At 48.7% G+C, this 57,671-nt stretch carries 36 protein-coding genes and 4 tRNA genes (1 of these 40 running past the window's edge); 20 read left to right on the plus strand and 20 right to left on the minus strand.

The window, feature by feature from the left end:
• Positions 1–169: 169 nt before the first annotated feature.
• The 3 genes from CLV60_RS30845 to CLV60_RS30855 all read right to left on the minus strand — a co-directional run bounded on the left by CLV60_RS30845 (position 170) and on the right by CLV60_RS30855 (position 530).
• Positions 170–243: transfer RNA gene (locus tag CLV60_RS30845), tRNA-Arg, on the minus strand.
• A gap of 69 nt (positions 244–312) precedes the next feature.
• Positions 313–386, minus strand: a tRNA-Pro gene (locus CLV60_RS30850).
• A 57-nt stretch (positions 387–443) separates the two neighbouring features.
• A tRNA-Ser gene (locus tag CLV60_RS30855) sits at positions 444–530 on the minus strand.
• A gap of 132 nt (positions 531–662) precedes the next feature.
• On the opposite strand from CLV60_RS30855, the gene CLV60_RS30860 reads away from it, so the two are divergent.
• The 12 genes from CLV60_RS30860 to CLV60_RS30915 all read left to right on the plus strand — a co-directional run bounded on the left by CLV60_RS30860 (position 663) and on the right by CLV60_RS30915 (position 18,140).
• Positions 663–1,625, plus strand: a complete 963-nt coding sequence (locus CLV60_RS30860) for a vWA domain-containing protein (RefSeq protein ID WP_106599266.1) — start codon at positions 663–665, stop codon at positions 1,623–1,625.
• A gap of 38 nt (positions 1,626–1,663) precedes the next feature.
• The gene (locus tag CLV60_RS30865) at positions 1,664–2,383 is read left to right on the plus strand and encodes an outer membrane protein assembly factor BamD (RefSeq protein WP_106599267.1); all 720 of its coding nucleotides are present in this window, start codon (positions 1,664–1,666) and stop codon (positions 2,381–2,383) included.
• Between the two features lie 16 nt (positions 2,384–2,399).
• Positions 2,400–3,335 carry a phosphoribosylaminoimidazolesuccinocarboxamide synthase gene (locus tag CLV60_RS30870; RefSeq protein ID WP_106599268.1) on the plus strand — a complete coding sequence of 312 codons (936 nt, stop codon included), beginning with the start codon at positions 2,400–2,402 and terminating at the stop codon, positions 3,333–3,335.
• 50 nt (positions 3,336–3,385) lie between these two features.
• Positions 3,386–3,808, plus strand: a complete 423-nt coding sequence (locus CLV60_RS30875) for an STAS domain-containing protein (protein WP_106599269.1) — start codon at positions 3,386–3,388, stop codon at positions 3,806–3,808.
• A 399-nt stretch (positions 3,809–4,207) separates the two neighbouring features.
• The gene (gene gltB, locus CLV60_RS30880) at positions 4,208–8,788 is read left to right on the plus strand and encodes a glutamate synthase large subunit (RefSeq protein WP_106599270.1); all 4,581 of its coding nucleotides are present in this window, start codon (positions 4,208–4,210) and stop codon (positions 8,786–8,788) included.
• Positions 8,789–8,837: 49 nt separating this feature from the next.
• Entirely contained in the window at positions 8,838–10,346 is a 1,509-nt protein-coding gene (locus CLV60_RS30885; protein WP_106599271.1) for a glutamate synthase subunit beta, read from the plus strand.
• A 113-nt stretch (positions 10,347–10,459) separates the two neighbouring features.
• Positions 10,460–11,080, plus strand: a complete 621-nt coding sequence (locus tag CLV60_RS30890; RefSeq protein ID WP_106599272.1) for a polysaccharide deacetylase family protein — start codon at positions 10,460–10,462, stop codon at positions 11,078–11,080.
• 2 nt (positions 11,081–11,082) lie between these two features.
• Positions 11,083–11,853, plus strand: a complete 771-nt coding sequence (locus CLV60_RS30895) for a TatD family hydrolase (RefSeq protein WP_106599273.1) — start codon at positions 11,083–11,085, stop codon at positions 11,851–11,853.
• Positions 11,850–12,923, plus strand: a complete 1,074-nt coding sequence (locus tag CLV60_RS30900; RefSeq protein WP_106599274.1) for an asparaginase — start codon at positions 11,850–11,852, stop codon at positions 12,921–12,923. Before CLV60_RS30895 ends, CLV60_RS30900 begins: the two co-directional genes overlap by 4 nt.
• A gap of 53 nt (positions 12,924–12,976) precedes the next feature.
• Positions 12,977–13,063 (plus strand) — tRNA-Ser (locus CLV60_RS30905).
• 249 nt (positions 13,064–13,312) lie between these two features.
• Positions 13,313–14,545 carry a site-specific integrase gene (locus CLV60_RS30910; RefSeq protein WP_106599275.1) on the plus strand — a complete coding sequence of 411 codons (1,233 nt, stop codon included), beginning with the start codon at positions 13,313–13,315 and terminating at the stop codon, positions 14,543–14,545.
• A 1,318-nt stretch (positions 14,546–15,863) separates the two neighbouring features.
• Positions 15,864–18,140 (plus strand): DUF6923 family protein, encoded by a 2,277-nt coding sequence (locus tag CLV60_RS30915; RefSeq protein ID WP_106599276.1) that lies wholly within the window; start codon positions 15,864–15,866, stop codon positions 18,138–18,140.
• Between the two features lie 165 nt (positions 18,141–18,305).
• Here CLV60_RS30915 and CLV60_RS30920 read toward each other — a convergent pair whose 3' ends face one another.
• The gene (locus CLV60_RS30920; RefSeq protein WP_106599277.1) at positions 18,306–19,064 is read right to left on the minus strand and encodes a response regulator transcription factor; all 759 of its coding nucleotides are present in this window, start codon (positions 19,062–19,064) and stop codon (positions 18,306–18,308) included.
• A 491-nt stretch (positions 19,065–19,555) separates the two neighbouring features.
• On the opposite strand from CLV60_RS30920, the gene CLV60_RS30925 reads away from it, so the two are divergent.
• Together CLV60_RS30925 and CLV60_RS30930 are read left to right on the plus strand one after the other, a co-directional pair.
• Positions 19,556–20,218 (plus strand): response regulator transcription factor, encoded by a 663-nt coding sequence (locus tag CLV60_RS30925; RefSeq protein WP_106599278.1) that lies wholly within the window; start codon positions 19,556–19,558, stop codon positions 20,216–20,218.
• 253 nt (positions 20,219–20,471) lie between these two features.
• Positions 20,472–24,506 (plus strand): hybrid sensor histidine kinase/response regulator transcription factor, encoded by a 4,035-nt coding sequence (locus tag CLV60_RS30930; protein ID WP_106599279.1) that lies wholly within the window; start codon positions 20,472–20,474, stop codon positions 24,504–24,506.
• Between the two features lie 149 nt (positions 24,507–24,655).
• On the opposite strand, the gene CLV60_RS30935 is transcribed toward CLV60_RS30930, so the two are convergent.
• The 10 genes from CLV60_RS30935 to CLV60_RS30980 all read right to left on the minus strand — a co-directional run bounded on the left by CLV60_RS30935 (position 24,656) and on the right by CLV60_RS30980 (position 35,176).
• The gene (locus tag CLV60_RS30935; RefSeq protein ID WP_106599280.1) at positions 24,656–24,919 is read right to left on the minus strand and encodes a GlsB/YeaQ/YmgE family stress response membrane protein; all 264 of its coding nucleotides are present in this window, start codon (positions 24,917–24,919) and stop codon (positions 24,656–24,658) included.
• Between the two features lie 44 nt (positions 24,920–24,963).
• Positions 24,964–25,431, minus strand: a complete 468-nt coding sequence (gene lysM, locus CLV60_RS30940; protein WP_106599281.1) for a peptidoglycan-binding protein LysM — start codon at positions 25,429–25,431, stop codon at positions 24,964–24,966.
• Positions 25,432–25,519: 88 nt separating this feature from the next.
• Positions 25,520–25,942, minus strand: a complete 423-nt coding sequence (locus CLV60_RS30945) for a hypothetical protein (protein WP_106599282.1) — start codon at positions 25,940–25,942, stop codon at positions 25,520–25,522.
• 92 nt (positions 25,943–26,034) lie between these two features.
• On the minus strand, positions 26,035–26,784 hold the full coding sequence (locus CLV60_RS30950; protein WP_106599283.1) for an LCIB family protein: 750 nt from the start codon (positions 26,782–26,784) through the stop codon (positions 26,035–26,037).
• A gap of 52 nt (positions 26,785–26,836) precedes the next feature.
• On the minus strand, positions 26,837–27,853 hold the full coding sequence (locus CLV60_RS30955) for a bestrophin family protein (RefSeq protein ID WP_106599284.1): 1,017 nt from the start codon (positions 27,851–27,853) through the stop codon (positions 26,837–26,839).
• Positions 27,854–27,857: 4 nt separating this feature from the next.
• Positions 27,858–28,523, minus strand: a complete 666-nt coding sequence (locus CLV60_RS30960) for a potassium channel family protein (protein WP_106599285.1) — start codon at positions 28,521–28,523, stop codon at positions 27,858–27,860.
• A 33-nt stretch (positions 28,524–28,556) separates the two neighbouring features.
• Positions 28,557–29,315, minus strand: a complete 759-nt coding sequence (locus CLV60_RS30965; RefSeq protein WP_106599286.1) for an SDR family oxidoreductase — start codon at positions 29,313–29,315, stop codon at positions 28,557–28,559.
• Between the two features lie 174 nt (positions 29,316–29,489).
• Positions 29,490–32,336, minus strand: a complete 2,847-nt coding sequence (locus tag CLV60_RS30970) for a DUF6923 family protein (protein ID WP_170118912.1) — start codon at positions 32,334–32,336, stop codon at positions 29,490–29,492.
• Positions 32,337–33,030: 694 nt separating this feature from the next.
• Positions 33,031–34,785 carry a response regulator gene (locus CLV60_RS30975; protein WP_229211208.1) on the minus strand — a complete coding sequence of 585 codons (1,755 nt, stop codon included), beginning with the start codon at positions 34,783–34,785 and terminating at the stop codon, positions 33,031–33,033.
• Between the two features lie 28 nt (positions 34,786–34,813).
• Positions 34,814–35,176, minus strand: coding sequence for a hypothetical protein (locus CLV60_RS30980; RefSeq protein WP_106599288.1), 363 nt, complete (start codon positions 35,174–35,176; stop codon positions 34,814–34,816).
• 193 nt (positions 35,177–35,369) lie between these two features.
• Between CLV60_RS30980 and CLV60_RS30985 the strand changes: the two genes are divergently transcribed.
• Both CLV60_RS30985 and CLV60_RS30990 read left to right on the plus strand, forming a co-directional pair.
• On the plus strand, positions 35,370–36,029 hold the full coding sequence (locus CLV60_RS30985) for a helix-turn-helix transcriptional regulator (RefSeq protein WP_106599289.1): 660 nt from the start codon (positions 35,370–35,372) through the stop codon (positions 36,027–36,029).
• Positions 36,030–36,209: 180 nt separating this feature from the next.
• Entirely contained in the window at positions 36,210–36,440 is a 231-nt protein-coding gene (locus CLV60_RS30990; RefSeq protein ID WP_170118913.1) for an aldo-keto reductase family protein, read from the plus strand.
• 285 nt (positions 36,441–36,725) lie between these two features.
• Here the strand turns inward: CLV60_RS30990 and CLV60_RS34805 are convergent, their stop codons facing one another.
• Entirely contained in the window at positions 36,726–37,013 is a 288-nt protein-coding gene (locus CLV60_RS34805) for a DJ-1/PfpI family protein (protein ID WP_310589409.1), read from the minus strand.
• A gap of 915 nt (positions 37,014–37,928) precedes the next feature.
• Here CLV60_RS34805 and CLV60_RS31000 point away from each other — a divergent pair.
• The 4 genes from CLV60_RS31000 (at position 37,929) to CLV60_RS31015 (ending at position 46,358) form a co-directional block, all read left to right on the plus strand.
• Positions 37,929–41,003, plus strand: coding sequence for a non-ribosomal peptide synthetase family protein (locus tag CLV60_RS31000; protein WP_106599290.1), 3,075 nt, complete (start codon positions 37,929–37,931; stop codon positions 41,001–41,003).
• 238 nt (positions 41,004–41,241) lie between these two features.
• A complete protein-coding gene (locus CLV60_RS31005) occupies positions 41,242–42,255 on the plus strand; it encodes a terpene synthase family protein (protein ID WP_106599291.1) in 1,014 nt (337 codons plus the stop codon).
• A 485-nt stretch (positions 42,256–42,740) separates the two neighbouring features.
• Entirely contained in the window at positions 42,741–43,034 is a 294-nt protein-coding gene (locus tag CLV60_RS31010; protein ID WP_106599292.1) for a hypothetical protein, read from the plus strand.
• A gap of 228 nt (positions 43,035–43,262) precedes the next feature.
• On the plus strand, positions 43,263–46,358 hold the full coding sequence (locus tag CLV60_RS31015) for a T9SS type A sorting domain-containing protein (protein WP_106599293.1): 3,096 nt from the start codon (positions 43,263–43,265) through the stop codon (positions 46,356–46,358).
• A 656-nt stretch (positions 46,359–47,014) separates the two neighbouring features.
• Here the strand turns inward: CLV60_RS31015 and CLV60_RS31020 are convergent.
• From CLV60_RS31020 to CLV60_RS31040, 5 genes are all read right to left on the minus strand, one after another.
• Positions 47,015–47,263, minus strand: coding sequence for a hypothetical protein (locus CLV60_RS31020; protein WP_106599294.1), 249 nt, complete (start codon positions 47,261–47,263; stop codon positions 47,015–47,017).
• 335 nt (positions 47,264–47,598) lie between these two features.
• Positions 47,599–47,874, minus strand: coding sequence for an SDR family oxidoreductase (locus CLV60_RS34880; RefSeq protein ID WP_262510583.1), 276 nt, complete (start codon positions 47,872–47,874; stop codon positions 47,599–47,601).
• Between the two features lie 92 nt (positions 47,875–47,966).
• Entirely contained in the window at positions 47,967–48,299 is a 333-nt protein-coding gene (locus CLV60_RS34885) for an SDR family oxidoreductase (protein ID WP_262510584.1), read from the minus strand.
• A 649-nt stretch (positions 48,300–48,948) separates the two neighbouring features.
• The gene (locus CLV60_RS31035; RefSeq protein ID WP_106599296.1) at positions 48,949–55,128 is read right to left on the minus strand and encodes a T9SS type A sorting domain-containing protein; all 6,180 of its coding nucleotides are present in this window, start codon (positions 55,126–55,128) and stop codon (positions 48,949–48,951) included.
• Between the two features lie 1,047 nt (positions 55,129–56,175).
• On the minus strand, positions 56,176–57,671 hold the 3' end of the coding sequence (locus tag CLV60_RS31040) for a hybrid sensor histidine kinase/response regulator transcription factor (protein ID WP_106599297.1). It continues 2,500 nt past the right edge of the window; 1,496 of the gene's 3,996 nt are visible here — the last part of the coding sequence; its start codon lies beyond the right edge, outside the window — the gene reads right to left on this strand; its stop codon occupies positions 56,176–56,178.

The raw sequence follows: 57,671 nt of genomic DNA on the forward strand, positions 1-57,671 counted from the left end.
ACTAGGGCTAAATAAGACTCTTGCAATGCATTTAATATTGATTCATCGCAAAACAACTACTTTTTTTATCACCCCCCAACTTTTCGGACTGATCCTCTATCCAGCTGAGCGGCATCGTTATGCAACAAAAAAAGCACTTAGAAACTAATCTAAGTGCTTGATTTTGAAGTGATCCCGTTGTGATTCGAACACAAGACCTACTGCTTAGAAGGCAGTTGCTCTATCCAGCTGAGCTACGGGACCGGTCATAAAAAAAGGCAGTCAGCAGTGCAGTTTTACTGCATACGGCTTACTGCCTTTTTGCTTTTTTCGTCGGGGAGACAGGATTCGAACCTGCGACCCTCTGGTCCCAAACCAGATGCGCTACCGGACTGCGCCACTCCCCGATAATTTTCCCTTTCTACGTTAAGAAAGAGCACTCATTCGAACGTTCGGAAACCGCGTGGAGGAAGCGGGATTCGAACCCGCGGTACCCTTGCGAGTACGGCAGTTTAGCAAACTACTGGTTTCAGCCACTCACCCATCCCTCCTTCGTCCGTCGTTCTTGGGTGCAAATATAGCGGGTTCGTTTTCAGAAAAGCAAACATTCCAAGAAAAAAAACTTCGCCAGAAGCTTGAAATGCCTATTTTTGCCCCAGTTTAAATCACACAATACGTTCATTATGAACTGGAATTACCCCTTTGAGAGCACCGAATATTTTTTTATATTTTTTTTCATTTTCGCTTACACAGCCTATATCATACGCACTGTCCGGGTCGCCCGACAGCTTCAAACCACTGCCCGGACACTTATTATCAAACTCTTTTTACGCACCATTACCTTCTCACTTTTGATCATTAGTCTGCTCGGACCGTCGTTCGGAGAGGCCGAGCGCGACATCCAGGCGAAGGGCAAGGACATATTTATGGTGGTCGACCTATCGAAGTCGATGGATGCAGCAGACGTGACACCCTCCCGGTTGGAAAAAGTAAAGTTTGAACTCAACCGCTTTGTCGAGAACGAGCGGGCGAACCGGATCGGGATCATTATATTTTCAAACGACGCGTACATACACGTACCGCTCACGTACGACGCGGCCGCGCTCGAACTTTTCATCCAGTCGTTGCAAACGGACTTGCTCCCGACCAATGGTACCAATATATGCGGTGCCATCGAAATGGCTTACAGTAAGCTGATGAATGCGGCCGATCCGACGAGCCGCGCGAAGATGATGGTGCTTTTCACCGACGGCGAAAACAGCTCGGGTTGCAGCAATGCATTGTTCAACAATCTCCGCCGCTTCGGGATCGGGGTGTATTCTGTGGCCGTGGGCACGAAGGTGGGCATCAGCATTCAGCAGAACGGCAAGCCGCTCATGGACAAAAACGACAAACTGGTGATCAGCAAACTGGATGAGAATTTCCTTCGCGGCGTGGCCAATTCGGCACGCGGGTCCTATTATGAACTCAACAATTCCAAGAACGACGTCCAGAAGATGATCAGCGACATTAACCAGGCGGAAGGTGCGCTGGTGGATTCACGGACGATCACGGTTGTTTCCAACAAGTACTATTATTTCCTGGGCGCCGCGCTGGTGCTGATCCTGCTCGACGTTTTAATTACCATTGGAACGTTCCGACTCTAAGCGCAATTCCCTATTTTTGCACGCAAATGTGAACCGATATGACGTCTCTGATCCTTTATGTCCTGCTCTGGCTTTGGGATAACCGTACATTCGATTCCATTACCAAGACGAACCAGAGAAAGCTGGATGCGGAGCAGGCCTTCCGGAAAAAGGAGTTTACCAAATCGGCGGAGCTGTACCGGCAAATCACCTACGGCTCGATCTTTTCAGATCCCGCTGCAAGGTTGAACCTGGCTCATTCCTTATACAAGGCAGGCGACTACAAACAGGCTTTGAAACATTACCGGCTGCTAAGCGACATTGAAAATAACAACATTGCCTCGATAGCAAACGCACAGATCGCATTGATCCTCGTCAACAAAAAAGATACCGCCAGCGCATTAACGAACCTGCGAACCGCATTACGCCTCGAACAAGGCAATGCATTGGCAAGGACTAATTACATTATCCTGAAAAAAAGCTTCTCCGGTGTCGACGAACAGTCCGACGTGACTACCCGAAAACGCCAGTCGAACCAGCAGCAGACGAACCAGGTGCAACCGGCACCTCCGCCGGCCCCGCCGCAGGAAATACGCGAGGTGAGCGAGGATGTCAAGAAGGAGGAATTGCTCAAAAGCCTTAAGGCTATGAACATGTCCGAGGAACAGGCACGGGCGATCCTCGATGCCATGAAATCGAACGAATCCCAATATATTTACCAGCTCCGGCGCAAACAGTACAATACCAAGCCCGGACAAAAGAGCGAAATCGAGTGGTAATTTTACCCATAATCTAATGAACAGCATACCAGCAACCAACTTCCAGTTCCCCGGCCAGACGGCCTTCTATAAAGGAAAAGTCCGTGACGTTTACTCGTTTGAAAAACGTCTGGTGATGATCGCCACCGACCGCATTTCGGCATTCGACGTGATCCTGCCCCGTGCTATCCCTTATAAAGGACAGGTTTTGAACCAGATCGCCGCGCATTTCCTGAACGCCACTTCCGACATCGTGCCCAACTGGCTCGAAGAGGTGCCCGATCCGAACGTTAGCATTGGTATCAAATGCCAGGCTTACCCCGTGGAAATGGTGGTACGCGGCTACCTCGCAGGCCACGCTTGGCGCGAGTACAAAGCCGGAAAACGCGAAGTATGCGGCGTGGCGTTGCCCGAAGGCCTGAAAGAAAACGACAAACTCCCCCAGCCGATCATTACGCCTACCACCAAAGCGCATGAAGGCCACGACGAGGACATTTCCCGTGAGCAGATCCTCGCGCAAGGGCTTGTGAGCGAGGACGAATACGAGCACCTGGAACGCTACACGCTCGCATTGTTCGCGAAGGGCACCGAAATGGCTGCGGATCAGGGATTGATTCTGGTGGATACCAAATATGAGTTTGGGCAACTGGATGGCACGATTTATTTGATCGATGAAATCCACACCCCGGATTCCTCACGGTACTTCTATAAAGACACTTATGAGGAAAATCAGCGCGCCGGCATATCCCAAAAGCAGCTTAGCAAGGAATTTGTAAGGGAGTGGCTGATCGAAAACGGCTTCCAGGGCAAAGACGGCCAGACCGTGCCTGAAATGACCGATGAAAAGGTCCTCTCTATTTCAGAACGCTACATTGAGCTCTTCGAAAAAGTGACCGGCATGAAGTTTCAGAAAAACAACCTGGATCACCCGCTGGAAAGAATTGAGAAGGCCATTCTGCGTGCGATTGCCTGAGGAACGCTACTCACTTAACAGAATATTTGTTTGACAAAACGACAACCGAAATGGATTTTAAACTGGAAAAGAAAGAACAATACGTTTACATCGAGACCGATGCACCCGCATTCGCCGACGATGTACCCGCATCTTTCGAAGAAACAGCCCGCGGCCTCTTCCGCGAGGGCTATCATAGTTTGATCGTCAATATGCAAACCGTGAAGTCGCTGGACGCAACGGGGATCACTACGTTAAAGAAAGTAAACCGCCTTTGCGCGAACGACCTCGGCTTGCTCGTGATCGTGACCCGCGACGACGATTTTATGGATACCTTGGAGGATCTCCGAATACCAGATCTTACTGTTTTGCCCACCAAGGAAGAAGCAATCGACGCCGTTTTCATGCACAGTCTTGAAAACGAGTTCGGTGCGGGCGATGACGATTATGACGACGAAGATTACGAAGGTGTGAGCGAATCGAAAGAACCTTAATATTTGAATAATATAATTTTCAGTTACTTAGAGGGACGTCCCGCCGAGCTTCGGCGGGACGTTTTTTTGATGTCATCCCCACACTTTTTATATTTTCCTTAGGTGGTTTTTGTAATCCTCCAAGTCACCCAAAATGGCCTTTACAGCTTTTCAAAATGGTAACCAATACGGGCATTCGTTACATCTTTATCAATATTTTGATAATAATTGTAATAATTCGGCCAAAAGCATATTAGGGATAGAAAATTTTGCCATTCCCATAATAAGCCAAATATTTTTTATGGGTATATTGCGTGGCTTTACCCAAAACATCACACACTGGCGTTTTCGCTTTCCTTTTAAAGTGCTTATTTAAACAGATTCTAATTACGAATTTGTTAATTACCTACAATTCGATAAATGTCGCAAATGTCTGAACAAATGGTAGAAAATCAGGGACTGTACCGCCCGGAATTTGAGCATGATGCATGTGGAATCGGTTTCCGGGCTAACATCAAGGGTCGTAAGTCGCACCAGATCGTGGCTGATGCCATTCATATGCTCGAAAGGATGGAGCATAGGGGTGCAACTGGTTTTGACCCTAACACCGGTGACGGTGCTGGTATTTTAATTCAGATCCCTCACGAGTTCTTTGTAGAAGAATCTACCAAGTTGGGCTTCCACCTGCCGCCGGCAGGTGAGTATGGTGTAGGGATGATCTTTTTCCCGGGCAACGAACTTGCCAGGGAAGAAAGCAGGGATATCCTGAACCGAAAGATCAAGATGCTGGGCTTGCAATTGCTCGGCTACCGCAAGGTACCTACATTGAACAACACCCTGGGTGAAGGTTCTCTCTCCGTTGAACCCAACGTAGAGCAGGTTTTCATCAAGCGTCCGGACGACATTACGGACGATATGGCGTTTGAACGCAAGCTGTTCATCCTCCGCCAGGTTTCTGCAAGATTGATTAAAGACACGGTTAAGGGCGCGAAGAACTTCTATTACTCGTCGCTTTCATGCCGCACGATCTCATATAAGGGACAGCTCACCACTGCCCAGCTTAAATATTACTTCCCGGATCTGGAAAACGAATCGGTCGTATCTGCATTGGCAGTAGTACACTCGCGTTTCTCGACCAACACATTCCCTTCATGGGAGCTGGCTCAGCCATTCCGCTACATCGCGCACAATGGGGAGATCAACACCGTAAAAGGAAACGTGAACTGGATCCGCGCCGGGGAAAAATCTTTCGAGTCCAAATTCTTCACCAAAGAAGAAATGGATATGCTCCTGCCGATTTGCGACAGGAACCAGTCCGACTCCGCCAACCTCGACAACGCGATCGAATTGCTGCACCTTTCCGGCCGCTCATTGCCGCACGTGATGATGATGCTCATCCCCGAAGCATGGGATGGCAACGAGCAAATGGACGCTGAGCGGAAAGCATTCTACGAATACCATGCGGCCATTATGGAGCCATGGGACGGTCCTGCGTCGATCTCGTTCACAGACGGTAAAATGGTAGGTGCTACACTCGACCGTAACGGTCTGCGCCCGTCACGTTACTGGGTACTCGACGACGATACCATCATCATGGGCTCGGAAGCGGGTGTATTGGAAGTGGACCAGGCACGCGTTGTGACCAAAGGCCGCCTGCAACCCGGACGTATGTTCGTGGTGGATATGGAGCAGGGCCGTATTGTTCCTGACGAAGAAATCAAGAAACAAATCTGTACCGCGCAGCCTTACCAGCAATGGCTGGATGAGAACAAGCTGCACGTGGACGCGCTCGATCACCCGATCCGCACGTACCGCGCATACGACGAAAATGCATTGCTGAAACGCCAGGTGGCATTCGGTTATACTTCGGAAGATTTGCGCATGATCCTCGGGCCAATGGCTCAGACAGGCATGGAAGCGATCGGTTCAATGGGTACTGATAGCCCACTGGCCGTTCTTTCGGATCAGTCGCAGCATTTGTCTACGTATTTCAAACAGCTTTTCGCACAGGTAACCAACCCGCCGATCGACTCGATCCGCGAGCGTGCGATCATGTCTTTGATCTCTTTCGTAGGCAGCACCGAGAACATTCTCACAGAATCACCGAAACATTGCCGGCAGATCGCATTGCCGCACCCGATCCTTTCGGTGCAGGAATTCGACAAGCTGCGTTTTGTAGATAAAGACGGCTTCCAGGCCAAAACCATCAATACCTACTTCCGCGCCGACGAAGGCGGAAAAGCACTGGAAAGAGCTTTGGAAAGAATCTGCCGTTACGCGGTAGATGCGATCGAAGACGGATTTGAAATCCTCATCCTCTCCGACCGCGCCATCGACTCCGACCACGCGCCGATCCCTTCATTGCTCGCAACAGCGACCATCCACCACCACCTCATCCGCGAAGGATTGCGTGGCCGCGTAGGCTTGCTCGTGGAAGCGGGAGACGTTTGGGAAACCCATCACGTGGCTACATTGATCGGCTACGGTGCTGCGGGTGTTTGCCCTTACATGGCGTTCGAAACGCTCTCGTACATGAACCGCAAGAGCATGATCGAAGGCGAGTTCACCGACGAAAAACTGCATTACAACTACATCAAGGCCGTTAACAAGGAGCTTTTGAAGATATTCTCGAAAATGGGAATCTCTACCCTGCAATCGTACCAGGGAGCGCAGATCTTCGAATGCGTGGGCTTGAACAAGGATGTAATCGACAAATATTTCACAGGAACCATCTCGCGTATCAGCGGTATGGGCATTCCTGAGATTGCACGCGAGATTCTGGTGCGTCACAAAGTGGCTTACCACGAAAGCGCGGAGCAAAAGCCAAGACTCGAAGTAGGTGGTGTTTACCAGTGGAAACAACGTGGTGAAGCACACATCTTCAACCCGCAGTCGGTGCATTTGCTGCAACAATCGACCCGCAATGCGAGCTACGAGCAATTCAAGAAATATTCTAAACTGATCGACGACCAGAGCCACAAGGCACTGACATTGCGTGGACTTTTGAGATTCAAAAAAGGCAATGCGATTCCTTTGAGCGAGGTAGAGCCTGTTGAAAATATCTTCAAACGCTTTGCTACCGGTGCAATGTCCTTCGGATCGATTTCGTGGGAAGCGCACACTACCCTGGCGATTGCGATGAACCGCATTGGCGGTAAATCCAACTCCGGCGAGGGTGGCGAAGACGAACTGCGTTACAACCGTTTGCCGAACGGCGACAGCATGAACTCGCAGATCAAACAAGTTGCTTCGGGACGTTTTGGTGTAACAAGCCATTACCTGAGCAATGCGGGCGAGCTGCAAATCAAAACTGCACAAGGCGCTAAGCCAGGTGAAGGTGGTCAGCTTCCGGGCTTCAAGGTGGACGACTGGATCGGCCGTACCCGTCACTCGACACCGGGTGTAGGGCTTATCTCCCCTCCTCCTCACCACGACATTTACTCGATCGAGGATTTGGCGCAGCTGATTTTCGACCTTAAAAATGCCAACCGTGCGGCACGTATCAGCGTGAAGCTGGTGTCCGAAGCCGGTGTAGGAACCGTAGCATCCGGTGTAGCGAAAGCACACGCCGACCACATCCTGATCTCGGGTTACGACGGTGGTACCGGTGCATCTCCATTGAGCTCGATCCGCCACGCGGGTCTGCCTTGGGAGCTTGGTTTGGCTGAGACTCACCAGACTTTGGTACGTAACAAATTGCGAGGACGGGTAACCGTTCAGGCCGACGGACAGCTCCGTACCGGCCGCGACCTCGCGATCGCCGCATTGCTTGGTGCCGAAGAATGGGGTGTGGCAACCGCGGCATTGGTAGCCGCTGGCTGTATCATGATGCGTAAATGCCACCTGAACACCTGCCCTGTGGGTGTGGCTACGCAGCGCAAAGAACTCCGCGCATTGTTCTCGGGTAAGCCTGAGCACGTGGTGAACATGTTTACCTACATGGCGGAAGAACTGCGCGAGATCATGGCACAACTTGGTTTCAGAACAGTGAATGAAATGGTTGGTCAGGCCCAGTACCTCGAACTGCGCAATGATATCAAACATTGGAAATACAAAAACCTGAACTTCGACGCGATCCTGTACAAAGAAGGCGACCTTTCGGTAGCTCAATTCAAGCAGGAAGAGCAGGATCACGGTATCGATGCCATTCTCGACCTCGACCTGATCCGTTCGGCGCAGCCGGCGCTCGAAAGCAAGGAGGAGATTTACGCAGAATTCCCGATCAACAACCTGAACCGGTCGGTGGGAACGATGCTTTCGAACGAAATCTCGAAGAAATACGGCGGCGTGGGCTTGCCAAACGGCAATGTCCATTTCAAATTCCGCGGTACTGCGGGCCAGAGCTTCGGTGCATTCAACACATTGGGTGTACGCCTCGAACTGGAAGGTGACGCAAACGACTACTTCGGAAAAGGCCTCTGCGGCGCCGAACTGATCGTGTACCCCGACCGCGACGCGAAGTTCAAGCCGGAAGAAAACATCATCATTGGTAACGTGGCATTCTACGGTGCTACTTCGGGTGACGCCTACATCCGCGGAACTGCGGGCGAGCGCTTCTGCGTACGTAACTCGGGCGCGAAAGTAGTAGTGGAAGGTGTCGGCGACCACGGTCTGGAATACATGACGGGCGGTCTGGCGATTATCCTCGGCGAAACAGGCCGCAACTTCGCGGCTGGTATGTCCGGCGGTGTGGCTTACGTCCTCGACAAAAACGGAACCTTCGAAGAGAAAGTAAATAAAGAAATGGTGTCGCTGGAACCATTGAACGAAGAAGATCAAACGATCCTTCGTGAATATCTGGACAAACACTTCCAGTATACGACCAGCAACATCGCTTTCCAACTGATCCAGAACTGGGGAGAATCTGTGAAGCAATTTGTGAAAGTAATGCCATCCGATTTCCGCAAAGCGCTGGAAGGACGCGGTATCACGCTCGCACAGCAGATTGCCGACAAGAACGTGGTGTACAAGGACATCGTCGTAGACGTGGTACACCAGTAATTTTCAGTTTCAAGATCAACTATCAGAATTTTTTAAATCAGTAATAAGAATGGGAAAACCAACCGGATTTTTAGAGTTTGAAAGGGAGTTGCCGAAAAAAAGAAGCGTAGAAGAGCGCTTGAAGGACTACAGTGAGATTGAAACCGCACCGACCGACTCTAATTCCAAACAGCAGGCAGCCCGTTGTATGGACTGCGGAATTCCTTTTTGCCATAATGGTTGTCCGCTGGGCAACATCATCCCCGAGTTCAACGACGCGGTGTATGATGAAAACTGGGGACTGGCCTATGAAATATTAGCGTCTACCAACAACTTCCCTGAGTTCACAGGCCGCATTTGCCCCGCTCCTTGCGAAGCATCCTGCGTACTGGGTATCAACAAGCCGCCGGTAGCGATCGAGTACATCGAGAAATCGATCATCGAAAAAGCATTTGAACTAGGTTTGGTTAAACCACGCATTCCGAAAACCCGCACCGGCAAAAAAGTGGCGGTAGTAGGTTCAGGACCTGCGGGCATGGCAGCTGCTTATCAGCTCAACCAGGCCGGTCACTCGGTGGTATTGCTGGAAAGAGCGGATAAAATCGGTGGTCTGGTTCGCTACGGTATCCCTGATTTCAAGCTCGACAAAGGCATTATCGACCGTCGTATGGCGGTCATGGAAGCCGAAGGAGTTGAATTCCGTACCGGCGTGAATGTGGGTGTAGATATCAAAGCCGAAGAGCTCCAAAACGAATTCGACGCCGTGTTGCTGACGATGGGATCGACCGTTCCGCGCGATGTAAAAATCGCAGGCCGTCAGTTCAAAGGCGTACACTTCGCGATGGAATTCCTGAGCCAGCAGAACAAGCGCGTAGCCGGTATCGACCGCGTGGTGGATCACCGCGGCGTAGCCTATGCCAATGGCGAAATCCTCGCTACCGACAAGCACGTGGTGGTAATCGGTGGTGGTGATACTGGTTCCGACTGCGTAGGAACTTCGGGCCGTCACGGTGCGAAATCCGTGACACAGATCGAGCTGATGCCTATTCCTCCAAAAGAGCGCGATGCAAGCACACCATGGCCGAACTGGCCGATGATGCTCCGCACATCGACTTCACACGAGGAAGGCTGCGACAGACATTGGTCTATCAACACCAAAGAATTCGTTGGTGACGAAAACGGTAACCTGACTGCATTGAAAATCGTAGACCTCGACTGGCAGAAAGACCCTGAAACGGGCCGTATGCAAATGAGAGAGGTGGAAGGCAGCGAACGTACCATTCCTTGTGACCTGGCGTTCCTGGCAGCCGGCTTCCTGCACCCGCAGCAAGAAGGCCTGTTGAACGACCTGGACCTGGAATTCGACGAGCGCGGCAATATCAAAACCAACGGGTATCAATCGACCTCCAACGAGAAAATATTCGCAGCAGGCGACTGCCGCCGCGGACAATCCCTCGTAGTGTGGGCAATCTCCGAAGGTCGCGAAGCGGCACGTTCGGTGGACGAGTACCTGATGGGCGAGTCATTCCTCGAAGCCAAGGCTGTATCGATGCTGAATCCTGTATTTGCACACGCGTAAGCGGTACAGGTTTAAGCCAGCCTCTATATATTGTTATTGCAAGAAAGCTGCCCCACCCGGCAGCTTCTTGTTTTATATCCCTTTATATTTGAAGCGCAAAATTCATCGACAGCATGTTCCTGCATCATTCTCCATTCTGGCTGAAAGCATTTTTTCCCGGTTTTACCTGGCATATTCCTACGAAAGAGAAAAGCATTTTCCTGACGTTCGACGACGGGCCTATTCCCGACATTACCGAGCAAGTGCTGGATTTATTGACCCAATACAACGCGAAAGCCACGTTTTTCAGCATTGGTAATAATGTGCTCAAACATCCCGACGTGTATGAAATGGTCAGAAATGGCGGTCATTCGATTGGTAACCATACTTTCAACCATATGAATGGCTGGAAAACCGAGGATGCCGTTTATCTGGATAATATTCAGCAATGCACCGAGCAGCTGAAACTCGAAACAAAGCTTTTCCGTCCGCCCTATGGCCGCATTAAGAAGAGCCAGTCGAGAGTCGTTTTGCGCGACAAGCAGATTATCATGTGGGACGTCCTCAGTGGCGACTTTTCCGCTGAAATTACCCCTGAAATTTGCCTAAAAAAATCCATCCAACATACCCGGCCCGGCTCCATCGTGCTTTTCCACGACAGCATTAAAGCCGCCAAAAACATGCTTCACACGCTCCCCCGCTACCTCGAATATTTCAGCGAAAAAGGGTACCGATTTGAAGCATTACCTATGTAAAAATGATTGAAACCCACGCCCACATATACAGCGACGATTACGCCGAAGACCGTACCGAAATGCTCGACCGCGCCTGGAATGCAGGCATTGAGCAGATATGGATGCCCAACTGCGACCACGAGACCATCGACGGCATGCTGGCACTCGCCGAGCAATACCCCGGCAAATGCCTCCCGATGATCGGTTTGCACCCTACCTACGTGAAGGAGAATTTCGAGAAGGAATTGCAGATCATGGAAGAGTGGCTCGGCAAATACGAGTTTATTGCCATCGGCGAGATCGGCATGGACCTTTTCTGGGATGTGACATTTAAAGAGCAACAGGAAAAGGCATTTTTATACCAATGCGACCTCGCGCGCAAGCATAACCTCTGGATCGACATTCACAGCCGCAGCGCATTCTGGGAGACCGTAAAACTGATCGAAGATTTTGCCGACCCCGCATTAACCGGCATTTTCCATTGCTTTACCGGAACATTGGAAGAAGCGCAAAAAGCCATTGAACTGGGTTTTAAGCTCGGCATTGGCGGCGTCGCTACATTTAAGAATGGAGGCTTGGATAAAGTGATACCGCACGTTGGTGTCGAGCATTTGGTGCTGGAAACCGACGCGCCTTACCTCGCGCCCGTCCCCTACCGTGGAAAACGCAATGAAGTCGCTTACATCGACCTCGTCGCACAGCGCGTAGCCGATTTGAAGGAAATGACCAAAGCCGAGGTAATCGCCGCCACCACCGCGAATGCGAAAAGCATGCTCAACAAAGTAGTGCAATGAGTTATACCAAAATACACATCAACCCCATTTCTCCCGAACCGACCAGCGGTTCAGTACTTGTAATTTATACGGGCGGTACGCTGGGAATGGTTTATGAAACGAAAGGCAAGCAACTCGTGCCATTCGACTTCCAGCAAATCATCGAGAAAGTCCCCGAGATCAGCCGTCTGGATTTTGACATTACTTTCCTCTCGCTTTCGGAACCGATCGATTCATCGAACATGAATCCGGCCATCTGGATCGAGCTGGCAAGCATTATCGAAGCGCATTACGAGCAGTTCGACAGTTTTGTGATCCTGCACGGAACAGATACCATGGCCTACACGGCGTCTGCATTGAGTTATTTGCTCGAAAACCTCAACAAACCCGTGATCCTCACAGGTGCACAGCTGCCCATAGGCGTAGCGCGCTCAGACGCGCGTGAGAACGTGATTACCGCATTGGAACTCGCCGCGGCCAAGAATGCGGAAGGACATCCTATTATCACCGAGGTTTGTATTTATTTCAATTCCAGTTTACTCCGCGGTAACCGTTCCAAAAAGCAGGAGAGCTCGGATTTCAATGCATTCCATTCCGAAAACTACCCCGCGCTGGCTAATGCGGGCGTGAATATCGAATACAATTTTCCGTACATCAAACCGTACAAAGCGGGCTTGAAACTGAAAGTTCACAAAAACTTCGATAGTAATGTGGCCTTCCTGAAAATGTTTCCGGGAATCAGCCGGCCAGTTGTGGAATCGATCCTGAACATTGAAGGATTAAGAGGCATCGTCCTCGAAACCTATGGGGCAGGCAATGCCACTACCGAGCCCTGGTTCCTGAACGCGATCAGCAACGCCATCGAACGCGACATCGTGATCTTCAACGTCTCCCAATGCGATGGCGGCCGCGTGTCGCAAGGCCAGTACCAGACCAGCAAGTTCCTGCAACAGATCGGCGTCATCAGCGGCTCCGACATCACCGCCGAAGCAGCCATCACCAAAATGATGTACGTTTTCGCCTGCGAACGCCCCGGCGGCGCCTGCGTCGATATGCTCGGCAAGCCATTGCGCGGAGAAATGAGCATTTGATTTTAGCGGGAGATTTGGAAACATGAATCTGTTCCTTATATTTGCACCCCAATAGAGAGGTGCCCGAGTGGTTGAAGGGGCTACCCTGGAAAGGTAGTATATGGGTAACTGTATCGAGAGTTCGAATCTCTTCCTCTCTGCTGATAAGAGTAGCAAAAAGCAACAAAAGCCTGTAAATGAATCATTTACAGGCTTTTTCATTCTTATAGCTTTCCCAAAATATTCAAATTTTCACAATATTCTGGTGAGCATTTGGTGAGCATGGTCAATGTGAGAAATCTGCTCACCAGAATCGATACAACATACTGAATTACAACCTGTTTACGAGGCAAACATCTTGATTTTCTGACGGCATTGATAGTAGATTTATTCACTTAAAAACTATCATTATGTTATCTAGAAACCTCACAACGCTCTTTTACCTGAAAAAAAGAAGCGGCTATGTTAAAGGTCCGTTACCGATATATCTGCGGATAACAATCAATGGCGAACGATTTGAGATTTCCACAAAAAGAGAATGCGAGCCCGAGAAATGGAATTCGGTTACAGGTCGCAAAAACGGGACACGGGAAGATGCACGAGGTTTGAATAGCTATCTCGACACCATGCAACTCAAAGTGTATGACATCCAAAAGCAGATGCTGGAAGCGAACATCGAACTGAGTGCTGAAAAGCTTCGCAACAGAATTAATGGTGTGTCGGACAGATCGAAAGATATCCTTCAAGTTTTTCGGGATCACAACGAGAAATTGGCGCGGATGGTAGGTAGTGACTATGCCTTGGGAACGCTTGGACGGTACAAAACCTCGTTCGACCACACAAAGGCATTCATTGAATGGAAATATAAAACGACTGAATTTGATATCAACAAGCTCAACTACGATTTCATATCAGAATATGCGTTCTGGCTGAAGACAGAAAAGCAGCTGGGCCACAACACGGCGATGAAATACCTGACGAATTTCAAAAAAATCGTCATCATTTGTGTCAAGAAGGGTTGGCTAGTGCGAGATCCATTCGCAAACTACCAAATAACGTTGAAAGAAGTCAATAGGGAGGCGCTCACTCCGGCTGAGCTTCAGACGATTTCAAACAGGGATTTCGATAATCAGCGACTTGAGCACGTCCGAGACATCTTCATTTTCTGCTGCTACACTGGATTGGCGTATGCCGATGTCTACAAGCTCAAACGTTCCGAGATTGTTGACGGCGTAGACGGCGAAAAGTGGCTTTCAATAAAAAGGCAGAAAACAGATACTCCGTCGCGTATTCCAATTTTGCCGATGGCTCAAATTGTGCTCGACAAATACGCCGGCTTCGCTGAGTGCATTGCAAAAGACAGGTTACTCCCCGTTCTGTCAAACCAGAAAATGAATTCTTATCTGAAAGAGATTGGAGATGTTTGCCGGATAAAGAAAGTCATCACATTCCATTTGGCGCGACATACTTTTGCCACTACTGTTACACTTACCAATGGAGTTCCGATAGAAAGTGTTTCTAAAATGCTTGGGCATCGAAACATCAAAACGACTCAGCAATATGCCAAAGTTGTCGACAAGAAGATTGCTGACGACATGGCTAAATTAAAAGGTATACTAGTCAAGCAATGCCAGCCTTCTTGACTTGCATTCTAGCGAATGCCTGAGCTCCGATGCCTGGGAGCTCAGACATTTCTACCCAGTTTACTTAAAATGAGCGTGGTATTGGAAATTCCCAAACCGCACTTTTATATACGGACACCATTTTAGTAAGAGCGTGCTTGATCGCGATGCGCCTGGTTGGACGTGCGATAGATGATTGAAGCGTGCGGCGGAAGATTTTTGTAGGCTTGAATGGCTCTCCCGATAGAGATGCGGGGAAGCTTACAAATGCGGGGAAGCTTACAGCAGCTGTTGAAAAAGAAAGAAAACCTCTTAGTCTAAAATCTTCTTTTAGAGGCCGAAACACGTGTTCGGTCGTAGCACTCTCATTGTGGTCTCCGCTTTCGGCCACACTAATGTACACGTTTTCGTTTCTGAGCCGATTGACGTAATTTTCATGAGCAGTACTGGACTCCGCGGTCAGAATGTTGGATGAGCGGGTTGCGAAGGATTTGTTCCGGAGACCAAGGCTATCAACTACAATCTTCCGTTTGTTGTAACTGCGATTAACCTAGCATTTGCTCTTCATGGGTAGTTGGCACGCTGGGATATGTATGTGTGATTCCCAACAATCCAATCGATCGTCCTAGAGACAGACGCGGTGTGATGGAGGATTGAGTGCCGATGGTGGGATCTTTGATCTGCGTAAATGCGGCGACAAAACCAGGACGATTGAGAGTGAAAGTTTCAGATTCATACTGTTCGGTTGTTTTGAGGTGGTTTGCAACTGGAAACCATCGCCTCGCATGCAGCTTTTCACAACCCGAAAAAGTACGAAATATTTATTATCCATTCGGTCTCTAATTATAAATCACTTGTAGTAATTTCGCTACATCAATACCTCGCAGGCATTGAGATGGTAGCGGCAACTATTGTTCAAATAGAAAATGTATGATAACGCAAGCAGCTTAATTAATAATTTTTCCTATATGCTAATAATTGTAAAACGCAAAAAAAAGTTATTTCAAGGCAATACATAGGCTTTAAGGCCATCACATCCTGTTCCAATATATTCGGCCAAACGGCTCGATAAGTTTACTAGCCATTAACCGGCCGAAATTATGCCTCCTAGTTCTCCAACAAAAGCTCGATAAATACGAATTCGCTTTTAATGTAGAAATAATTCATTATAATTGCATATGTAACTGCAAATTCCTTTCCGATTTAAGGCAGTTTAAATTGTTACTTAATTCTGTCTCAAACCAGTCTTGGATGGCCTTGAATTTGTTCAAGCCATGAACACCGCTCACAAATGGGACAAAACCTATTGATTTTACAGACCACTTAAAGTTCGTAGCAAATGAAAAAAATCTATTGTAGTAAACCATTGCGCAAAGCGGCATTTGTAATTCTGGGGTACTTAATTGGTATTTCTTTTACCTGGGCGCAAGAACCCACGCCATTTGCATGTTCTAATCTTGCATATCAAGTGAGCGGGCCAAATACAAGCAATTCCACGCTTTATAGCTACAATGTATCCACAGGCGTCAGAACTCTTATGGGAGACCTTCCTGCAAGAGTCAACTCCATCGGTTACAATACCCTCGATAACTTTATTTGGGGCATCAATGTCCTCACCAACCAAGTAGTTAAAATTGGATCTAATGCTGCACTCACCACCTACTCAATTCCCAATTTGCCTGCCCCGACGGTCAGCGCATATTACAATGTCGGGGAGGTATTTGGCGACGGCTATTTATTCATTTACAGCAGGCTCGCTACAAGGTATTACGTAGTCGACATCAATCCGGCCAGAGCAGCCACTTATCTGCAGCTGGTGGACCCGACAGCCTCTTATGTGCTGGATGCTGCTCCGTACGGAAACACTTTTATCGGCGCGAGCAGTCTGGATATATCGGATATCGTCTACAGTTCTTCAAACGGGCTGCTAAATGGCATCATCGACGCGCAAAGTGCAACGAACGCATACCGCAGGTTTACGATAGATCCGGTAACACAACAGGTGACCATTACGCCAACCACAATTGCGGGCGGTGGTATTCAAAATAATGAGAATGTGGCCTTCGGCTCCATTTTTATCGATCAGACGCCCAATACCTTTTATGTGTTTGCCAATACATTGGGAGGGTTCTACAAGGTTAATATGACAACGAATGCAGCTACCTTGGTATCGACCGCTCCCACAGGAGGGGCAAACAATAACGACGGAGCAAGTTGCCCCAACACGCTCCTGGTCACCAGCATTTCGGGAACGGTATTCCATGATCCCGATGCGGGAAATGTGAATAACAGCACAGGAAACCCTAATGCAGTGCCTTCCGGACTTTATGCCAATCTGATCGGTACTGATGGAAATGTCGTTGCTGTCGCCCCCGTAAACTCATCTGGCTTTTATGGTTTTGACGGCATTCCTGCCGGCGACTATCACGTGGTACTAAGTATGACAAATGGTACCCCAGGTACGGCTGCACCCCTGCCGAGCCTTCCGGCAGGCTGGGCAAATACGGGAGAGTTTAATGGGCCGGAGAATACCGGGAACACAAGCCCGGCAGACGGAATCAGCCAGGTATTTACAGTAGGTCTCAATAGTACCGAAATCAACTTTGGTATCCAGCAACCGCCCGTGGCAGACCTTAAAACTTACCTCGTGCCGAACGCAGCATTTAGCAGCACTCCGCCCGCCGGCTATCCCGCACTATCAGGCTATCAATCTATTCCTGCATCCTCGGCAAACCTGACGGGTTATCCTACCGGCGGTTCGCTCTCGGGCTCTGATCCGGAAGATTGTGCCAGCGCCGGCACCTGTAACACGGGCACGGGCACCACATTCAATATTGAGTCGATCAATGGATCAACCGAGCTTTATTACGACTTCGGATCGGGACCTGTGCGCGTGGATGTGACAGGCGGCCCTGTGAGTATTCCCAACTTCGATGTTACCAAACTGGTGATCTACGGAGCGACCGGAAGCGGGACTGGCAGCAACTCCATTGGTTTCACCTATTCCATGACAGATAATGCGGGAGCTACCAGTTCAGCCGCGGTCTACTCCATTGAGACAGAGAGTCCCATGCCAGTAACACTAATCAGCTTCAATATCCGTCAGGAAGGCGGCATTGCGAGCCTGCAATGGGCTACGTCCAGCGAAGAAAACAGCAAAGGCTTTGAGATCGAGCGAAGCGCAAATGCTTCTGCCTGGACCAGGATAGGGTTTGTGCCGTCTCTGTCTCGTGAGGCGGTCAGCAGTAGCCGGCTCGACTACAACTTCACCGATTCAACTCCCCTGGGCCGCAGGAGCTACTACCGCCTGAAAATGGTCGATCTTGATGGTAAATACACTTATAGCCAGATCAGGGTAGTGACTTCTGAGAACAGCACCATTACATACGCTTACCCAAATCCCGCTGCCGACGAATTGACCATAGACGGATTAAATGGATCGGAGGAGATTAAAGTTCTGGATATTTCCGGGCGTACATTGATTGAAGGCCGCAACAGTGATGGCAAAAACAAAAAGACACTTAACATCCGACCTCTTCCGAATGGAACATATCTGATCAAGATCCAAATGCCGGATGGCTCGTCTGTTTCGCAAAAAGTGATTAAGAAAAAATAGCGTTCGAACCTGATCGATTAGTCGCGGGATGTAATTCATTCACCTGCAGCTAGGTTTACAAATCAACCCTTCCGGAAATCCGGAAGGGTGATTTTTTTACTCAACGTATGCCGACCATCGGCAATATCTTACACAATTATTTTACCCGGGCTCAAAACCGTTATTTCATCGTTTGTGAATACGATGCTTGACTTCCATTGGGGTTTTACCGAAGAATTTTCGAAATTCTCTGCTAAAATACTTGCTATCCTCATAACCGATCGATGCAGCCACTTCGTTAACTCTATAGACTCCGGCTTCCAACATCTTCATCGCCCTTTCCATTTTGATTTTCTTAACAAACTCATTTACAGTTACACCTTTAAAGAACCGGAGTCTGCGGTAAAGAACCGAAACACTTATCCCCGTTCGAACGGCCATCTCTTTAACACCAAAATTGGGATCAGAAATATTCTCAAATACCATTTGTTCCAATTTTGTAACAAACTGGCCACTTATCCCTTCCAATTCCGTTTGGACCGACATTTCCTGTACAGTTCTGCCGCGCATTGCATCCCGTAACATAATCATGTTTTCTATGTTCAGCATCAATACGTGACTGTCGATTGGGACTGAAATATAGCTGTCAGCCCCTGCCTGCAAACCGGCTATCCGGTGCTCTATCTGCCCAAGCAAAATAACAGACACATGCCCCGTATACGCGTTAGATTTCAATTTCCGGCATATCAGCAGTCCTCCGCGCGACGGGTCGGACACATCGCAGACCACCACGTCAGGGCTCAACTCCCTGGCCATTGCAAGGACCTCTTCATCACTATTACTTTCTATCAGCTGGAAGTTTTTAGCCAGCGCTTCACTTCCCAAACTATTCCGAATAATACTTTTGTCAATAATCAGAACCGGCCTCCTGTCTTCCGAATTCATAACACTTCCGATGTATAATAAGTTGTACTAAAAAGGGGATTACAAATAATAAGTGGCTGCGGCGAATAAGTGATTGAATCACACCTGGCAGCCACCTAATTGTAATATCGAGCAAATCAGTAGAACCACTCATGCGGCTTCTGACGACGATGCACAAACATAGCTCAACGTCCACTTGCTACCAATGGGTAAAAGGCGCAAATCAGACATAAACACGAAATCCCCACCAAATAGGCAAGATTTTCCACCGTCTCGGGCTAACTAAAACATCGATGATTCACTAGTCCGCAAACCATCAGTATCTCCTGATCAGAAGCCTTTGCACACACCTTGATTTTTTTTCGTTTGAACAAAAAAAACCAGACTAAAATGACAATTTAACCTCCCATACCTTAGGAAATAAAGCGACAATTTGGGCCAACAAAAAAACTGTTCGGACACAGATAACTTAAAATCATTTTACGATTCCATCAACAACACCTCCCGCAAACATGAAAAACCACAACATCCAGGAAGATTATGTAATGGTCATTGTAGACAATCGACCAATGTATAGAGCCGGCATCAGATCGAGGGTCGAATTGATGATACCGGAATGCAGATTTTCGGAGCACGATTTGTTTGCTGACTCGCTATTGGATAGACACATTGGAAGCTCTACTTGCTTCATGATCAGCGTCAGAAATATGTCGGATAAAACCATTATCCACAACATCAAAAAATTACGATTGCTGCAAGAGACATGCAAGATTGTTCTTTATGGTTACCAGCAACCCGTCCCCAAGATTATTGCCTTCTTCCGGGAAAAAATCAGTGGATACCTCCCCGACGATTTCACCGATGGTGAACTTAGGGAATGTATTACAGCTCTGGCTGCCAACCGGATTTATATCAATATGCAAATAGCCATTGAATTGATGATTACTCCTCCACCGGTTCGTTCCAGAAAAAAGCCGCTGCTAACCCAGACTGAAACCAAGGTTGCCAATCTCCTCGTCAGAGGATTAAGCCCATCGCACATCGCCCGAGAAATGGGCAGAAAAATATCAACGATAAGCACAATCAAATCCAACATTTTAAAAAAGACGCAAGTCAACAACGTAATCGACCTGGCAGAAGTAATGGAAAAGGAGCCGAAGGAAATGAGCATCTGATCATGCCATCCGGCGCAACTAACGCACATTATTATACGAATGCGGATCAACGCGGGTTAATGTGACCCAAGCAGTTTTGTTTAGATCAGTGTTTTACGGATAAATCTCGCGAAATGCTGGTTTTAAGATCAAGCACTTCATCTGATCCTGTGCGACAACATTGTGAAACTATACTGGGCCTATATACGTAACAAGTCGTGCCTTTGCATAATTTTGCAAAAAGCATTCGTTTCTAACCAAGTGCGCTTCGTTGATGACCAGTTATAAAAGTATCCTGCTTAGCTTGATTGCTATTTTTGCCTCCCTCGCCCGCACAGGGGCACAATCGTTTAAAAACATTTCAGAAAAAGAAGAAGAGCCAATCAATGGAATATTTGCCATTGCACAAGGCAAAGACGGCTTGATGTGGTTTGGTACACAAAACGGGCTGATCCGGTACGACACCCGTAGCCTGACCCGCTACCTGACGGCCCCCGCCGGCAAGCAGGTCTTTACAGATATCAAGGACATTATATCCGACTCGCAGGGCCGAATTTGGGTAGCTAGTAGCTTACAATTGACGCTTTATGATCCCAATACGGACCATATTACCCATTTCAAACATGATTCGACCCGCGTTAATACGCTATCCCATGCATGGGTCAACTGTGTGATGGAAGACAGCAAAAAGCAAATCTGGGCAGGTACCGAGCTTGGGCTCACCCGCATTATCGCCGGTAATGGGTCCGTGAGCATATCCCGCTATCTGCAAAATGAATTCAAAGGCGCATCGCTCGAAATCAAATGCATGGCCGAAGGCGAAGACGGAACGCTCTGGCTGGGCTCGGCCGACGGGCTGATCAGAATGCCAGCCAATGGCGACAAGCCAAAACTGTACCGGATGCCGCCGGCTACAACAGAACCGCTGCGGAACGAGTTTATGACTATTTTCACGGACAACAATGGCGCTGTGTGGCTGGGAAACAGCAGCGGCGGACTAATCCGGTTCGACCCGGCGACAGAAGTTTTCAGCACCATCAGCAGTGTGAAAAACACGACCGGCGGCCTGCCGGTCGTACGGGACATTATTTCGGACCGACGTGGCAGGTTGCTGCTTGCTACCGACTCGGGGCTGGCCCATTTCAACCCGTCGACGGGGGAACTGGATTGGTATGTGAACCAAACCGGTGACCCGCAGAGCCTGTCTGACAATTCGCTTTATGCTGCCTACGTCGACAACCAGGGCGGGCTTTGGCTGGGAAGCTACTATGGTGGGATCTGCTACGTCCACCTCAACTCTCCCCGCTTCAAACGCTGGCCATTCGGCCCGGACGACCCACGCGCCGGCTCATTCGTGAATGCATGGATTGGAAAGAGTAAAACGAATCGTATGTGGAGCGTTTCGGACGATCTGCAAAAACTGCTGCTCTTCGACACCGCAGGTAAAAAATCCGAGATGTTTCCCCTAAAGCTAGACGCCAAAGCAGATTATTATGCATTTTATATTGACCAAAACGAAGTACTCTGGGCTGGGGGCAAGGCCGTGCTGACCAGTTTAGATATCCGACGGGGCAGCTACCGTCATTACCCCCTATCGGTCCCGGGAGGGCCCAAACTCCGAAAAAAACGTACTTTCGTGATCACCGAGGATAGTTACGGGCATTTCTGGGTAGGAGGAACTTATGGTCTGCTCCTACTCGATAAAAAAAACGGCACCTTCTCCAAGGCCCCGGCGGTTAACTACGCGACCTCTATTTTGGAAGACTCACACAGGAATATCTGGATCGGCGGAGAAGCTGGACTATACCGGATTAAACCTGAGGCAGCCAAAGCCCCCAGACCTGTCGTTGAAAAAATCCATTCGAATTCGGAGTTCGTCATCTCATGGCGTGTGAACGAAGACAAGTGGGGAACAATCTGGGCCGCCTGTGAGACGCAAATGCTAAGCTACAATCCCGGAAAGAACCTGTTTGAGCTGAGTACCAACATTCCGCAGGAAGGCGCGCTCGACGTCGTTCCCGACAGTAAGGGTTATATCTGGATCAATGCAGGTACGAAATTATTCCGCTACCATCCTAGGGAAAAGACACTTCAATCGTACAGCGCACACGACGGCCTGCCTGCCAAAGGGACCCTGATGCAGGGCGCCGGCACGACCGACCGGAACGGACATCTCTATTTCGTGACCGACAAGGGCATGTTCAGCTTCGATCCGGCCGCGATATCCATTCCCAACCGCTCCGCCCCTATTGTTCTCAGTTCATTGAAATTATATAACCAAACGGTAGTGGCTCGCGACAGCACCGGCATTCTTCCTGTACCCGTCGGAAAATTAAAAGAAATCACCTTCCGGCATGACCAGAGCATTTTTACGCTCGACTTCGCGCTGCTGGATTACGTGCGGTCGGACGTAAACCGTTATGCCTACAAAATAGACGGCATCGACCGGGGCTGGAACTATGTCAAAACGCCATCGGCAACCTATACGAACCTCCCGTCAGGCAGCTACATCTTCCAGGTCAAGGCGGCTAATGGCGACGGTATCTGGACCAAAGAACCGCTTCAAATTAAAATCAATATACTACCGCCATGGTGGCGGACCTGGTGGGCTTACCTGGCTTATCTGCTGCTAGCGGCGGGCGGCGTATATGCCATTGCGCACTTCCTCTGGATCCGGAGCTCATTCAGAAGGGAGAACGCACTGAACCAGCTCAAGCTCGATTTTTTCACCAACGTTTCGCACGAAATCCGCACACACCTCTCGCTGATCAGCGGGCCATTGGAAAAAGCCTACCAGCAGGCCGTCGAGGGCAAAAACAATAAAAACTACCTCAGTTACGCACGTACGAGCTCCGACAGGCTCATGCTCCTGGTGAACGAACTGCTTGATTTCCGCAAAATCCAGAGTGGCGGCACACGCTTGCTGGTACAGGAGCATGACGTAGTGAAGATCATCAAGAATGTAATCGCCGCATTCGAGCATATGGCCAGGGAAAAAGGCATCGAAACTGTACTGATAGCCCCGGCAACACCTGTTTTGCTGTGGTTTGACATCGCCCAGATGCAGAAGGTATTTTACAACCTGCTGAGCAACGCCTATAAATTCACCCATGAAGCCGGCCGGGTGGCGGTGCGCATTACCGAGACTTCCAACGAAGTAAAAATTACCGTGGAAGACAATGGGAAGGGTATGTCGCAGGAGCATCTTCAGAAACTTTTCACCTACTACTACCAGGCGGATTCCGAAAAACCAGGCTACGGCATCGGGCTGGCGCTTTCAAAGGCTATCGTCGAGCAGCACCATGGCTACCTCACCGCCGAAAGCCGCCTGCATAACGGCTACGCGCTAAATGGGATTGCGGCGGCGCCCGGCGGCACCACGTTGACGATTCTCATGTTGCGAAAAAACCTGCACTTCGCACCCGAACAAATAGCCACCAACGTTCAGTCGTATACGGAAGACATGCTGGCCGAGACGATGGCCCTGCCGGCCAGCAACCACGCGGCAGACGGAAAGCAGGCCAATACCATCCTGATCATCGAAGACAACGACCAGTTGCGGGTATTTATCCGAGACCTTTTTGAAGGAGATTTCAATATATTGCAAGCAGAGAATGGCATGCGCGGGCTCGAACTAGCCAACGAGCATTTGCCGGATATCGTGCTGTCCGATGTGATGATGCCGGAAATGAGCGGGCTTGAAGTATGCAGCCGGCTGAAAAATAATGTAGCCACGGCGCACATTCCAGTGGTACTGCTTACCGCCCGAACCCAGAACCAGCACGTGATCGAAGGACTCGAATCGCGTGCGGACGACTACCTCACCAAACCATTCGACCCGCGGATTCTGGAACTGAAAATCAACAACCTGATCCGCGTACGGGACGAGCTGCGAACGCGCTACCGGGAGTCGGTACTGGTGGACGGGGCTGCAAACAGTGTTGCCCAGGACGTGAACGAGGCATTTATCGGCAAGCTCAGGGCACTGCTTATTGAGAATATTTCCGATCCGAAGTTTGGTGTTAATGAGCTGGCTTTTCAGGTCGGTATGAGTGTATCCGCGCTTTACAGAAAACTGAAATCACTTACCGGAATGACGGTTAATGATTTCACGAAAACAATTCGGCTCGGTGAAGCTAAAAAGCTATTGGAGACGGGGATATACAACGTGAGTGAAGTTGCCACTATCATCGGGTTTGAAGATAGCAGACATTTCAGCAAAGAATTCGCAAAGGCGTACGGCAAAAAACCCAAAGAGATAAAAAATCAAATGCCCGGCCACGCCGACAACTCCTCTGAAAGCAATTGATTTACAAATGAATTAACTATCAGAAAATGTTGATATTGCGCTGCTAAGACCTGGTGTTTTACACAAGCATCAGCATAGGACATAAACTCACCAAAATGCTTTACATTTTAGTGAGTTTATGTTTTCCCTAAGTTACTACGGATGCCCTTTTAAGCAGGTTTATTCCCTTTGATCAATGCAACTACACCCAGAACAACAATTGCCCCGATAAACGCAGTCAAGCACCTGGAAACAATTGCGGGGAATCCCAGTACCGTCTCAAGGTCATTCCCTAACAACCACCCACCTACGACCCCTCCAAGCATACCCAGTAAAATCTGAACCCACAAGGATAGCGAAAAACGGCTGAATGCTTTGTCGGCAAGCCAACCTGCCAGACCTCCGATCAGGATCGATACCAAAACATTTGTCATAGTAATTGGATTTATGTAAAACCTATAACGCAAACGCAGCCTGTTTATAATGCGGGGATCCTCAGCACCTGCCCAGGGTAGATCAGGTCGGGATTTTTCAGCATAGGTTTGTTAGCCTCAAAAATGGCCGGGTATTGGTTCATATCACCATAATAAGTCTGCGCGATTTTTGAGAGCGTATCGCCTTTTTCAACGGTATGGAACCGGGCGGTCGGAGTGGGCGCAACCACCTCGATACGGTTGTCAACCAAGTCTACATCTTCCACATTACCGACAGCCAGCGCAATTTTTTCGGCATCCTCCTGCCGGGCTACACTCCCTTCCAGGATCACGGTATGTTGGGATGTTCTCACACTGAGGCTGTTGTAAGGAAGCCCCAGCGACTTTATGTGCGCGAGCAGAGCACTCGCACGCAGAGGGTCGGCAACTTCCGCGGGGTGCGGCGCCGTGCCAGCTTCGTCTTTCTTGAAGATTTTCTCACCAACTCCTTTAATAAATGATAATAGACCCATAAAATAAAACTGTTTAAATGAATATTAATCGACACTGGTATATTCTGATAGAAATAAAATAGTACAGGGTAATTACCAACTCAGCAGATCATTTGTTTAATATTCCGTGTACGGCGTATTTACGTTTAAGCCGTCCGTGCCGGACAATCAAACTAGCCTGGTATTCACTTGTTTGTTGATCAATGACTGTTTCCTGCTTAACTGACAATATCACGCTATAATCGGCCCCGGAGAAATACATATCAAAACCTCTTCCATTCTTCAATGTCATGGTGTAGCTCAGCGGCACCCTTTGGCCTTCATCAATGTAAATGGCCCTTTTCAACAAATCAGCAGTGAATATGTATTGTCTTGCATGCAAAGGCACTTTTTGTAAAGCAAAAAAATATCCCGCGTTTTCTGTGGGACTTACTTCGTTTAATGCAGCGTGTGATACATGCTTAACGAACAGATCGCCCGCCCCGGAGAGCGTTGTTATTGCACAGAAATAAATAAGGTTGATAAATAGCATCACAGTATGTCAATACCGTTAGATGTAGCCCTCTAAGCGGCATCGGAAAGTTGTTGATAATTTCTTTTTCGTCTGACCTTCGCCTTAGCTTCTTATGCTTCCAGAAAATATTCTTTCATTAAGCTTCTCCGCTCGCTGGTGTCCAGATCAATATAGTCGAACTTCTTATATTGGCAGAACGATCCCATATCCCGATCCCCGTTGATAAAAACAGCACCGACCAGAATGACATACTTACAAGGGTACTGAGTTTGTCCGACCAATACCTCTATACGATTATCAATGGCTTCGTACATCACTTCGGTTGCCTCGAACAGATGATTGGACGCGCTCAGGATTCTTGCCTGGTTATGTAAAAAAATTTGCTCGATGGTATTCATCTGAAAATCCAGCGAACTGATGTTACCCTCGATGATCTGGTTGCTCAGCAGCTTATTTAAGGCTCCCTTTGCAGCCCCACAGCAAGCGGAATTCGCCTGCTGACCGATTCTGTTGATTTCACCGATAACACCTTCTTTTGTAATACCGATATGAGGCGCGTAAAATACAACCACCGCGCCATTTTCAGGAACGTGGTGGGCAAATGCATTCATACCCGTTAGTCCTGCGAAAGGGTAACCATTGAGCCCTCCCATTTTGAAGGGGCCAATCATCTCATAAGCCCGTGGCGGATACTGAATCGCATTGACGTCGTCACAACACATGCTATCAGCGTGCATTAGCTGTTCTGGTTTTAGGCCAAGATGCTTTTCGATGACATCCAGCAGGCGATCAATGGTGTCGATGGAAGTCATCGCATTAGGGTACCACTGACGAACAGCTTCAAGATGTTGATTTTTCATGTTCTTTTGGAATAAAATGATTTAAGCCCCGAACCACCGGGCATAGGTTTGCCTACATCAAAATGTTATTGACTGCTACCAATGGCTGGGGCAGCTCTCTCTCGCCCAGCATTTCCCTGAGATCGATCTCTATGTTACGGCTGATCTGAGTAACCGGGATGTCGTTCGCATTACCTTCAAATGGGTTTTCAGTAGACTCACCGATTTGCTCTAAGATCAAAAAGACCCAGCCTAGCAAAACGCTGAGCGGTATGGCCAGCCAGACAATATTATCCCCCAGCCTGTCGGTCAGCTTGGAAAGCTCGCCAAGAAATCCCAACGGCAGCATCAGGCAAAGCATATTGGTGAAGTACAAATTGATGCTGGAAAACTGGCGTGGATAGGGAGAATTCTTAATGCGTTCGCATTTGCCCTGCTGATCGTACAGGTCTTTGAGCAGACTTTCCAGTGCCACGTAGCTGTAATCAGCGATCATACCCTGCTCATTGAGCGTTCTGAGCTGTGCAGACTGCGTCGCGATGAGTTGTGCCGCCTTGTTTTTAGTGGATAGGATGTACTGCAGTTCTTCGTAGTTCAAAAAACTTTTCAGCTCCTGGTCCAGCGTGCTTTCCCATTCCGGAACTTTATAGTACTTCAGATACTGGCGGTTATAGCTGCGGGTCTTAACGTTTTCCCAGCTTTTGGTTTCGCGCAACTGAAAGCGCAGCGCGGTAAGCCAAGCCAGATGCCGGTAAATAATCTGCCTGTGAAGGGCCGCCTCACTTGCCTTTTCGGGGGTCCTTAGAAAATCCCTCACCATGATTCCCATCGCACGGCTACTATTGATGATTGCTCCATACACCTGCCTTGCTTCCCAGCTCCGGTTGTAGGTCTGCGTATTTCTAAACCCGGAAATAAACGCTGTGGCTGTACCCAGCAGCGCCACCGGCACCCAGGGAAGGGCCAGCCATTTCCAATCCAGAAAATAGAACAATGTGGTCGGAACGCTGCTTATCAAAAGCATCTTGTAGATTTTCGTCCGTGTCCAGGGAATGAAATGATATAGGTTGTAATGGCTGGATGTGTTCATTAGGTTATTGGCTGTTGGAAGAAAATTTACTGATCAGAATGCCTACCAGCACAACAGTATAAAACTGCCCTACAATACCGATGAATGCGGCAACCAGCTTGGTGGCAGGCAGGTTGGGCGTGATGTCCCCAAAACCGATGCTGGTAAAGGTAATAGAACAGAAATACACAAGATCGATAAAAGTGTGTGCGGGCGAAGAGGTGTCGATCCCGTTGAAGGCCCGATGGTCCTGGTACTGGAAATACTGCAATAAGAAAACGGAAATTTCTATAAGTAATAAATAGCCGCAAGCCGCGGCGGAAATGATGTCGGTATTAATATAACCTGGCTTTACAAGGAAACTGAGCAATTCGGCAAACAGAAAGCAAAAGAAGACTACATAATTGATATTGAGCAAGGTAAAGTACCAGGGAACATCCTTGAAGAACGGGATACCGATCGGGAGCAACAGGATGGCTACGAAATGTAAGTTACGTAGCCAATGTCCCCAGCTGTGTTTGCCGGCAAAAGTAAGAATGCTGCCGACACCTAGTATCAGTATATTCACCGGCCAGACCACCCGGGTATAAAAATCGAGATCAGGCAAGAAAATACCGACGAACAAATGCTGCACCAGTACTAATAACAGCAGTTCATACTTCCGTTTTTCAAGCCTTTTCGCGATGTTCATAAACGATCCCGGAATCCTGTCTCAAACTAACTTCTACCGCGTCGTGTATCCGCCGTTAGCGAATATAGTCTGACCGGTAATCCACCAACCCTCTGATACCAGAAACTCCACCAAAGGAGCAATGTCCCTGATGTCGGTCAATCCGCCGAGCGCGGCGGCCGATTTATGGTAGGCAACCGCATCGTCGCTTTCCTGACCGTAAAAGAACGGGGTGTCCATCGGGCCAGGTGCTACGGCCGTTACGGAAATACCCCTTGCTCCAAATTCTTTGGAAGCTGCGCGCGTATAGTGCTCCACAGGAGCCTTTTGACCGGCATACGTAGAATACAAGCCTGTGTATGCCGCCAGTAGGGAGGTAACGATCGTACATATCTTACCGTTTTCATTTACCTTCTTGCCTGCCTCCTGGATAAAGAAGTAAGCCACCTTCGAATTGATGTCGGCCATGCTGTCGTATTCCTCTTCGGAGGTATCGCCGAACGGCTTTTTAAGCACTTTCCCAACCGTATTGATCGCAATGTCAACTCCTCCGAAGGCGGCCACGGCCTCATCAAAAAATCGGGTGATATTGCCAATTTGCGTTAAATCCCCCTGAAAAAGAAACCCTTCTGCCCCGGCGGCTTTCACATCGGCCAGTGTGGCTTCCGCTTCTGGCCGGGAACTTTCACTGTTGTAATGAATGGCAAGCCTGGAAACTCCCTTCCTGGCGAGGTTGCGAGCGAGCAAGCCACCTAGATTCTTTCCTCCACCGGCGATTAACGCCGTCTTGCCCCTAAGATCGCTTTTTAGCATAATCCTGGTTTTTAGTTTATAATGAACACTCTATTAAACAATTACCTCTGGTAGTGAACTTTTATGGCATGTATTTCGCTGCCCTAACACCACAAGGTTCCCCTGTCAAGAAGATATGGAATCAAAAATCCCATATCTTCTCTCCATGCCGGGGGTACACGGATTGTTTGCTTTTTATTTCACGACAAACATCTTCGTTTGCACGTCGCCGCTGGTTGAGATGAAGCGCAGTACATACATGCCTGAGGCAAGTCCATGCAGATTCAATTCCTGGTTTTTGGTCAGGCTCTGTTGCAGCACCAGATTCCCCGTCAGAGTCGTTAACTCGGCACGATACCGCTCGGACCCTGGTATAGTGATCGTCAACTTGCCATTCACAACCGGGTTAGGATAGACAGATATCCGCTCCGTGCCGTTTTCAACAAACACCGCTTTGATAGCGCTGAAAGCATACGTACCGTCCAAATCGACCATTCTCAGGCGATATAGATTTTCCCCTTTTTCCGGTGAACCGTCGGTGTAAGTGTAGTTTCTCAAAACACTGCTTTCCCCATTTGACCGAATACTGCCGATTGTAGACCAAACTTTGCCATTCCGGCTGCGCTCGATTTCAAAGCGGTCCGAATTTACTTCCTCGGTGGTAGACCAGGTAAGCAGTGCTGTGTTCCCTTCTTTTCTGGCATCAAAGGCTACCAGTGTTACAGGCATCGGGCAATCTACGATGATAGTTAATGTAGCGATCGATTCCAGGCCATTGCCATCAATTACCACGTAATCGATAGATATGGTATCGCGCAGGCCCTCGACCGGAGTAAATGTGATCGCACCCGTCACATTATTCACATTGTATTCGCCCTGGTCAGCGACAGTCAGGGTCGTCACCCGGGCAAGTGTGCCGGGCGTCAATAGTTTCACACTTGAAGGGACCAGCGGCGCACTGCCCGCCACGTCATTGGCCAGCACATCGACCGTAGCCGCGTTGCAAGTAGTGGTACCGTTGTCGTTCACGGCCACTGGCGGATCATTCACGATTGCGCTTGGGCAGCGCGCACCATCACCCGGCGTTACGCCCGATGCCGTCGAAAACAGGGAGGCAGTAAGGTTTGTAAGCGGCGCGCTGATCTTGAAAATGGCCCCGCTGCCATTGTTACCTACATACATATCGCCATCCGTATCAAAGAATGCAGTGCCAAAAGCGCCGGTGTAGGTAGATGTTTCAATGCCCGCGCCGGTTACTGAGCCCAATGTCGTTCGGTTACCTGTTGCCGGATCAAACTGGTATAGCACCTTGCTTGTTCCAAATCCGTAAAGCATGCCATTGGTCGGGTTGAACGACCAATCGTTCAAGTCGGTCGGCGTAGTGGGCACTGTTACGGCAGTGAGGTAATTTGCGGAGCCGGGATTCAGGTCGACCTTAGTGATCTGGTTGGAATTGGAGGCATACAGATAGAGAATGCCATTCGGGCTGACATCTCCGGTTGCATAACCCGGCACTGGCGAGGGAAAACCGGTCACATCATGGAATGTCACAGACCAATCACTGCCGATCCGTACGAGCTGATTGGTGCCGTAGCGGAAACCCCAGATGTAGTTGTCAACGGTGTTATAGCCGATGGCGTTAATGAAAGCATTAGGGCCTTCGATCAAAGTCTGTTTACCCAGGGTTGTAACGCCGCTCGAAAGGTCGAGTGTGTAACCATCCGAAACGTTGGAACCGCCTATATTCCGGTTGCCGATCACATAGCTCAGTTCCGAGCATGGGAAAGCGGGCTGAGCAGCCCAGGTTGCGGAAGCTTCCCGAAAAGGATAGGTAATATCACCCTTGCTTAGCCCAATAAATCCCTGGAAATCGTTCAGACCTGTGCAGGGTTCATATATAATGAGATTATTGACATTCCAAAAATCTGGTTGATTGTAGACAACTCGTAACGTCGCTGTGGTACTTGCGGCACTGGTAACAGACACTGTCGCGGAAGCGGGCGATGACGCAAACGTCAGGGTGCTGTTGCCTGCATCATATGTCGCCCCTGTTACCGAGTTCAGGGTCACGCCCGCGGGGAGCTCCAACTTAAAAACTCTCGGATGTCCGCCGTCGTCTGTCAGGTTAACAGTAAAATTTTGAGGCGTCCCTGCCGAAACTACTGTTGCCGGGCCGGTAATTGAAAACACTGGCTCAGCCGGGCTTGGCAGGCTGGGAATAGCATCGATCGCATCTCCATGAAGCCCGGGGTAGTGACCAGCATAGTTTGGCCCAAGTGTAGAGTTAACCGCTCCCTGAACATCCATGAAGTTTTGATAAGTCGTTGCCGGTGTTGCAATGTTTTTCATAATATAGACCAGGCGGGCCGCCTTTAATTGATCCACCCCGTCCGCAGTTCCTGATTTATCCAAGTCCGGACGAGCGTGTGGAAAGAAAACAACCTGTCCAATATAATTGCTGTTCGCCATAGAAGGCGAGGGTTTCCCGTAGTCAATACAAAAAGAGAGTTCGGAAGAAACAAGGTTCTTATTTGCATCAAAATAGGCAGTAGCAATGGGCGTGGCCTCCTCGGGATAGGAGTCCATCACAGTATACGAGTTAGGAGTGATAAACTTTTTCCAATAAGCTACCTGAAAACCAAACGCCGACGTAGCAACCTCATCTCCGGTTGTATACGGGATAAAGATTTTAAAGTCTCCTCCGGCCGAGGCGACAGGGCTTTCAAATGTCACAGTAACAGAGCCTGTATAGGTACGGGTTTGCAACAAATAACCCGAAGCGTTTGCCGATGTTATGGTTTCGGCCGGTGTTCCCGTTGCAGAAGCACCCTGATAAATATTGATAACCGCGGCGGGGGCCATGTCCAGAAAGTCAAACCGGAGCACAACTTTGCCTGTTGTTCCATCGGACAGTTCGGGATTAATGGTAACCATACGAAGCGGATAAACGGCATTCATCGTCTCGGAGAGTGTCAGTTTGCCCGATGTTGCCTTTCCGGCGCCAGTCTTTCCAGCCGGTACATTCTCCGGAAAAAAATTCACAGCATCGCTTACATTAAAATACAACCACCTGATTCCTCCTCCGGGATCCGGACATGATTGGGCATTCGCAAATGATACTGGTAGCCATGCCAAAATAGCAACTAGAATAAAACTCGTAAGCCGCACAAAAAGAATACTACGCGTCGTGTAGAAGGTTAACATACAAAATAGCGTTTTAAATTCAATTATTTTAAGAGGATACATATTGAACGAATGAGAAATATGCTTGCTATCAAAATTATTTTCGCACGACACCCCAAGCAATATCAACCCTCAAACGCTTTAAACAAATACAGATAAATACATTCAAATGAATTAAGCTGAAGGCATTTTCAGAATTATAAATTGTTTTACATATAGATTGATTAAAAGTTTGATTTATCATTTATAAAATCAGTAGACCTATCCTGCCGTAAATCACAGGTGGCGTTCATAAGCCCTATTCGTGCGGCGATTCATTTTGTAAATCTATTGTTTTTCAACCACCCGCAAGGTTGAAAAACCTGTCTATTACCAGGGAATATTTTGCCAAAACACCTTACCATCCCCATTATTAACAGAGGAATGCACGTTTATCCTCTATAATCCTCACCCGTAAATATCAATAACAAGGCTGGGTCAAATACACCAGTTTCGTTACCAATTATATCCGAGGCAAATTCATCCAATAGACATTGAAAAATCAAGAATAACATCAGCTTTGTTTCTTGATTTCGTTAGGCTTCTTACCAAATGCTTTTGCGAACTCCTTACTAAAATGCCTGCTATCCTCGAACCCTATGATGGTGGCCACTTCACCTACATTATACACCCCCGACTCCAATAGCTTTTTAGCTTCACTGAGCCGAATTGCCTTTGTGAAATCATTAACTGTCATTCCAGTCAGTAATTTCAATTTCCTATAAAGTGCAGATACACTCATCCCGACCTTAAAAGCCAGTTCATTGACACCAAATTTCGGATCGGAAATGTTCTCAATAAGCAGCGCTCTGAGCTTGTCGATAAATGCATCGTTCACGTCCTGGGCTATACTGTTTGCTGTATGCTGGTCGGATGTGACAGATTCGCGGTAAAATTCTTTCAGCTCGTTCCGGAGGCGGATAAGGTTCGCGACCTTCAATTCAAGAATTCTCGGGTCGAATGGTTTAACCAGGTAATCATCCGCTCCGGAAGCAAGCCCCTCGACAATCTGCTTATTTTGGGTTCGGGCGGTCAGCAGCACTATCGGTATATGTGAAGTCGCAATATTGTTTTTCAACCGGCTACATAGCTCCAAACCATTCATGCCCGGCATCATCACGTCCGAAAGAATAACATCGGGCAGATGCTCGTTGGCGAGTTCCAACCCCTGCAGCCCGTTCTCGCCTTCCAGTGTATTGAATTCGTGCCGGAAAAGCTCTTTGATAAACACGCGTAGCTGATCGTTGTCCTCGATAATCAGCATCGTGTTGGCTTGCTTTTCAGGAAATGGATCGTCGCTAACGGGCACTGCCTGCGTAGCGCCCGGAATGCTGCCGAAGTATTCGTTACTTTTCACGGCGATTTGATCAGGAGCGAAATGCCGGTTTTCACGGAGCATCCGGATCGCAAGGGTCGTGCTTCCGTGGGAAAACTTGGTTGCCAGGCGACTTTCGGCTGTCAAATACCCCCGGTGCTGCTCTACAATACTCTTAGATAATGCTAGCCCTAATCCGTAACCCGGTTTTTCCGAATCCGCCTGGTAGTAATAGGTAAATAAGTTACGCAAATGCTCCTCGGATATGCCTTTGCCATTATCCTCAATTGTGAAAAGCACCTCATTGGAAAATTCAGCAATGCGCACTGTAACCTTGCCTCCTTCGGGGCTAAACTTGTAAGCATTGCTTATCAGATTGTAGAAAACCTTTTGCATCTGTCCCAAATCAAACCAAAGCATAACAGGTTCATCGGGACAAAGAAGTGAAGTCTGGATATCCCGCTCAATCGCCGAATGCTCGAATGCCGCAATGACATTTTGAATAACCTTGACAACATCATATTCCTGCACTTGCAGCCGCTCGCTCCCGCTCTGGATTTTGCGAAAATCAAGCAGTTCATTGACCAACAGCATCAAGCGGTCGGAGTTACTTCTGGCGTAGCCTAGATAATGGTCAACATTCTTACCCTCCTTAGCCTGCTGAGATGCTTTTTCCAGCGGGCCGATGATCAACGACAAGTGCGTTCTGATTTCGTGAGATATATTCGTGAAGAAGTCGAGCTTGGCCTGGTTCAGCGCATTTTCCTTCCTGAATGAGCTTTGGAGCCAGAAGAACCTTGTAACTGCAAATATGACCATGGCAGTCAACAGCAGGTAGCCCAGATACGCGTACCAGGTCTTCCACCCGGGCGCCATTTGGGCCTGGGTAAGGTACTCGGAACTGGTGAATGCCGGAACGAGCAATGCCCGAAAAAAGACAAGCAACGTTTTCAATAGAGCGTATGATTTTATAGAATTTATTTCAGATCCACTTCATACTACCGACAATGGGCAATTGCAGAAATCCCAACAGTGGCAGCGTTGCGAAAGGAAATTTTTCGACATAAGCGAAGCGATGAATGATCAAATTTATTCTATCCCAATCGCCGTGAAGCAAACTTAAAAACCTTCGATTAATTCCTTTTGATGCTTTGGCAGCCAACATTCGTCTGACAAGATATCCCCACCAGATTAACAAAGAAAACACAGAAGCGGCCCCAAATGGCAACAGGCAGAAGCTGTCACCGCCTAGGGAAATACAATTCCGGCGATTCTTGCCAAGCACGTTCGTTTCAAACGTCAAACATCGGGATAGAGTTAATCCTATGTCCAATGCCTCGCTCATCGAAACGGCGTTTCTTCGCATATGCGACGCCCCCCGACTAAAATGCGAAGTCGCCTTTCCTGGTTTGGAACGTTACCATTTAACCCGCTGACAACATAACCCTGCTAGATTGACAATATTCCAATCGTGTGGTTTGCTACAAATTGAAAACCTTGCAGCAGTAAGTATTGGAATATTAAAATTCATTTGAGAGATGAAAACACCCCCAACCTCCACCAATGTAGATTTAATTGCTATTGTTGATCCTCGTCCTGTGTTCAAAAGGGGTTTTAGGCAAACTTTATCCCAAAGCCGGGCCGCTTTGGAGGTCATTGAAGCGGTTAACTGCCAGGATCTGGAAAAAAAACACCATGGCCGCTCACCTGCGATCATCTTTGTTTTCGGTGCGGGCGTTCCCGATGTCGAGATAATTAACCTTGCCAATCGTCTGCGGCGTTACAGCCCGCAAGCCGCCATCGCGGTGTACGATAATCGAAAATCGATGAACTTCTTACTCACCTTTTTCCGGGAAAGTATTGGAGGATATTTGCCGGAGGATTTCGACTCCCGTGAACTTGATATGTGTATCGATTCTCTTGCTGCCGGCTTACATTATATTAATAGTGAAATCGCCTACCAGTTAATCACCCAAAAGAACCATGATCAAAAGAAGCGTCAGCCCGGGACATTATCCGGTCTGGAGCAAAAAGTAGCGGGGTGCCTGATCAGGGGAATGACCACTTCGGAGATCGCACAAACCCTGGACAGGCGCAGCTCGACGATCAGCACTGTCAAATCCAATATTTACAGAAAGACCAAAGTACATAACATCATCGACCTCGAAAGGGTGCTAAGAAAACAGGGAGCATCCTAGGAAACGTTGGGAGACAATTGATTGTCTTCTTGCCATTGTCCGCAAAAATCGCATATCAAACACCCCCTGCCAGCTAACTGAATATATGCCATATGAATTAATCAAATATTGTAAACAGCAAGACATCCTCGTCCAAGCCCATTCTCCGATCGGCCATGGAGAGCTGCTTAAAACGAAGAGATGCAGGCGATTGCAGACAAATATTATGTTTCGATCGTGCAACTGGGTATCCGCTATCCTTTGGAACTGGATCTGTTGCCATTACCCAAAACCGCCAACCCCGCACACATGAAAAGTAATGCGGACGTCGGCTTCAAAATCAGCCAGAACGATATGGAACTGCTTAATCAGATTCAGCCTATCAGGGATGACGGGGCAGCAAGCCACCTGCCGGTGTTTACGAACAAGTAACATTAAAGCTTAAGTTGGTCTGAGAGTGTTATTTATGAATTTCAAAAATAGTGAGCTATGAGTGCGAGAGAAAAGCCAGAATTGTTGATCAATTGTCGGAAGCGACATTTGTTGAAACCTGGTTGAAACATGCAAAGATTTCCTGGTAAAACTCCAGGTGTGACTGCCTAGCTTGTCCGGTTATGATATTTTCATCTCGAACGGCCTGCCGGGTAGAATATGAGCCATCCCCATCTCGATTTCTGCACGTACATGTCCATAGGTCGTTAATGTTCGGTTATCGGCTCATCCGGCTGTTACCAAAATCTGGATACCGTGGAAGACGGCCAACACCCATTTGCCTCCCGGGTCAAAATCGCGCACTATCTCCAACAGCGCTACGTGGTTGCGCAGGTATTCGGGAGCACGGCCGCCAAACAAGAGTATGATATCATAGTCGCCTGTCGCCACTTCGCTAATCCTTAAATCTGCGTTTAGACAATAGCCTGGCCGCTCAACATATGTATCGCAACCCGGTTCAATATCGTGCATTAAGAAGTTAAGGCGGCGTCTGACGGGAGCGGCAGTCTTCATGGAAACGCACGCTTCCTGGGAGTGGTGCACGGTATAAAGTGCTCTTAACGGTCACCACCGTCACCGGTGACGATCAGTACTTTTCGAGCCATTTGCAGTCGAGTTAAAAATTGGGAAGCTTAGTCCGGCCGTTTGATCTACAAAAAAGTCAAGAGTTGAAAACAGGTGCATCCTGCCTCCTAAGCCAAAAAATCTGTCTAAAAATTCGATAGTTGTGCCTAACATTTATATTGTTCAAAGATGGTCAGGCGCTTAATCTTTCCTAAAACCGTATGACAATGACGTTTCCAGTTCAGTATGTGCCTGTCCATGGAGAATTCGGTGCAATACTTCGCCCCGTTCCGTGGCAGATTGATCAGTAATCCGAATTCTTGGATCTTGTTCAACCAACTGCTGAAAGGAAGATTTAGTGGTCATTGGCACCGTAGTTTCCAATCATCAACACCATTTTCATGCAGGAGGCAATAAGGGAATACACAGCAGCGGTCACTTCTGCCGCTTGATGGGAGCCTGAGTACAAATACCTTCCCTTAACGCAAACGGCGTGATGGCATCAACCAGATTATTGCAGTCCACCGCAGCAGTCTCTACCACTTGTCGGCATATCCCATAAGTACTTGATCCCTCAATCAAGCTCGTCTACATCCTGTCAAAGCGCCTGATCACCAAATTGGCATGGCGGATTACGATTGCAGTCGGGCCCGGCAGGAGATACCCCGAACAAACGAATTGGGGCTGGTTAATTTCATCGACACTATTAGTAATTAATAAATAATTCTACCATTAAAATTGAAATAATTCGACAATGAATTAGATGGATTCGAGACGTAATTTCACTTTTTTTGTAGGGAACATGATTTTCTCCTGGATTTCTCACCAATTCACATTATCAACCAAATTTTATCATGCTATTTCATGGACAACAAACAGACCAATGCTGCCTTGCTTTATGGGCGGGACAGCACTTTACTCGATTTATTCACCAATTCTGTCAGGAAGCATCCGGAAAGGACAGCAGTGGCCAGTGATGGCACCAGCATTACATTCAGTCAACTCGACGTAGCCAGCAACAAGATCGCCCATTGTCTGCTGGCCGCAGGCGTCGGCCGGTCATCACTGATACCTATATGGCTCGATCGCTCCGTCGACTTGATTGTGTCCATTATAGGGGTTTTAAAGGCAGGTGCTGCTTACGTTCCGGTGGACCAGGCCTATCCTCCCAACAGGCTGGCTTATATTCTGTCCGACGCCGGAGGACAATTGGTGATCACCGACCATTATCACAAGACTTTTTTGCCGCAAAACAGCCGGGCTATTACATTGACTGACCAGGATGTTCAACAGCAAGCCATCGGACCTGTCAACGTAGCGGTGCTACCGGAAGATCTTGCATATGTTATCTATACTTCAGGGTCGACCGGAAATCCCAAAGGAGTAATGGTAGCACACGGTTCAATACAGAATTTGGTTGGCTGGCATAATGTCCATTTCGGCGTTACAGCCGAAAGCCGGCTCAGTTTTGTCGCTGGTACAAGTTTTGATATCGCCGTTTGGGAGATATGGTCTTCATTGGCAGCAGGATCCGCATTGTATATCGCCAACAACGAAGAGCGGACAAACGCAGATGGGCTGCTCGACTATTATGAGCGTCACAGTATTACCCACGGCTTTGCACCAACCGTTCTGGTCCCCGATATTGTCCTCAATACAACAGCCAGAAAGCTTTCTTTATCTTATCTTTTTACAGGTGGTGAAAAACTAAAACCCGTTGACACAAAGCGTATCTCCTACAACCTGATCGACTACTACGGCCCAACCGAATGTACCGTTTTTGCCACCTACGCCAAGGTAAACCGTCCAGAAGGTGCATATGTTTCGACCATTGGAAAGCCCCTGGCTAACATCCAGGCACACATTGTAAACCCACAAATGCAGCCACTTCCTGCCGGCCAGATCGGTGAGCTTTGTATTGGTGGAGTATGCCTGGCAAAAGGCTACTGGAACAACCCGGAACTTACCGCCGGGAAATTTATCGACAACCCGTTCAGAGCAAATGAAAAGCTCTACAAAACGGGCGATCTTGCCCGCTGGCTGCCGGATGGCGATATCGAATTCATCGGCAGGATCGATAATCAGGTAAAGATCAAGGGTTATCGTATCGAACTGGGGGAAGTGGAAACGGTATTGCTGAAAGCACCTCATGTCGGGGCAGCGGCGGTGATCGCCAAGGAGAACAGCAGGCAAAACAAAATGCTGATCGCATTCATTGTACCGGCACCCGGAGAACTTATTTCCGATGAGAAGGCGGCGGCAAAGGCTATCCGTCAATACCTTAAGGAGGAGTTGCCCGGTTATATGATCCCTACTCATTTTGCATTTCTGGACAAAATGCCTCTGAATACCAACGGTAAAACAGATACGCGCAGGTTGCATGAGATGCAATTACGGGATATTTCCGTCGATGGTCTCATAGCAGGGCCAGCATCAAAAATGCAAGAGTGCATTGCCTGTATATGGAGCGAACTGCTCGACCGGGCGGCCGTTGACATCACCGACAATTTCTTTGATATTGGCGGCGATTCCCTGCTTGTGGCAGTTGCGGCCGCGGATATCTCTAAGATGCTAAAAGTAAAAGTATATCTGAGGGATATTTACCAGTTTCCTACGATAGAGGCACTTGCAGCTATGCTGAGCAAACGAAAGGAAGTCACCGCAAATATCCCACTGGAAGATGCAGAACCGGTGACAGAACTCCAGAATGATGTATACCTGGCGCCCGGCACGGTTATCCATGGGACTTTTGACAGAAGTGTTTTGAAAAACCCGCATCACGTTTTTCTGACCGGAATTACAGGATTTGTGGGTATCCATTTGCTGCATGAATTGTTGGTCAGGACTGATGCTGTTATCCATTGCCTTATCAGAGCCAGAAATACCTTCGATGCCTGGATGAAAATCGACGGGACAATAAATAAATTCAACCTTACCATTGACGAAGGGCTCAAAACAAGGATTATCCCGGTTGTCGGAGACCTTACACAACCCGAAATGGGCCTTCCCAGGGACCACTATGACGAGCTTTCCGGATCGATCGACATTATCTATCATTCAGCGAGCTCAGTCAACTTTATAGAACCTTACTCTTATAACAAAGTACCAAACGTAGATGGCCTTCGTCGGATCATTAAATTCGCTGGAAACATCAGACTTAAATGCCTTGCGCTCATGTCCACCATATCTGTATATAGCTGGGGACACAAATTTACGCACAAGACGGTGATGACCGAGCAGGATGATATCAAACAGAACATTCTGTCGGTCAGCAAAGATATTGGGTACGTAAGAAGTAAGTATGTGATGGAAGCAATTGCGGACTTAGCCGCGTCTGAAGGCCTACCCGTGGTTACCTATCGACTGGGGTATGCGATCTGTCACAGCACAACAGGTGCATTCGCGCCCTACCAATGGTGGTCCAATCTGGTAAAAGTGTGTCTCAGGTACAACAGCTACCCGGACCTGATCGAGCTTAGGGAAGGTCTGATCACGGTAGATTATATAGCTGAATCTGTCGTACACATCACTGGTAACCCAGACTGCCTGGGACTGAAGTTCAATTTGATTGCTTCGCCTTCCGAGAATCTTACCCTTAAACAGTTCTTCTTATTACTTCAAAAATACTATACGGTCACATTGCAACCATTGCCTTACCTGGAATGGCGTGCGCAGTGGGAAAACGACAGCACATGCGAACTGTATCCGCTCACCAGTCTGTTCAAGGACAATATGTACGAAGGCTTATCGACCGTCGAGTTATATCAGAATACCTATATCTGGGATAATGCGCAGACCAAAACATTTCTGGAAGGCAGCGGTATTCAGGAGCCAGTTTTTGACAAGAAATTATTGGATGCTTACCTGCATTACCTGGGTGTTCTGCTAGAGGCACGTCAGGAATCCGAGTCAACAGATGCACTCTTGACAACGCCTTGATCGACCCGAGATGTAAGGGCTGACAGGCAGTTTAAATCTACGGCGCTCTTGTCAGCCCTATTCTTTCCAAAATGAACAGGTGATTTACTGCCTGACTGATGAATCTGCCCCATTTCACGTCAAATTTGAAAACCAGCTGGTAGTACGGATATTTTGCACTCGTGTGTCCCTTAATGATATCCCGACACCTGGTAGACCATTGGAATGTGATGCATTCATAATTTAAACCTTATCTAGTATGACTACCAATGAAGAAGAATTCTACGGCCAATTTAAAAATATGCCGCGCCCAAGTTATCCCTTCCCCAATCTTATCAGCCCATATGCACAACAAATGCGAGAGATTTATTGGAATTGGATCGATATCGACTATGCATTCCACTCCGAAAATGCCCGGCAGAAGCATAAGAGTCATTTGCTGACCGATATTGCGGCCCGTGGTTTGCCACTGTTGAAAACCTTAGATGAGTTGTTCCCGATCGCTAGTTTTGCGGCAAACGGAGCTATGATGGATGATTATTTCGACCATTGCAGCTATGAGCAGATGTGTGCCGTGAGAGAAAGGATTATGGCATTGTTGACTGGCGAAGATAGTAAGGAGCCTGCTGATCACGGTATATTTCGCCAGTTCTATTTGCTCAGGAGCCGAGCTATCCAGTGTGGGATGCCCCAGCGATTGTTTGATAAGTTCTTAACCAGTGTTGGGAACCTGCTTACCGGTTATCAGGATGAAAAACGGTACATGTCAACTAACACAATCCCGACATGGCCGGTCTATTTAGTACTTCGTGAAGATACCAGTGGAGGTCTGCCGTTTTGTAAATACGTTGCGATGCAAAAAGATTTTCGCAACTTGCCAGATACGGTATTAGAACATACCCATATTTTGAGGTTGCATACATTGGCGGCCCTGATGATTGGCATACATAACGATATCGTTTCACTACCCAAAGAAATGAAAAGAGAGGGTGATGTAATCAATATCGTAAAAGTCTTGCAGAAGGGGCATGGCCTCTCTTGGAAGGATGCTTACGCGATGGCGATGGATTATCATGACAAACTTCTGAAAGAGTTTTTGATTTTACATGAGAATCTACCCAATTTCGGGCAATGGCAGCATCTGGCCTATGATTATGTACACGCCATAGGCATTATGATACAAGGCGTATACGCCTGGCACACTAACGATACTGCCCGCTACGTACCTGGTGGCTATGTCGAACCTGAATATCAGAACGCAAAAATGAAATAGGGGCACACTCCCGCAGACAAGCGCTCATGTCTCATCTTCGCAGAACGGAGCTTCTCTTGATGCTAGCCCCTGGCACTTTGTTGTAATGGCGCCCGGGTTCACCGACCAGTCCCCTACTGGTCCAGAGCTCAACTCCTAGCAATTTATATAATCGGGCCGATAATTACATTCAAACCATGTGCTCGGATCGGCAGGGTGGAGTTTGGCTCGGAGCTTACTATTTGGGCGTCAGCAATTTCTACCAGAATGCTCCACGTTTGCTTTCCTGGCCTTTTTCAGTGAACGGCATTTCCTATGTTCCCTATGCCAATTCATGGGGGTAATAGCAGGGACGGTAAGCTTTGGGTGATCGGGAAGGACCAGAAAACGTCGCTCCTGTTTGATATCATGGATGTGCAGACCAGATCTTTCGACCCTCCTCCGACTATTGTCAATTTTACATTGATGGGAACAGCACGCTCTGGTCGGTGGGAAACACCTTGCTGATGAGCTTTAACCTTGATTCAGGAAGTTATTGCCATTATTCTACCGCGGCCAGAGGAAGGGACAAGGAGTTGGACAATGGCGGGATGCCCGACATTCTGGAGAATTCGTACGGCCGGCTTTGGCTGATAGGCACTTTCAGAGCATTATTATGTGACATACCATACGGGCAGGTTCAGAAACTACAAGTCTGTCAGCTCCGCTCACAGTGTATTGAACACTCGAAGCGAAATATCTGGATGGGCGTTGGTGACGAGGCATTTATTCTCAAAAATGGCCAACATCCCGATTCTTAAAAAGTCTAGCCGCGCTTGCGTAACGCCCCAGCAACTGAAAAGAAGACCTGATTCCTCAGTAAACGGGAAAAGAATATTCAGCCTGCCGCAAAGAAAATCCCCTGTGGTAAATTAATCCCACCAAATTGACAGATTTTTCACCCATCTGTGTGACAAAAAAACCGTTACTTTCCATTATCTCATTTGCGCTCAGGCGCAATACTTCTTATATCACTTAATCTTTTAGGCATGAAATCAAACTTTACGGTACTAACCAGAGGGCTTCTTTGGTTCCTGCTGCTTTCGGTCAATCATTCATTATTTGCCCAATTGGGCTGTTATAGTGCATCCGGTTGTCAGGATTACGGTAATTTCGGTTATGCGTCTACGGTCGCTTCGAATCTCGAATACGACAACTACGTTTCGGGCTGGCACTCGTCGGCGGTGAGGGATATCGACGGTTCTTTCAAAGTATGGGGGGAACTCTCGAAGGCGGATGGTGCAGGTGCCCACCTTATTCCGACGGAAGTAAATGCAACCAACTATCCCGGACTTACGGGTACTCCGTTAAAAATGGGCGTCGGTACGTCAAGCCGCAACAATGTGCAGTACGTGTTGCTTACCAGCGATAACAAACTTTGGGTATGGGGCCGGGCAGGGGCCGTCGTGGATGCAGCTTTGACGACTAATGTCAATAATGTAATTGTGGAAACCGGACAGCCAGCAGTGAATGTCACTCCGTTCCAGCAACTATCCATCGGCCTTCCGGCAGGGATTACCGCCGCAAATGTTAAAATGATGTTTGTTACCTCCGGTTCGATCATGATCACCACCTGCGGTGACGGAAGGGTATACACCCTGTCTCAAAGCGCGTGGGTTCGGGGGGTAAATGGTGGTAATAATTTGTCCTGGAATGTAGTGCAAAAGCAGTCAGGAGGTGATCTCACGGATATCGTCGCTGCAAGGGGCACGCGTGCCGGGGTAGTTGCCTTAGATAATTCCGGTGGCTTGTGGGCTTATGGTGCAGGATCCTGGGATGGCATAGCCGCCACGAGCGCGAACCGGACAAGAGCTGTTCCCTTGACTTTACCGCCTGCCGTCGCCGGGGCGAAAATTAAGATGATTGGCGCGACCATTGCGTCTACCAACACCATCACTTATTACGTACTTTACGAGGATGGCAGCTTGTTCGCCCTGGGGGGGAACGACAGGAAACAGCTCGGAAACTGGGACCCCACCAATGCAAATCAACCTACCGCCTGGACACAACCACGCTATACCTCGGCCTCGGGACCGGTCATGAATGATATCAAATGGATATCACCCCAGGAACATGACGGGCTTTTCAGTTTTATTAATGTGTTGACCAACGGCCAAAAGATATTTAACTGGGGGCAGGAAAGTGGTTATGCCCTTGGAAGAGGCGTGCATGGGAGTGTGAGCGGCTCTACCCCCGTGGATCCGGGAGAGCCGGTCAGCTTTGAAGCAGGTTATGCAAATTCCGGAATCATCTCGCTTGAATCAGGGGGGCACACTACCATGATGCTGCGTGAATGCGAAGACGACTTTGGCTATATAGGTCACCGCATCCATGGCAGTATGGGCGACAATATCGATACCGATGTTACCGACAATACCGTGCACTTCCGCACCAGCGCCGTACAGGTGTGCGGGGCTGTCACGACCGACGCCAGCTTAACGGTGTCTTCATCAGGGCCTTTCCTCTCCGGCAGTTCGGTTACATTCGTAGGAGCGCCATCCGGAGGCACTTACGCCATCGATGCCAGCCTTACTACGGCTGCAGGTGCTACCATCGACCCTGTCACCGGGATAGCCAGCATTCCATCGGCTGGTACATTGCGGGTTAATTATATTATCAACAGTGCTACCTGCGGTGCCGTGGTCGTAAACCAGCTCGTCAATGTGGAACGGATGATAAGCATCCCGGGCAACGTCTGGATAGACGCGAACGGTGATGCGATTGTGGACGGTACGGAAAGCGGAACTGCGAACGGCTTATGGGCCAACCTGATCGACCCGCAGGGCAAGGTGGTAGCATCGGTGGAAGTAGCAGCCGATGGTTCTTATAACATCGAGGTACGCACTGGCTTGCTGACCAGCATCGGAGATTATTCGGTGGTGCTGACGAACGGCAGCCGGAATATCGGCGACACTGTTACCGCTGCGGATACGCCACTGAATGGCTACGAGTACACCGGCACCAACCGGGGCGGAACTACTTCCGTTACACCTTCCAATAATACCGGAACCATTAATCTGGGAAGCCTGAATGCGCTTCCGGCGACTACAACTACTTTGGATCCCGTTAATTTTGGCATCCAGACCCCACCAGTGGCGGATCCAAAGAGTTATACTGTTCCTAATGTCGCATTTAGCGCGACACCTCAGGCGGCGTTTCCAGTGGAAGCGGGTTATCAGTCTATCCCGGCATCATCATCGAGTCTGACCGGCTATCCGACCGGTGGTTCGCTTTCAGGTTCGGATGCAGAAGATTGTGCGGCAGCAGGTACTTGTGCTACCGGAACTTCTACCACATTTACCATTCACTCCATCAACGCGAATACCCTGGTGTACTACGACTTCGGCGGAGTGACCGGCATTCAGCAGATTGACGTATCCGGCGGCCCGGTTACGATCCCCGATTTCAATGTGAACAGCCTGGTGGTCTATGGGCAAGTAGGAAGTGGTACCGCCGGAAACGAATTTGGTTTTACCTACTCGATGACGGACGCAGCGGGCGCAACCAGTTCCCCTGTGGCTTACAGCATTGCAACCGAATCTGCATTGCCTGTGACGCTGATCAGCTTCGAAGCTTCCGCTGAGAAAAACGCCGCGCACCTGGCATGGGCCACCACCAGCGAGGAAAATAGCAGGGGCTTCGAAATCGAGCGCAGCACCAACGCATCTAACTGGACCAAAATAGGTTTTGTAGCATCAAAATCATCTGAAACAGGCAGTACCAGCCGACTTGACTATGACTTTACGGACGCCTCGGTGCACAAAGGAGTAAGCTATTATCGTTTGAAGATGGTCGACAACGACGGAACATTTGCGTACAGCCAAATCCGGTCGCTCCGGTTGGACGGTGGCGATCAGCTCCTTGTTTACCCTAATCCGGTCGTAGACGGCAAACTTACGATCGGTCCTTCGGGGGCGAGTTCATACAGGATAGAAGTTAATAACCTTGCCGGAACCCGCGTCATGCAACTTCGTCTGGAAAACCAGCGCCAGCTCGACGTACGCGGATTAGCCAGAGGAATGTACATTTTACGGATCATCTCAGCCAGTGGAGAAACGCAAACCTGTACTTTCTTCGTGAAGTAAGCGCAGTAGAGAAGTAATGCAAAGCCCGTAAAATAGAAAGGGTGCAAGAACGATTATTGCACCCTTTCTCATGTCTTTGGCTTCACTATCACCAGTGGCACGCTTTTAGGTGAATCCTCTAAAAAGCAGTACACATTCTTGCTCAACCTGGAAGGCAATGAAAAACCGAACTGGGATAAAATCCCGAAAAAGTTATGATGCTGATTTCAGATAGGAACTGGCTTCGATGTTGATGTCCGGAAAAAATATTAGAGCAGAGTTCGGGAACTTCGGAAAAGCGTTCACTGCGCTTTCACTATAGTTGGAAATGTATGACGATAATGATGACAAAGTAGTCGAACACCGCTGCGAAAGCGGGCTGATAGTACAAGCAGTAAGTCTGAGAAGTTTTCGGCTGAAATGAACGCTTGAAAACCGATCGCAAAAAAATTACAGTTAATCGCTAATTCACTGCATTTTCACTTCACCGATGCAGGCAGAGTACTCTCGCCCTCGGACGCCAGCGATAAACAATCCGAAATCACGATGCTTCCTGTCGTTACGACTTTGGTGTCCAGTACAAAATACGGAAGCCAGCTAGTATATAAAAGAGTCATTATGCAGGCATGTCACATTTGTTCGAAAAATGTAAAACTAAGGGTCGCCAGTTGGCCTTTTCAACTTACATGGACACCATGCACAGCATATCGATATTTTTGCCGCCCACAGCGAACAAGCAGACTTCCCCGGTATCCGATTGTTTGCTTATCGATCACTTTCCGTTGCTTGGCAAATAATATAATGCTATAATCAGCAGCAGAAAAATACATTTCAAATCCCTTAGTTTTTTTACAGTCATTGTGATAGTTCAAACGGATCGTTTGTCCTCCGGTGATGTAAACAGCTTTTTTTAGGGGGGCTGCCATGAAGATAAACTGTTTTGTGGATAAAGGAACCTGTTTGAGAGCAAAAAAAACACCCCGCCTCCTCGACGGAATGTGCCTTACAAATAAAAGGTTTGAACCATTATTCATGTGTTGACCAGATCCGATCATCGTAGAAAGAAGGCTGAAATAAATGCAGCAGATGTATGGCATGTAAATTGATTGGGTAGTTGTTACAAATCAATGTGTCTACCGGGGTTGACGCCGATGTCCGCCGCCCCTTGTTTGCAACATAAACAAACAGCGGCAGGCCGGGACGAAACTCGCGTGGCCTGCCAAAAATCAGTATTGATAAAAACTCTGTATCACCCTGGATACTAGCGCGTTGTATAACCTCCGTTTGCGAAGATTGTCTGTCCGGTAATCCACCAGCCTTCCGTAACAAGAAACTCGATCAGCGGGGCAATGTCTTTAATATCGGTAAGTCCGCCCAATGCAGCTGCCGACTTGTGATATGCAACGGCATCGGGACTTTCCTGGCCGCAGAAGAACGAGGTATCCATAGGCCCTGGAGCGACTGCCGTTACGCAAATCCCCCGGCCTCCAAACTGCTTGGAGGCGGCGCGTGTGAAATGCTCAACCGGTGCTTTCATACCTTCATAGGTCGAAAAAGACCCGTGTACGCCGCTAGCAGTTAGGTTACCACAGTACAAATCTTACCGTTGTCGCTGAGCTTCTTGCCTGCTTACTGGATAAAAAAGTAGGCAACCTTCGAAGTGATTTCGCTCATGCTGTCGTACTCTGCTTCGGTTGTCTCAACAAATGGCTTCTTCAAAACTTTCCCCACAGTATTGATGGCAATGTCAACTGCTCCGAAGCGGCCGATTGTTTCGTCAAAAAGTCGGGCAATATTGCCAACATCAGTCAGATCCGCTTGAAACAGGAAGGCCTCCGCTCCGGCGGCCAGTACGTCGGCCAACGTTTTCTCCGCATCCGGCAGGGTTTCCACTGTATTATAACGGATAGCAAGCTTCGTTCCTTTCGCCGCGAAGGTTCTGCTTAAAAGTTTAATGTCCAATAAAACTTTTAACTACCGCATTGCTGCCAGATAAAAATGGGCAACTGCTGCCGAAAGAGTGGATTATTTTCTTGTCAATCTGCGGGGATAACTTTGCGGGCACTAAAAAACTGCATCCGAAAATCTAGATTCTGTTTAGGCTTAACACAACATCGGATTCTCGGCTATTTATCCAATCCCCTCTCGCGTGATTTTCTGCAAATTCTACGATTTCCCATTTGCGTGAATCGGCACTTAATCTCGAAGCTTTCGTTCAACTCTTCTGCGGCTGCCCAAGTCAGATTGACTACTGCCATTTCCTTGGCCGTAGAGAAGTGAGCATTACAGACGCCGTTGCAGAGGTTGTCGATACCTACAACAATGAACAGGACGACAAATATTGCGGAAGCCAGTTCAAACGGGTAACCATCCGTCATTCTGAAATCTCAAAATACAATCGACTTTATTGCTGAAGTGGCCGCACTAATTGCCGTCTCAGTATATCGCGCCCTTCTTTTACTACTTGCAGGATCTATTTTTCGCTCTTCCTACAGGTCGTTTTATCCCAATAATAAAAAGATTGACATTCCTGATTGCTATATATTCATAAAAAACAGGATCCGGAATTCCGGATCCTGTTTTTGCTTTCACCTTATATGTATACGCCCTGTTATTTTACAACAAAAGTTTTGCTGTGCGCTTGGCCGTTTTCATACATTACACGCAATACGTACACGCCGGAGGGCAGGCTCCGGATGTCGATGATGTTACTTGACTGATTCGCATTCAACACCTGGACTCCGGATACATTGAAGATCGACAGCTTGTATTCGCCGGCTTGCGGCAGGCTGAGCGTTAACCTTCCATCCACTGCTGGGTTAGGATATACAGACAATGTGCCTTTGGCACCGTCGAATTGTAATGCAGCCGCCGAGCTGTACATGAATTTGCCATCGAAATCAATTTGTTTCAGGCGGTAGTAGTTGGTACCTGCCAATGGCGATGCGTCTTTGAAATCGTACGACAACGCGCCTTTGCTGTTACCGCCTTCGGTCTGGTTCGCAACAAAGCCGATCGCCTTCCAGTCGCGTGCATTTGAGCTGCGCTGGATCTCGAAGCCTTTGTTATTCACTTCTTCGGTAGTGGCCCAGGCAAGGTTGGCGGTGCCGCCTTCTTTCGCTGCCTTGAAGTAAGTAAGCGTTACAGGCAGAGCTGATTCGGCGGTGGTCGATACGTACACGAATGATGAGAAAGAAGTAATGTTGTGGAATTCCACGTAGTTTACGCCGTCTTCCACGCCGCTTGCGTCAGGCGTGAGCTGTACCGCTTTGGATGCATCGAGTACCCCTGAACCATACACATTCGCGATCACATCTTCGGCAGTTCCTTCATACTTGAACCAACCATTCACCTGGGCGCCCGGAAGCTGCGTAGCTGCCATTTCGGTGGCGCTGTAATAGACACGCACCTTTGCACTTGTGACTGCGGTGGATGAGCCGTTGGTCACCATGGTAATGCGCGGCATAAGACTGGTCGTTCTGGCAGCGTCGGAGTAGGTTACGCCTTCCGGAGTGATTTTCACCGTGAGGTTGTTCAGTACGTCGGCAGCCAGGCCTGAGGTAGCGAGCAGCTTCAGCGAATTGTCGGCACTGTTGCGGAAGTAGGTCCACGCGCCGGTACCGCAGTTGTCGCTGTACTCGGTGGTTTCCTCGACCACTGCCGGCAGGTAAACGGCACCGGTCGTAATAGGCGTCACCTTACCGAAGGTGAAGTAGCTTGCCCCATTCGGGAAGCTGTGGGTAGCTTCGTAATCGGTACCATTCACTGTCAGCGGAACAGCCGTAACGTTAGCCGAGAATGCCGCATCGGACGCGAACAGGATCACATACCCTGCGCAGGCGTCGTTGGTCAGCGTGGTTGTACCTACGGAAGCCTGCGGGAAACGGATAAGTGTTTCACCTGCTACGTTGGTATTCTGCACTTTCCAGATACGGTTCATGCGGCGGGCATTGTTGATGCTGCCCTCGTACTCGAATGCCGTGTACGTGCTAGCCGTGTTGGTCATGGCCTGGGTATTGCCATTGTCGCCCCAGATGAGGAACTGGCCGTCAGCCAACTGGTTGGTATTTGCACCGTTCGTTGCAGCAATACCACCCAAACCGATCGTTACCTGATTGTTCGTATTGGTGTGCTGGTTCCGGCTCTGCTTCTGGTGCAATGCCGAACGGAAGTCGTTACCGATACCTGCCACGTTGTTGTGGTAAGCCGCGTTGGCGGTAGCATCCCATACAACAGCGTCCGTGGACGTAGTATAGTTTGTACCCGCAGCCAACGTTACGCCGTATTTGAGGGCAAGGTAGCTATCTACTTTATTGCGGTCTGTCGCCGATACAGCCCCTGCGCCATAGATGATCAGCTCGCCGATGTTACCAACAAAACCGCCATCATCACCTGATGTAACATCGCCGGCGTTAGAACCGAACATATGTCCGCCGGTTACCTCGCCGATTGCACCATGTACGTAAGGCGTACCTGCTGCACCGCCGTTGAGGCCCTTGGCTACCGAGACGTCCTTAAACGTATGGTACATAATGCTCGGGCTGTTTGTCGAGAAATTCGGGTTTCCACCGCCTATGTTACCATTGACGAGCAATGATCCCGTATTATTTCTTCTCGCAATGGCGCTATTGGCATACAGACCTGGTTGATCCCAGTTCGTGCCGTTGAACGTGGTGTTGTTCATACCAACGTTGAAGAACCGGCCACCGCTCAGTCCGTCTTTTGTTGCGGTAAAAATATCGAAGTCAAGCGAGCTGAGCGTTCTTTCAGTGATATTACCCAATTTCTGGTCCGTAGCCGTAAAATTAATGCCGGGGTTAAAGTTGAAGTATTCAGCTGCCCCTGCTTTGAACTTAGGCATGTTGGCATCTCCCAATTGGGTAGAGATCACACCGCCGTTAAAGTCGGCCCATTCAGATGCATCCGTACCGTCACCGAGCGACTCCACATTGTAGTCAGCTCTGTACCAATGCGTGAGCTTGTTGGTAACCCCTCCCGGGCCTTGTACAAAGGCTGCGAAAGTAAAATAGCTACCGTTTGCAAGTGTTACGTCGGCATAAACATATTCTTTGCCGCCAATGGTTACAGTAGACGACATCTCCGTAACTGCATCCGACAAATCGATCACGTCATCGCTACTCTGAACCAGTTTCAGGTTAGCATACCCTTTCGCCCAGGCTACGCGAACGGTTCCTACCGATGCCGTATTCTGTACTTTCCAGATCGCCGAGAAACGGTTATAAGGTAAACCAGCTATGGTACCGAATGAAACCCCAGGTGCTTTTGCCAGGCCATTATCTCCCCAAACCAGGAACTGCTGGTCGTTGAGCATGGCCGCATTGCTTGCATTATCGTCGGCCAGGCCGGTGGTGCTGACCAATACCTCCTTCGACGTATTGATACTCCACGATTGCTTCTGGTTCAATGAACCCTGGTCATCTCTGGCAATACCTGCAATGTTATTGTTATAACCGGTATTGGCAGTTTGATCCCAGAATGTGGTAGTACCATTGGCAGCGATGTAATTGTGTGGTAATGTAATACCATATTTGATCGCTACGTAGCTGCGCACGCGTTGCTTCTCAGGCTCGGTCAGATCGCGCTCGTAGGCGATCGCCTCCCCTATCAAACCATTTCTCACTTCTCCTTGAGATCCCAACACACTACCATTATTGTGTAGCGAGTTTCCTGCGGTGAAATTGGTATTAACCGTGTTGGTTGTACCATTCTGGCCATACTTGATACCCCCCGATCCGATTGTAAAAGATGCGTCGTTCAGGTACAGTTTGTTGGATTGTACGGTCGTACCTGGGTTGGAATATGGGTACAAAATCGGGTTGGCACCCAAAGTCGTATACACCGGGTTGTTGGCCTGTGTAAGACCTGCCCCCGTGGTCGTGCCTCCGAAACCGATGATGTCTGCATAACCACTCACCGAACGGTTGACAAATGCAGTAAACAAAGTACTGGCGGTACCATTGGCTGTATATGGCTTACCCGCAGGCAATACCATAAAGCGCGCGTCTGCACCGGTTGTTCCAAAATCCACAGTAGGGTTGAAGTTGTACAGTTTGCTGGCTACAAACGGCTGGCGGTCGTTGTTGGTTTGGGTGTAGTTGTTGGCATTACCCGACAAATCAGCCCATTCCCCCGGCGCAAACCCTGCGTCCGAGCGCAACCATACGCGCAGGTTCAATGCAACTCCGCCCGGTCCGTTCAATTGTGTGGCGAATGTGAAATACTGTCCGTCGGCCAGGGTGACGTCCGCGTAGTTGTAGCTTACGCCGTTCAATGAAACCGTGTTCGAGGTCATTAATGTAGACGATCCCACGGAAGCAAAAGTGGGATCACCTCCCTGAACCAAGGTCAGGTTGGTCAACCCTGCCGGCCAGGCTACCCTTACCGTTCCGACACCCGAAGTGTTCTGTACTTTCCATACCGAAGCAAACCGGAAGTTGACCCCGGAAACACCGCTGATCGCTACCGCAGGCACTTTTCCAAGACCGTTATCGCCCCAAACGAACGACTGACCGGTAGCCAGCGCATTGTTATTTGATGCATTGCTGGCGGCCAAGCCCGTTGTGCCGATCACAACCTGGCTACCTGTATTGATACTTTGCGACTGCTTTTGAACCAATGCGCTCCCTTCATCGCTGGCAATACCCGCAATATTTTTATTGTAGCCTGCATTGGTCGTTTGATTCCAAATGGTGGTGGTTCCATCACTGGCAATGTAATTGTGTGGCAGAGTAATACCATATTTAATAGCAGTGTAAGTTCTGACACGCTGCTTTTCCGGTTCTGTCAAATCCCTTTCATAGGCAATCACCTCGCCTATCAGCCCGTTTCTAACTTCCGGTTGAGAGCCCAGCACACTTCCGTCGGCATGCTTGGCGTATCCGGCTGCGAACGTCTGCGTATTGGAACCCGTCGTACCATTCTGACCATATTTAATGCCGGCGGTTCCTACCGTATAGGACACGTCATTCAAATACAATCTGTTAGCCACCACAGCGGATAGAGCCGGAGATGCATCCCCATACGGATAGACCAACGCATTAACTCCCAATCGGGTGAACACCGGCAAATTAGCATTGATCAGGTTCGCGGTTGTAGTAGTCGCGCCAAATCCAAGTATATCCGCATATCCTCCCACCCCGCGGTCGAGATTAATCGTAAAAACCGAGCTATTGGTGCCATTGGCCGAGTAAGGCTTACCCGCCGGAACAACCATAAAGCGAGCATCTGCCCCTGTTGTTCCGAAGTCAATGATCGGGTTGAAGTTATAGGATGCTGTTGCTGTAAATGGCTGGCGACCCGAGTTTGTTTGGGTATAGCTGTTAGAGTTTCCCGATTGGTCCTGCCATTCACCCGGCGTAAAACCCTTGTCGGATTTAAGCCAAACCCTCAGATCCGTGAAAACGCCACCTGGTGCAGCAACCTTGGCTGCAAATGTGAAGTACTGGCCATTCCCCAATGTCACGTCGGCGTAATTGTACACGACCCCGTTGATAGTAACCTCATTGGCTGCCATACTCGTCACCACGTCTGACGCATCGATCGAGACATCCGCACTTTGGATCAGGCTGAGATTCAAAAAGCCCTTCTCCCACGCCACGCGTACGGTACCCACGTTACCCGAGTTCTGAACCTTCCAGATAGCCGCGAACCGGTGGCTGATGCCGCCGATACCCGCGATGGCTACGTTCGGCGACTTTGCCAGGCCGTTATCTCCCCAGATCAGGAATTGTCCGTTGTTGAGGCCCGCGGCATTGCCTGCATTGCTGCCTGCCAGCGCCCCCGTTCCGATCAACACCTGCCGGCCCGGATTGGTACTCCACGACTGCTTCTGGTGCAATGCGCCATTGTCGTCGCGGCCGATACCGGCGATATTGTTTTGCAAGCCGGCGTTCGTCGTAGCGCTCCACACCACGTTACCCGCCGAATTTTTATAATCGCGGGCTCCATTCGTATAAGTAGTTCCATATTTAATGGCCAGGTAGGTTTCCAGGCGGTCCATCTGATCGGCGGTCAGTTTGTCTTCGAACACCATCACCTCGTTCAACTGGCCACTGAAAGCACCACAGTTGTTATCGGCACCAATGCGGAAATCCCGCGCACCGGTGCTCAGATTGGCATTATAAAGCTGGCTGCCGTTGTAATCGGTACGCGTACCGTTAAGCGACACCGTCGCGGCGGCGTATGATGCATTCGTGCCAGCGCCGTTCTGCCAACCCGAACCAGCTGTGAAGAACATGCCAGTCCGCACCCCAGAGTTGCCGATTCCCTGGTAACCAGGTCCACCGGTATAGAACAGGAGGTTCCTCTCGCTACCAAAAAAATGTAGGCCCGGATAATCCATCGATGCGTGAAACCCCGCGAAGCCACTTTGTTTCAGTGTGTTCACATAACCGGCAGCATAAATACTCCCATTGGCCCTGTCGATCACATTTACACCTGCACCTGCAGTGAATTGCAGAAAGTCGTTACTGCCGTCGAACGTGACGGTAGGGTTAAAATTCGCCAACGCGGAGCTATTGGAAAAAACCGGCCGTGCGCTCGCCGTGGCCTGGATCAGGTTGCTACCTGTCCCGCGCGCTTCATTCCATTGCTGGACTGTGGCGTTGTCGGATGCGGCAGTAGAGCCAGCATCTGAGAATACGGAGCCGGGCGCATCGGCCCGGTACCAGACCGCCGGGGCAACACCTCCGGGTGTCTGCGCACGCGCACCAAAGCAGGCAAGCATCGCTGATGCAAGCGCGATGGCGGCAACTTGTACATTTCGTTTCATAAAACAGTTTTCAATTGTCCATAAATGGTTTACTCTTCTCTTATTCTCCCTTTATTTATTCATAATCAGCATTTTAAAAATCAATAAATTAATTTCAGCTTTGCTACACACATCTACCGCCAGCCTTTCAATTCAATAGCTTTTTGCCTGGAAAAGTCGTACGTAGCCGGAATGAGGTAATTTATCCGGCATGAGTGCTTTTGTTATAACCCCACTTATGAAACCTCGGCACACAGATCTAACCTGTAGCCCATGGAATTGTAGAATGTAAATGATATAGTGTGGTATAGCGTAATAAAAACTTCTGGATTGTATACCCGAAATAACAAATCTTACTGTGGAGGTAGACCTAAAATTTCTTCGGCAAATTTCTCAACTTAATTCGATTGACGTGGGAGAGAATCTGGGCTAATTTGTATTACTTTTTTGTCGTAATATCTGTATTGCAACTTTATCCATTCCTTACGATAGCTTTTAGCCTAACAATTCAACAAAAAACATAAATGGAATTTGGATGTGTAGATAAAATATCAACTACGGGTAGAAGACTAATAAGTGCCATAATTTATAGCTTTGTGATAACAAGGTGTCGGCTGAGAAGTTTCGCAAAAACGCCGTCGTAGCTAACATGGAAGTCGATGGCACGCCCCCTTTCGGCTTTTCATCTGAAAAGCTAGGTCGACTTAAATTGATCCTGCCTACAAACGAACGGCCCATACATACGTAGCCGCTGTCCGATATCTCACACTCGGAAGCCACGGTCATGTTCAGACATCCGTTACGGCATTTTTTCATACGTAAACCGGAGATCAGACCATCTGATATGGACGTTGTCTCCACTCACTTACTATCACAACCATCGAAAAAAGTAAGGGGCCTGAGAAAAAAGTGGATCATCAATTTAACGATTTTCAAGAATAGTCCGACGGCCCAGACTTACCCTAAGGGCTGAAATAATTGTAGATGCGTAGAATACTATCAAATACCACTCTCGTACCAAAGACGATATTTTACGACCTCCATACCCTGCCTACAATACCATCCTGATCAATTTGGCTGCGACTTTAGCTGACTCGGGTTCCTTCCATAAATTTTCTTGAACTCCTTGCTAAAGTACTTTGCGTCGTCGTAACCCACCTGTAAGGCTATTTCATTTACATTGAACTTGCCTGATTCGACCAAATGAAGCGCCTTCTGCATCCTGATATTTTTTACAAAATCGTTGATTGTAGTTCCGGTCAATGCCCGAAGCTTCCGATACAATACTGAAACACTCATTCCAACCAAATGGGAGATCTTCTGAACATCAAAGTCAGGCTCGGCAATATTTTGTGTAACAATATCGCGAAGTTTGAACATGAATTCAGTATCCGGATCCCCGGCATCATTGCTATTATCCAGAAGCATCGATGTCATGTAACGCCGCCTTAATTCCTCTCTAACGCGAATTGCATTGCTGATTTTCAAAGCCAGTACGGCAGGATCGAAAGGCTTCAGGAGATAATTGTCAGCTCCTGCTTTCAGCCCCTCAACAACCTGTGAAAGAGCAGTTCTAGCAGTTAGCAAAATAACAGGAATATGGGATGTTCTGACATCGGATTTGATCCGGCTGCAAACCTGCACCCCGTTTAATTCTGGCATCATTACGTCGCACAGGATAAGGTCGGGCAAATGATGAAAAGCCAGTTCCAGTCCCTGAGCCCCGTCGGCGGCTTCCAAAACACGATAATCTTCTTCAAGAAGATCCCTTTCGAAAGACCTTAGCTCGTCATTGTCTTCAATCAGTAAAATTGTTTGGCGCTTGTGCGATGATAATCCAGGATTGCCCACCGCCTCTTTTTCATGTTGCAGCGCAAGGGCGGTGGTTATTGAAGCTTGTTGGCTGACCAGCTGCTCGCGGGCATAATGCTCTCGACCGGTTCGGATCCCGATCAGGAATGAAGTTTCGCCGTCGTTGCCACTAGTATGAACACGGCTCGTAACGGAGAGATTGCCCTTATGCAGGTCAACAATTTCCTTCGCGAGTGCCAAGCCGATACCATATCCGTTCTGGACACCGTTGTTCGGAGGAACCTGGAAAAAGTTCTTGAATAGATGTTCCAGATCATTTTTAGCGATGCCCGGGCCACTATTGGTAACGGTAATGCTTACTTCATCTGACAGAGGAATGATCTCCACGGTTACATTCCCGCCCTCCGGGGTGAACTTATAGGCATTGCTTAACAAATTGTAAAATACCTTTCGCATCTGGGTCAGGTCGAACCATAGCAATATCGCCTGATCGGGGAATATTGTACGGGTTTCGATCGCCTTTTGACTGGCCAAATGTTCGAACGAAGCCAGAACGCTCTTGATGACTTTGACAAGGTCATACTCATGAACCTGAATCATGACACTCCCATTCTGGATTTTGCGAAAATCGAGCAACTCATCTACCAATTCCATAAGTGTTCTCGAGTTATCGCGGGCATAATTCAGGTGATTTTTGGCGCTATGGTCGTCAGACAGGATACCAAACGCTTTTTCCAATGGGCCGACGATCA

This window comes from Dyadobacter jiangsuensis (genome assembly GCF_003014695.1).
Classification (GTDB): Bacteria; Bacteroidota; Bacteroidia; order Cytophagales; family Spirosomataceae; genus Dyadobacter; species Dyadobacter jiangsuensis.

Bases quoted from the DNA above. Each gene is read 5' to 3' on its own strand.
- gltB (WP_106599270.1), top strand. From the start codon at position 4,208: ATGTCGCAAATGTCTGAACAAATGGTAGAAAATCAGGGACTGTACCGC.
- CLV60_RS30980 (WP_106599288.1), bottom strand. From the start codon at position 35,176: ATGAGCGAGGCATTGGACATAGGATTAACTCTATCCCGATGTTTGACG.
- CLV60_RS30955 (WP_106599284.1), bottom strand. From the start codon at position 27,853: ATGAACACATCCAGCCATTACAACCTATATCATTTCATTCCCTGGACA.
- CLV60_RS30985 (WP_106599289.1), top strand. From the start codon at position 35,370: ATGAAAACACCCCCAACCTCCACCAATGTAGATTTAATTGCTATTGTT.
- CLV60_RS30930 (WP_106599279.1), top strand. From the start codon at position 20,472: ATGACCAGTTATAAAAGTATCCTGCTTAGCTTGATTGCTATTTTTGCC.
- CLV60_RS30965 (WP_106599286.1), bottom strand. From the start codon at position 29,315: ATGCTAAAAAGCGATCTTAGGGGCAAGACGGCGTTAATCGCCGGTGGA.
- CLV60_RS30865 (WP_106599267.1), top strand. From the start codon at position 1,664: ATGACGTCTCTGATCCTTTATGTCCTGCTCTGGCTTTGGGATAACCGT.
- CLV60_RS30860 (WP_106599266.1), top strand. From the start codon at position 663: ATGAACTGGAATTACCCCTTTGAGAGCACCGAATATTTTTTTATATTT.
- CLV60_RS30890 (WP_106599272.1), top strand. From the start codon at position 10,460: ATGTTCCTGCATCATTCTCCATTCTGGCTGAAAGCATTTTTTCCCGGT.
- CLV60_RS30945 (WP_106599282.1), bottom strand. From the start codon at position 25,942: ATGCTATTTATCAACCTTATTTATTTCTGTGCAATAACAACGCTCTCC.
- lysM (WP_106599281.1), bottom strand. From the start codon at position 25,431: ATGGGTCTATTATCATTTATTAAAGGAGTTGGTGAGAAAATCTTCAAG.
- CLV60_RS30990 (WP_170118913.1), top strand. From the start codon at position 36,210: ATGCAGGCGATTGCAGACAAATATTATGTTTCGATCGTGCAACTGGGT.
- CLV60_RS30935 (WP_106599280.1), bottom strand. From the start codon at position 24,919: ATGACAAATGTTTTGGTATCGATCCTGATCGGAGGTCTGGCAGGTTGG.
- CLV60_RS30925 (WP_106599278.1), top strand. From the start codon at position 19,556: ATGAAAAACCACAACATCCAGGAAGATTATGTAATGGTCATTGTAGAC.
- CLV60_RS31010 (WP_106599292.1), top strand. From the start codon at position 42,741: ATGAGCTTTAACCTTGATTCAGGAAGTTATTGCCATTATTCTACCGCG.
- CLV60_RS31035 (WP_106599296.1), bottom strand. From the start codon at position 55,128: ATGAAACGAAATGTACAAGTTGCCGCCATCGCGCTTGCATCAGCGATG.
- CLV60_RS31015 (WP_106599293.1), top strand. From the start codon at position 43,263: ATGAAATCAAACTTTACGGTACTAACCAGAGGGCTTCTTTGGTTCCTG.
- CLV60_RS30900 (WP_106599274.1), top strand. From the start codon at position 11,850: ATGAGTTATACCAAAATACACATCAACCCCATTTCTCCCGAACCGACC.
- CLV60_RS30895 (WP_106599273.1), top strand. From the start codon at position 11,083: ATGATTGAAACCCACGCCCACATATACAGCGACGATTACGCCGAAGAC.
- CLV60_RS31005 (WP_106599291.1), top strand. From the start codon at position 41,242: ATGACTACCAATGAAGAAGAATTCTACGGCCAATTTAAAAATATGCCG.
- CLV60_RS30960 (WP_106599285.1), bottom strand. From the start codon at position 28,523: ATGAACATCGCGAAAAGGCTTGAAAAACGGAAGTATGAACTGCTGTTA.
- CLV60_RS30875 (WP_106599269.1), top strand. From the start codon at position 3,386: ATGGATTTTAAACTGGAAAAGAAAGAACAATACGTTTACATCGAGACC.
- CLV60_RS31020 (WP_106599294.1), bottom strand. From the start codon at position 47,263: ATGGCAGCCCCCCTAAAAAAAGCTGTTTACATCACCGGAGGACAAACG.
- CLV60_RS30885 (WP_106599271.1), top strand. From the start codon at position 8,838: ATGGGAAAACCAACCGGATTTTTAGAGTTTGAAAGGGAGTTGCCGAAA.
- CLV60_RS30870 (WP_106599268.1), top strand. From the start codon at position 2,400: ATGAACAGCATACCAGCAACCAACTTCCAGTTCCCCGGCCAGACGGCC.
- CLV60_RS30950 (WP_106599283.1), bottom strand. From the start codon at position 26,784: ATGAAAAATCAACATCTTGAAGCTGTTCGTCAGTGGTACCCTAATGCG.
- CLV60_RS34805 (WP_310589409.1), bottom strand. From the start codon at position 37,013: ATGAAGACTGCCGCTCCCGTCAGACGCCGCCTTAACTTCTTAATGCAC.
- CLV60_RS34880 (WP_262510583.1), bottom strand. From the start codon at position 47,874: ATGAAAGCACCGGTTGAGCATTTCACACGCGCCGCCTCCAAGCAGTTT.
- CLV60_RS30915 (WP_106599276.1), top strand. From the start codon at position 15,864: ATGAAAAAAATCTATTGTAGTAAACCATTGCGCAAAGCGGCATTTGTA.
- CLV60_RS31000 (WP_106599290.1), top strand. From the start codon at position 37,929: ATGGACAACAAACAGACCAATGCTGCCTTGCTTTATGGGCGGGACAGC.
- CLV60_RS30910 (WP_106599275.1), top strand. From the start codon at position 13,313: ATGTTATCTAGAAACCTCACAACGCTCTTTTACCTGAAAAAAAGAAGC.
- CLV60_RS30920 (WP_106599277.1), bottom strand. From the start codon at position 19,064: ATGAATTCGGAAGACAGGAGGCCGGTTCTGATTATTGACAAAAGTATT.